Below are 56,057 nucleotides of genomic sequence, written 5' to 3' on the forward strand. Positions count from 1 at the left end.
TCTCCACCGTTTCCTCCGTCCTGCTGACGGTCAAGCGGCTGCACGACATGAACCTGCCGGTGCCGCTGATCATCTGCCTGTTCATCCCCGCCATCTCCTTCTTCGCGCTCATCGCCTTCCTGGTCTGGCCGGGCACGAACGGGCCGAACGAATATGGCGACCAGCCCAACCGGCCGAAGGACTGACTGCGGCTCGTGACAGGCCCCGGGCGATCGGCTAAACCTCAAACCCACGTCTCCCCCTCTCGCGTTGTGACCGCATGCCCATGACCTCTGCCGATCCGATCGCCAATCTCGCCACGCTCATCCGCTGCCCCTCCGTGACGCCCGCCGAAGGCGGCGCGCTGACGGCGCTTGCCGCCATGCTGGCGCCGCTCGGCTTCACCGTGGAGCGCATGACGGCGCGCGAGCCCGACATGCCGGATATCGAGAACCTCTACGCCCGCATCGGCACGGAAGGCCCGCACCTGATGTTTGCCGGCCATACGGATGTCGTGCCCGTCGGCGATGCCGCCGCCTGGACGCATGACCCGTTCGGCGCCGATATCGCCAATGGCGAGATGTTCGGCCGCGGTGCCGTCGACATGAAGGGGGGCATTGCCTGCTTCGTGGCGGCCGTCGCGCGCCAGATCGCGAAGAACGGCCCGCCGAAGGGCTCCATCTCCTTCCTCATCACCGGCGACGAGGAAGGCCCGGCCGTCAACGGCACGATCAAGCTGCTGCAATGGGCGGCGGAACGCGGCGAACGCTGGGATGCCTGCCTCGTCGGCGAGCCGACCAATCCGGACCAGCTCGGCGACATGATCAAGATTGGCCGCCGCGGTTCCGTCTCCGGCACGATCATCGTGCATGGCGTGCAGGGCCACGCCGCCTATCCGCATCTCGCCGACAATGCCGTGCGCGGCGTGATCGCGCTCACCGGCGCACTCATGCATCCGCCCTTCGACGCCGGCACCGAAAGCTTCCAGCCGTCGAACCTCGAAGTGACGACGATCGATGTGGGCAACCGTGCCACCAACGTCGTCCCGTCGCAGGCGAGTGCCGCCTTCAACATCCGCTTCAACGATACCTGGACGGCGGACACCGTAATGGAGGAGATCGTGCGCCGGCTCGACGCCGCCGCGCGCGACGAGACGTTGCGCCCTGGTCGTGAACCCGTACGCTACGACGTCAAATGGGCCGAGCGGCCGAGCCACGTCTTCCTGACGCGCAACAACCAGCTGATCGCCTCCATGTCCGGCGCCATCGAGGCCGTCACCGGCCGCGCGCCAAAACTCTCGACGACCGGCGGCACGTCCGATGCGCGCTATATCAAGGATTACTGCCCGGTGGTGGAATTCGGCCTTGTCGGCCAGACCATGCACATGGTGGACGAGCGGGTGGCCGTCGCCGACCTCGAAACGCTGACCGTGATCTATCAGACCTTCATCGAACGCTGGTTCGGCGATGCCCGGGCTTGACGAGGTCCTGCACTACCTGACCGGTGTCTTCCTGCTTGTGCGACAGAAGCAGGACGGTTTCGGCTGGCTGGACCTGACACTGCGCGGGCTTACGCGCTCCTTCTGGGCCATCGTCTGGTGCCTGCCCGCCTTCGCCGTCATCTGGGCCTCCTGGCGGCTCTATTATCTCGGCAGCATGCCGGCGGGAACGCCGGCGGGCGTCGCCTTCTTCGTCAAGCTGTTGGTGATCGACCTTGCGGGCTGGCTGCTGCCGCTGGCGCTGCTCGCCGCTGGCGCCCGCCCGCTCGGCTATGGCAAACAGCTCGGCGTGGTGGTGACGGCCAGCAACTGGATCGCCGTCCCCTTCGCCTACGCCGCCGCCGTCCCCTTCGCGATGACGCTCCTGCTGCCCGAAAGCGCGCCCTTTGCCGGCCTGCTGCTCTATGCGGTGTTCGGCGCAAGTGTCGTGCTGCAATTCCGCCTGGTCTGGATGTGCGTCGGCAAGCAGACGCTGCTCGCGGCCGCGATCACGGCGATCTTCGTGCTGCCGCCGATGATCGCCGGGCAGGAGTTGCAACGCATTCTGGGCACGCTGCCGGCTTAGTAGTCCACGGCCATGAAATAGAGCCCGTCCGGCGGCGCCACGGGGCCGCAGGCCTTGCGGTCGCGCGCTTCGAGGGCGGTGCGCACATCGTCCACCGTCCACTTGCCCTCGCCCGCGAGCTTCAGCGTGCCGGCGAAGGAGCGGATCTGGTTGTGCAGGAAACTCTGCGCCGCAACGCGCATCTCGATCAGATCGCCGCTGCGCGTCACCTCCAACCGGTCGATGGTGCGGATCGGGCTGTTCGCCTGGCACTGGGCGGCGCGGAAGGTGGTGAAATCATGTTTGCCGACCAGCACCTGCCCCGCCGCGTGCATCGCCTCGTGATCGAGGTCCTTCGCGACGAACCAGGCCCGGTTCGCCTCCAGCGCCAGCGGCGCCTTACGCGAAATGATGCGGTAGAGATAGTGCCGCCTTTTTGCCGAGAAACGGGCGTCGAAATCCTCCGGCACCTCCGCCGCATCGAGGATCGCGACGCGTTCGCGCGCCATGCCGAGATGGGCGTTCAGCGCATTGCGCAGCGTGTGCTCCTTCCACGAGCGCGAGAGGTCCGCATGGGCGACCTGCCCCATGGCATGCACGCCGGAATCCGTGCGCCCCGCGCCGCGGATCGAGACGGTCTCGCCCGTCAGCGACAGGATCGCCGCCTCGATGGCGCCCTGCACGGAGTGGCCGTTGTCCTGCCGCTGCCAGCCGACATAAGGCGTGCCATCATATTCGACCAGAAGCCGGTAGCGCGGCATCAGGCGATGACCTGACCGGGTGGGACCGGCGTGCCGCGCAGGAAATCCGCCGCGTCCAGCGGCTTGCCGCCGGCCTTCTGCAAGCGCACGAGCCGCACCGCGCCACCATCGCCGCAGGCAACCGTCAGCCGGTCGTCGAGCACCGTGCCGGCGGCCTTGGTGGAGGTTTCGTCCGCCCGCTCGCTCGCCAGAACCTTCACGCGCTCCGGCTTGCCGGCGACCGGCAGCTCGAACCAGGCGCCGGGAAACGGCGAGAGGCCGCGGATATGGTTGTGCACGTCGCGCGCGGCGCGCGAAAAATCGATGCGCGTCTCCGCCTTGTCGATCTTGGCGGCGTAGAGCACGCCCTCCTGCGCCTGCGCCGTCAGCGGCAGGTCGCCGGCCTCCAGCTTCGCCATGGCCTCCGCCATCAGCGCGCCGCCCGCCTGCATCAGCGCATCGTGCAGTTCGCCGGCGGTCATGGTTTCGCCGATCGCGACGCGGGCCGTCAGCGCGACGGGGCCGGTGTCGAGGCCCTTGTCCATCTTCATGACCATCATGCCGGTCTCGGCATCGCCCGCCATGATCGCGCGCTGGATGGGGGCTGCCCCACGCCAGCGCGGCAAAAGCGAGGCATGGCCGTTGTAGCAGCCGAGCCGCGTGCCGGCGAGGATCGCCTCCGGCAGCAGCAGCCCATAGGCGACGACGACCGCGACATCCGCATTCAGCGCGCGAAAAGCCGCGCGATCGGCCTCGTCGCGAAAATTGACCGGCGTGAAGACGGGAATGCCGAGCCGTTCGGCGGCCTGATGGACGGGAGACTTTACCAGCTCCAGGCCGCGGCGGCCGGCCGGGCGCGGCGGCTGCGAATAGACGGCGACAATTTCGTGGCCGGCCCCAGCCAGCGCCTCAAGCGTGGCGACGGAGAAATCCGGCGTGCCCATGAAAATGATGCGTAGGGCCATCGGTCAGCCTCCGTGTGAAATGGTGCGGACCGGACCGTGATGCCCGGTCAGATCGCCTTGCTGCCGCGCAGCTTTGCCGCCTTGGTGAACTTGCGGATCACGATCTCGCGCTTCAGCTTGGAAATGTGGTCAATGAACAGCACGCCATTCAGGTGGTCGATCTCATGTTGCAGGCAGGTGGCAAGCAGGCCGTCGGCCTCGGTAAGCTGTTCCTTGCCGTCGCGGTCCAGATGCTTCACCGTGATCGCCGCCGGACGCTCGACCTCGGCATAATAATCCGGGATCGACAGGCAGCCTTCCTCGTAGACCGAGCGCGTATCGGAGGAGGCCACGACCTCCGGATTGATGAAGACGAGCGGCGCCTTGTCCTCGCCGTCCTTCGACACGTCCAGCACGAGCATGCGGCGCGCGACGCCGATCTGGATCGCGGCAAGGCCGATGCCCGGCGCATCGTACATGGTTTCCAGCATGTCGTCGGCGAGCTTCTTCACCTCGCTGTCCACGGTCTCGATAGGCTTCGAGACCTGGCGGAGGATCGGATCGGGGAGGATAATCAGCGGCTTGATGGTCATGCGCCTCCTTAGCGCGGTTTTTTTGCGCTTTCAATCGGATTTGCCCGCCTATACGCGCGCGAAGCCGCCAATTTGTTCACGGTATGATCTGGTTTTCGCCGGAAAGCGTGTTATGGTCCGGCCATGATCGATCCCGCCTTTGACACGATGCTGACCTCCTTCCTTGCCCGGCTCGGCGGCACCGGGCCGGCGCTCGTGCTGCTGGCAGCGGTTCTTCTCGCCGTCTTCGGCCTGATCTCGGCCCGCCGCAGCCAGGCGCGCCAGCGGGAAGCGGCGGTGATGGCGGAGCTGCGCTTTGCCGAACTCATGAAGGCCCAGACGGAGATGCAGGGCCGCGTCGCCGCGATGGCAGAAGTCTTCGGCAGCAAACAATCCGAAACCAACCAGGCGATCAATTCCCGCCTGGACGGCCTTACCCAACGCCTCGGCCAGTCGATTTCCGAACAGACGCGCTCGACGCATGAAAACCTGCGGCGCCTGCAGGAGCGCCTCGCGGTCATCGACACGGCGCAGACCAACATCCAGTCGCTCGCAAAGGATGTCGTCGGCCTGCAGGCGATCCTCTCCAACAAGCAGACGCGCGGCGCCTTCGGCCAGTCGCGCATGGAGACGATCGTCGCGGATGCCATGCCGCACGGCGCCTACCAGTTCCAGGCGCAGCTTTCCAATGGCGTGCGCCCGGACTGCACGATCCGCATGCCGAACGGCCAGCCGCCGCTCGTGATCGATGCGAAATTCCCGCTGGAAGCCTGGAACGCCATGGCGGACGGGCGCCCGCCGGAGGCCGCCAAGGTCGCCGCCCAGCAGTTCCGCCGCGACATGGAGACCCATATCCGCGATATCGCCGAAAAATACCTGCTGCCCGGCGAAACGCAGGACACCGCCTTCCTCTTCGTGCCGTCGGAATCGATCTTTGCCAGCATCCACGAGAATTTCGAGGGCGTCGTGCAGCGGGCGCACCGCGCGCGCATCGTCATCGTCTCGCCATCGCTGCTGATGCTTTCCGTGCAGGTGCTCCAGGCATTGCTGAAGGACCAGCGCATGCGCGAGCAAGCCCATGTCATCCAGGGCGAGGTCGTGCGCCTGATGGACGACCTCACGCGGCTCGACGACCGGGTGCGCAAGCTGCATGGCCATTTCACGTCGGCGCAGAAGGATGTCGACCTCATCCTCACCTCGACGGAAAAGCTCGCGCGGCGCGGCGCACGCATCGGTGACATGGAATTCGAGGCGGTTTCGGGCGTTTCCCCGCCGGCGGAGAAGACTGTGGAGAGCCGGACGGGCCAACTGCGCCTGAGGGTAGTTGACGAGGACTGACCGCCTCGGGCAGTGTCCGGCGGAAACGACAAGGGGCACTTCTCATGATCACCGTCTTCGGCTCCATCAACATGGACCTCATCGCCACGCCAGACCGCCTGCCGAAGCCCGGCGAAACGGTGATGGGCACGAGCTTCACCACGGCTGCCGGCGGCAAGGGCGCCAACCAGGCGCTTGCCGCGCGCCGCGCTGGCGCCATCGTGCGCATGGCGGGTGCGGTCGGCGATGACCGGCTGGCGAGCCAGGCGCTCGCCCTTCTGGCCGATGCCGCCGTCGACCAGAACGGCGTGCGCGTCGCGGCGGAAGCAACCGGCACCGCGCATATCCTCGTTGCCGCCGATGGCGAGAACGTCATCGTGGTCGTGCCCGGCGCCAACGGCACGGTGACCGGCGAGGACGCCAAGCGAACGATCGGCGCGATGTCGCGCGGCGACTACCTGATGCTCCAGTTCGAAATCCCCGCAAGCGCCATCGAAGCGGCCCTTGTGGGTGCCAAGCAGAAGGGCGTGACCTCGATCATCAACACCGCGCCCTTTACCGGCGACGCCAAGCGCCTCGGCGCGATCGCGGATATTCTCGTGGCCAACGAGACGGAGTTCGACCTCTTCATCGGCAAGGGCGAGCTTTCGGACGAGGAACGCGAGGCGACGATGCGCGCGCTGCACGCCCAGAGCGGCCAGACGATCATCGTCACCCTCGGGGCCGATGGCGTCGTCGCCATCCGCAAGGGGGAGATCCACCGCGCCAAGGGCCTGGCCATCGAGCCGGTCGACACGGTGGGTGCGGGCGACACGTTCTGCGGCTATCTTGCCGCCTCGCTCGATGCCGGCCTCGCCTTCAAGGACGCGCTGCGCCGCGCGGCCGTCGCCGGCTCGCTCGCCTGCCTGAAGCCCGGCGCCCAGCCCTCCATTCCCTTTGCAAGCGCCGTCGACGCAGAAATCTAGGCCCCAAGATTTCGCAATTGGCACAGCAGGCGTCGCATCCTTGTGACGCCTGAAAATTCAGCCGGTTGGGCCGATTTGTTGCCGGGAAATTTGGCTCTTTATTAATATTTTATGGGTTACTGAAGTCTTAGACAGCGTGCCTCGAAAGGCGCGTTCCGTCTCTGGCGCTGGTCGCGCGCCCCGCCCTCCATGATGGAGACCACCCCGCTTTCGAATGTGCTCCTTCGCGGCTGCCCGCGCCGCGGACGTTTCTGCTCGTGAGGATTTCATGTTCAATTTCAAGGCCAAGTCGCTCGCGACCAAGCTTATCGCCGTCACCGGCGGCACGATCGCCCTGGTGATGCTTGCCTCCAACACCGTGCTCATCAGCGAGACCCAGAGCCGTGTGGCCGATCTCGTCTATTCCGAAGCCGACACCCAGGCCAAGGCGATCGCCGCCGACATCGCCGCCGATATCGGCGCGCTGGCAGGTGCTGCCCGCGCCATGGGCGGCGTAATCGAGCAGGGCCATTCCTCCGGCCTGATGGACCGCAAGGAAGTCGTCAACATCCTCAAGGCGAACACCGAAAAGAACAGTTTTGCGCTCGGCAGCTGGTTTGCGGAAGAGCCGAACGCCTTCGACGGCAAGTCGGAGGAGACGCCCGCGCAGCTGGAAACCGGCACGTTCAAGGACGGTACGTTCAATCCCTACTGGACGAAACGCCAGGACGGCTCGATTTTGCTGTCGACCTTCGAGTCCGACTACAAGGCCGAGTGGTACTCGCTGGCCGCCAAGAGCGGCAAGGGCGCCATGAGCTCGCCTTATGCCGAAACCACGACGGGTGAAAACTTCACGATGGCGTCGATCGCCTACCCGGTCGTTTCCGGCGGCAAGTTCATCGGCGTCACGGGTGTCGATGTCTCGCTGAAGACGCTCTATGAAAAGCTCAGCAAGATGAACCCCTTCGGCACCGGCCGAGTCATGCTGCTGTCGCAGACCGGCAACTGGATCGTCGCGCCCAATGCCGATCTCCTCATGAAGCCCTATGACGGTCAGGGCGCCGACATCGTCAAGGAGGCGCTCGCCACTGGTAAGGCCGGCCGCATCGAAAACCTCTCTTTCGATGAACTCGCTTCCTTCGACCGCCTAGTCTACCCGTTCGCGCTTCCCGACATCAACACGACCTGGCTCGTGCTGCTCGACGTGCCGCGCGCGGCGATCAACGCACCGGTCAACGACCAGACCTATATGATGATCCTCGGCGGCCTGATCGTTCTCGGCGCCGTGCTGCTCGGCCTTTATTTCGCCGTGCGCATCTTCGTGCAGAAGCCGCTCGCCGGCCTCGTCTCGGACGTCGCGACGCTGAGCAATGGCGTCTACACCCAGCCGATCGCCGGCCAGGACCGTTCGGACGAAACGGGCTCCGTCGCCAAGGCGCTCGAAGGGTTCCGCCACCAGCTCGCCGATACCAAGCGCCTGGAAGCGGAAGCCAACAGCCAGCGCCAGCTCACGGAAGCCGAGCGTGGCCGTTCGGAAGCCGAGCGCGCGGAATCGAGCGCCCTCCAGCGCGATATCGTCGGCCGCCTCGCCGATGGCCTCGCCCAGCTCTCCTCGGGCAACCTGAACTTCCGCCTCTCCGGCGATTTCCCCGGCGAGTACGGCAAGCTCAAGACCGACTTCAATTCGGCAATCGCCAGCCTCGAAGAGACGATCCAGACGGTCAACGCCTCGGTCGGCAATATCGGCGGCGGCACCGGTGAAATTTCCAAGGGCGCGGCCGATCTCTCGCACCGCACCGAGCAGCAGGCGGCAAGCCTGGAAGAGACCGCGGCGGCACTCGACCAGCTCACCTCGCAGGTCAATTCGAGCGCTGAAAACGCGCGCGTCGCCGCCAAGTCGGTGGAGACGGCGAGCAATGACGCCAGCAAGTCCGGCGAAGTGGTGCAGAAGGCGATCGACGCCATGCGTGGCATCGAAAAGTCCTCGACCGAGATTTCCAACATCATCGGCGTGATCGACGACATCGCCTTCCAGACCAACCTCTTGGCGCTCAACGCCGGCGTGGAAGCGGCGCGTGCCGGTGAAGCCGGCAAGGGCTTTGCCGTCGTCGCCCAGGAAGTGCGCGAGCTCGCCCAGCGCTCGGCCAATGCCGCCAAGGAGATCAAGACGCTGATCAACACCTCCGAGGTGCAGGTCCGCGAGGGTGTCGATCTCGTCGGCAAGGCCGGTGGGGCGCTCGAAAACATCGCCGACCAGGTCATCCAGATCAACGGCCTCATCCGCCAGATTTCCGGATCGGCTTCCGAACAGGCCGTCGGCCTCAAGGAGATCAACGCGGCCGTCAACCAGATGGACCAAGTGACCCAGCAGAACGCTGCGATGGTGGAAGAAACCACCGCCGCCAGCATGGCGCTGAACGACGAGGCCCAGATGCTGAAGTCGCTCGTCGCCCGCTTCCGCGCCGGCAATGGCGGCATGGCCGCCAGCCAGCCCGTGCAGCAGTCGGTGCGACGCGACGTCCAGCCGCAGCGCGCCGCCTACCAGGCTCCGCGCACGACGACCCGCGCCATGCCGCAGGTCGCCGGCAACACGGCGCTTGCACAGGACGACTGGCAAGAGTTCTGAGGCTTATAACAGCAAATAAAAAGGCCGGCGGAGACGCCGGCCTTTTTCGTTGTGAGCATTATTGCCGCTCGGTCGGCTGCGCCTGTAATCGCCCGCGGGAGCGCGAGCGGCTGTCGCTTGCCAGGCGCTGCGTCGCCTCCTTCAGTTCCAGCTCGGAAAAGAGGGCCTGGTATTCCGGCCGCAGCATCAGCGCCTCCATGGAGAGCTCCGCCTTACCGGAGTCGAGCAGGCGTTCGAGGCCGGTCGTGCCGGGCTTGAAGACCAGTTCCCTCGCCGCCGCCACGCCGCCATTGAGCAGCACGAAGCGGCGCAGCAGCACCGGGCGGAAGCCGAGCGCGGAGAAACGGTCGTAGAGGCCCATCATCTCCTTGTGGAAGCGGCCCTCGGCACCCGGCGCCGCATTGCGGGGGCCGGGCATCAGAGGCGGCCGACGCGCTCGGTGAGGAGCGCGAAGAAGCCGTCGGCGTCGATGTCCTTCATGACCCGGGCATTGTGCTTGCGGCCGGTGACCTGCCACCAGTCGACGACGGTCATGCCGACGGTGAGCGGCGAGGCCACCTCGACCTCGACATTGCAGTCGCGGCCGGAGAAGAGTTCCGGCTTCAGGAGATAGGCGACGACCGTCGGATCATGCAGCGGGCCGCCGTCGGAGCCGTATTTCTCGATGTCGAAGCGCTCGAAGAAATCAAGCATCTCGACCAGCGCGATCGCCGGACGGCTGCCGATGGCGCGCAGCTTGGCGACCCGGCTTTTCAGCGTCAGCACCTTGTGGGTCACGTCGAGCGGCATCATGACGATCGGGATGCCGGACTTGAAGACCGCGGCGGCGGCCTCCGGGTCGACATAGATGTTGAACTCGGCGGCCGGCGTGATGTTGCCGCCCTCGAAGAAGCCGCCGCCCATCATGACGAGTTCGCGCACGCGGCCGGCAATCTCCGGCGCGCGCTCAAGCGCGGTGGCGATGTTGGTGAGCGGCCCGAGTGTGCAGAGCGTGACGGTGCCGGCGGGCTCGCGCTTCAGCGTCTCGATGAGGAAATCGACGGCATGCTGCTCCTGCAGCGGCATTTGCGGCTCGTGCAGCTCGGGGCCGTCGAGGCCGGTCTTGCCGTGCACATGCTCGGCGGTGACGAGCGGGCGGGCGATCGGCTTGTCGGCGCCTGCGAAGACCTTGATGTCGGGGCGGGAGCAGAATTCCAGGATGATGCGGGCATTGGTGGAGGTCCGCGAAAGCGGCACGTTGCCGGCGACGGTCGTGATGCCGAGGATCTCAAGTTCGGGGCTGCCGAGCGCCAGCATGATCGCGGCGGCGTCGTCCTGGCCGGGATCGGTGTCGATGATGATTTTGCGTGGCTCAGACATGCCGCTTGCGTCCCTTGTCTCTTCCTTTTTCCCGCCGACATTCGGCAGGCGAAGCGGCGACTATATTTGCGAAATCGCCGATCGCAAGCGTCTTGCGCCCCCGCGCCGCAATCACCATATTGCACCCGAAGGGATGCCGAGGTCGGGTCCCCTCACGGTCGCTTGAAGCCAAGGACTAGACGATGTCACGCATGACCCCTTTCACGAGCCCGCTGCTCCTGGGTTTCGACGCCATGGAAAAGACCCTTGAGCGTATCGCCAAGGGCAACGATGGCTATCCCCCCTACAATATCGAACGGCTGCGGCCGAACGGTGATACGGGCGCGCCGGAGCTTCTGCGCATCACGCTCGCCGTCGCGGGTTTTTCGGATGAAGAACTCGACGTGACGACGGAGGAAAACCAGCTCGTCATCCGCGGCCGCCAGGTCGACAGCGGCGAGCGGGATTATCTTTACCGTGGCATCGCGGCCCGCCAGTTCCAGCGCACCTTCGTGCTTGCCGACGGCATGCGCGTTTCGGGCGCCGAGCTGAAGAACGGCCTGCTCTCGGTCGATCTCGTGCGGCCGGAGCCGATCCGAATGGTAAAGAAAATTAACATTTCCGTATCAGACTAGATCATGAGCCGTTCCCGCGGGAACACCCGCCGGACCGTCTCGAGCGTAACCTGATCGCCTGACGCACCGATGGGCCATTGTGGCCGTGGGCGTCCGGTGGCCGGCAAGTGCCGGTATTGCCATGGAGGCAAAGATGGGACTGAAGACTATAACCCCCAGTGTTTCGAAGGCAGACCTTGCGCATCTCGGCGCAGGTGAGGTCGGCTATATCCGCAAGATGAAGGCGGACGAAGTGTCGCGCGTCTTCCCGGAAGCCCCGGAAATCGATCCGAGCCTCGACCTCTGGGCGCTGTTCGGCGCCGACGGCACGCCGATCCTCTTGACCGACAACCGTTCGAGCACCTTCTACAAGGCGGCCGAGGACGACCTGCGCACCGTCAGCCTGCACTGATACCGGATTGAAACCTTCCGTCAGGACCGACGGAAGGTGAGATAGGCCGACCCTCGGCCCTCGCGCTTGGCTTTCGCCTCATAGCGCGTGCCCGGCCAGCCGGCAAACGGCGTCAGCCAGTCGACCGCGTTTTCGGCGGTCCACACGAAAGCGGGATGCGCCCCGCAATGCATCAGCGTCCAGTTGACATAGGTGTCGATGTCGGACGCGAAGCAGAAGAGCCCGCCGGGCTTCAGCACCCGGGCAAAGCGGTCCAGATTGACCCTGGACACGAAGCGCCGCTTCCAATGTTTCTTCTTCGGCCACGGGTCCGGATAGAGCAGGTCGATCTGGTCGACCGACGCCGTCGGCAGCCAATCCAGAAGCACCGTCGCATCGTCATCATAGAGCCGGATGTTCTTCGCGCCCGTGTCCTCGACGCGGCCGATCAGCTTCGCCATGGAATTGACGAAGGGCTCGACGCCAATGAAGCCGGTCTCCGGCTGTTCCTGCGCGCGATGGATGAGGTGCTCGCCGCCGCCGAAGCCGATTTCGAGGCGCATGCGGGTCGGCTTGAAATCGTAAAGCGCCGTGATATCCGCCGGGGCCGGGGTCGACAGATCGACCTTCAGCTCCGGCAGCACTGTTTCGAGATGCTGCGCCTGCCGCTCCCGCAACGGTTTGCCCTTGCGGCGACCGAAGAAGGCTTCGCTCGCACGGCTGGGGCGCTCTGCATCGCTCATGGTCGCCTCAGTGCTTCAGCGCGTCCTTGAGGGCCTTGACGAGGTCGAGGCGCTCCCAGGAGAAGGAACCGTCGCGGCCGGCCTTGCGGCCGAAATGGCCATAGGCGGAGGTGCGGGCATAGATCGGCTTGTTGAGGTCGAGATGACGGCGGATACCCGACGGCGAGAGATCCATGACCTTGCGGATCGCGTCCTCGACGGCGTCTTCGCTGACCTTGCCCGTGCCGTGCAGGTCGACATAGACCGAGAGCGGCTGGGCGACGCCGATGGCGTAGGAGAGCTGGATCGTGCAACGGTCGGCGAGGCCGGCGGCAACGACGTTCTTGGCGAGATAACGCGCGGCATAGGCGGCCGAACGGTCGACCTTGGTCGTGTCCTTGCCGGAGAAGGCGCCGCCGCCATGAGGTGCTGCGCCGCCGTAGGTGTCGACGATGATCTTGCGGCCGGTTAGGCCGGCGTCGCCATCCGGGCCGCCGATGACGAACTTGCCCGTCGGGTTGATGTACCAGACGCAATCGTCGGCGATCTTCAGGTCGTGCAGCGCTTCGCGGATATAGGGCTCGACGACTTCGCGGACCTTCTTCGAATCCCAGCTTTCATCGAGATGCTGGGTGGACAGAACGATCGAGGCGACGTCGGCCGGCTTGCCGTCGACGTAGCGCACGGTCACCTGGCTCTTGGCGTCCGGGCCGAGCTTGCCGGCATCGCCCTCGCCCTTCTTGCGGGCGGTGGCAAGCAGCTGGAGGATGCGGTGCGAATAATAGAGCGGCGCCGGCATGAGTTCCGACGTTTCGCGGCAGGCGTAACCGAACATGATGCCCTGGTCGCCGGCGCCCTCGTCGCCCTGCTTGTCGGAAGCGTTGTCGACGCCCTGGGCGATATCGGCGGACTGCGAGTGCAGCAGCACGTCGATCTTCGCCGTCTTCCAGTGGAAGCCGTCCTGCTCGTAGCCGATGTCGCGGATCGCCTTGCGGGCGGCCGACTTGAACTTCGAGGGGTTGATGACGTCGTTGCCGTCCTTGTCCTTCTTGAGCAGGCTCGGCGGCAGGCGCACTTCACCGGCGATCACCACGCGGTTGGTCGTCGCAAGCGTCTCACAGGCAATGCGGACAGACCACGGATCGACCTTCGACTTCACGGCTTCGCGGTAGACCAGATCGACGATTTCGTCGGAGATACGGTCGCACACCTTGTCCGGATGCCCCTCGGCGACGGACTCGCTGGTGAACAGATAGCTGCTGCGCATGCGGGAATTCCCCTCAAAGAAAATGGACTTCGACGTTGTTATTCAGTTCGTAGGGGAAAAACAAGCACAGAAGGACATAAGAATATGTTTATGTCCTGAACTTTCAGGCGCTATTCTGCCCGGGATACGCCGAAAATATGATGCTCCCTACGCACAAAAAGCGGCCCCGAAGGACCGCTCTTTCATTCACTGCCAGGGGAAACCGATTATTCGATCTCAGCTTCGGCGGCGAGTGCCTTGACCAGATCGACAAGCTTGCGGCGCACCTTGGGATCGCCGATCTTGACGAAAGCCCGGTTGAGCTGCAGGCCCTCGGAGGACGACAGGAAGTCGACCACGTAGTTGGAGCTCGATGCTTCGGCGAAGCCGACCTGCGTGTCCGCGTGGTCGCCCGGCGCGTCCTCGAAGAAGAACGCCACCGGCACATTGAGAATGCTGGAAATGTTCTGCAGGCGGCTGGCGCCGACGCGGTTCGTGCCCTTTTCGTATTTCTGGATCTGCTGGAAGGTGATGCCGAGGCTTTCGCCCAGCTTTTCCTGGCTCATTCCGAGCATGGTTCTGCGAAGCCTAATCCGGCTACCGACGTGAATATCGATCGGATTCGGCTTCTTCTTATTTTCAATCATCACTGTTTGTCCTAACGCCCCGGAAATGGCCCCACCCAGCCGGCAGCCTTAACGAAGACTTAACGTCACGTTGTATGCGCAACCCCTGAAGGGCGGCACAATACATGAAAACGGCCGGCGCCGTGCACTATGCTATTTTAGGGGTTTTGGGTCAATTCACCCTGTTTCTAAAACCAATGCGAGAAATGCTCGCCGCCGCAAAGAGAATAGCCACTACAACCAGAAACGACCAGTTCTGCCACTTTGCCCTATCACTGGAGGCGAATCTGCCCGGAAGAGTTGCATCCACAAAGCCCGGCACATCATGCGCCATGCCCGAAAGGACCTGCCCCTTGGCATCGACGATGGCCGAAATTCCGTTATTGGCGGCGCGAATCAGTGGCAGCCCCCGCTCGACGGCGCGAAGACGCGCCTGGTGAAAGTGCTGGTAGGGGCCCGGCGAGTTGCCGAACCAGCCGTCATTGGTGACGTTGAGCAGGGCGGCGGCCGTATCGGCCGAGCCGTTGATCTCGGAGGGGAAGATCGCCTCGTAGCAGATCAGCGGATAAAAACCCTTGCCGAGCGCCGTCAGCAGCGGGTGCTCGCGGGCTGCGGAGAAACCGCCCGGCATGGCGACCGCGCTCACGCCGAGGCCTTCGAAGAAATCGGCAAACGGCATGTATTCGCCGAAGGGCACCAAATGCACCTTGTCGGCCGCGCCGATGATCTGGCCCTTGCCGTCGATCGTGTAGATGGAATTGTAGTAGCGCGGCGCCTTGCCGGTGCCCGCACTTTCCGTGCGCACCGCGCCGGCGATCAGCACCTGGTCGTCCTCCAGCACCTCGGCGATGCGCACCAGCGCATCCGGATTGTCCGTCAGGATGAAGGGGATCGAGGTTTCCGGCCAGACGACGATGTCGGGCCGCTTGCCACCCTCTTCGGGTGCGGCGGCACTCAGCGACAGGTGGCGCTCGAAGATCTGCGCGCGCGCGGAATCGTCGAGCTTCATCGCCTGGTCGATCACCGGCTGGACGAGGCGGATGACGGTCGTCTCGTTCTCCGGCGTGGGCACCACATTAAGGGCGTAGTAGCCGTAGCCGACATGGGCGGCGAAAAGCAGCGCGGCGAGCGTCAGCCCAACGCCGCGGCCGCGCCGCGTGCCGAGAAGTGCAGGTGCTGCGAAGACGAAGACCGCGAGGGCATTGATGCCGGCAATGCCCAGAAGACCGGCGGACTGCATGAGGAGCGGCACGGGCATGGCGCCGTAACCCACGGCGTTCCAGGGAAAGCCGGTGAAAAGCGTGCCGCGCAGCCACTCGCCGATGCCGAAAGCGAAGGCGAGTGCCGCGATGCGCCCCATGCCGTCCGACCAGAACAGGCGGGCGAGTGCGGCGGCGAAACCGTAATAGAGCGCAAGGAAGGCCGGCAGGCCGAAGACGGCGAGCGGCAGCGCCCAGGCGAAATCGTCCGCCTCGACAAGCAGCGCATTGCCGAGCCACCACAGGCCGCCGACGAAATAGCCGAAACCGAAAAACCAGCCGATGCGGAAAGCGGGCGCCAGACGCCGGATAAAACCTGCCCCGGGGGCCGCGGTCGCGCCATCGAGCAGCCAGACGAGAAGCGTGAAGGACACGAAAAGGGCGGCGAAGAAGCCGAAAGGCGGCAGCGCCAGAACCCCGATCAAGCCCGCAAGAAATGCCGCAAGCGCCCGTCTCGTCCCAGACAGGAGCATGACCGTGCCCGCGAGCCGCTCCATGCCGTCCCCTTTTTTCCCCGAATCAGCCGGCGCCAGTCTTCCAAAAAATCAACGCCTTGTCCCGTTTTACGACGGAGCAAGGCGTGGGTCATTTCAAAAGACGGGATTGGGGCTGCCTATTCGGCATTCGCCCCATCGTTTTGTTGCTCCGGCACCTTCGGCCGGTCGGCGCCAAGGGCCGGGGCCTCACCCTCCGGCTTGCGCTCACGGCGGCGCACCGAGCCGGCGCGCTTGCGCGTGACGCGCACCCGCTTGACGCGGCGCGGATCGGCATCGAGCACGTGGAATTCGAAGCCCGGCACCGCCTGCACCACCTCGCCGCGCACCGGAATGCGGCCGAGCGAAGCGAAGATCAGGCCGCCCAGCGTATCGGCATCCTCCAGTTGATCGCGGATGTCGAAATCCGAGCCGATCACTTCGGCAAGCTCTTCGAGCTCGACACGCGCATCGGCGATGAACACGTCGTCGCTGACGCGCTGGATCATCGCCTCGTCGTCGTCGTGTTCGTCCTCGATATCGCCGACGACCATCTCGACGATGTCTTCCAGCGAAGCCAAACCATCCGTGCCGCCATATTCGTCGATGACGAGAGCCATCTGCGTGCGGTCGGCCTGCATGCGCGCCATCAGGTCGGCGGCGAGCATGGAGGGCGGCACGAAGAGGACCTGGCGAATGATGCCTGCCTCGGCGACCGTCTTCGACAGGTCGACGCGGCCGAGGTCGAATTCCGCTTTCGGTGTACGCGCCGGCTTTTCGCCATTGGCGGGGGCAGCCTTTACGCCGGTGCGGCGCTTGTTGCGGGCCTGTTTGGTGACATAGGCAAGAAGGTCGCGGATATGGACCATGCCGCGCGGATCGTCGAGGCTTTCGTTATAGACCGGCATGCGCGAGCGGCCGGAATCCTCGAAGATCACCATCAACTCGGCGATCGTGATGTCCTGGTCGACGGCCTCGATATCGGCACGCGGCACCATGACGTCTTCGACCCGCACCTCGCGGAAACGAAGAATGTTGTGCAGCATTGCCCGTTCTTCGGGCGCGAAGGCGGGTTCGCCTCCTTCGTCCTCCGTCATCAGGGCTGCTGCAAGGTCCTTGCGCAGGCTGGAGGCGCCGGTCATGCGCCAAAGCCGGGCGGCGCGGGACCAGAAGGATGATCGGCCCCCGCTTTCCTGCTTCGGCGCGCTGCTACTACTGCCCGCCTCGTCGCTTGAGGCGTCCGCCTCGGTCTTTTCCGTCGCTACCGACTGGTTTCTGAAGTCGCTCATTGGTCCAAACTATTCATCGGGGCCATCCCCGTATGGGTCAGATAGGCCAAGCTCGGCAAGAATGCGAGTCTCCAGCCCTTCCATTTTTTCCGCCTCGTCGTCTTCCATGTGATCATAGCCGAAGAGATGCAGAAATCCATGCACCAAGAGATGCGTGAGATGATCGTCGAAAGATTTGCCGAGTTCGCCCGCTTCGCGGCTCAGCGTCTCCTGCGCAAAGATGATGTCACCGAGCATCGGCCCCGGCATTTTGCCGGGCGTCAGCGGGAAGGCAGGGAAGGACAGCACGTTGGTCGGCTTGTCCTGGCTGCGCCATTCGGCATTGATGCTACGGATTTCCGCGTCGCTGGTGAAGACCAGCGAGACTTCCGGCGCGCCCGTCTTCGGGAATGGCTGCTTTTCCTCGCGCACGAGAAAGTTCGCCGCCGTACCGAGGACCCGCTCGCTCAGCGCGCTCAAAACCTCTTCAGAGGGCCATGTGCCCTCTTCGATAGAAATCTGGATGTCGAGTTCGCTCATCGGACTTTTGGACCGCCTCAGCGGTCCATCTGCTCGCTTTCGTCCTGCACGGCCGTCTGGGCTTCGTAGGCCCGGACGATGCGGGCGACCATCGGGTGGCGCACGACGTCGGCATCCTTGAAGCGGATAACCGAGACACCCTCGACGCCCTTGAGGATCTGCAGGGCTTCGACGAGGCCGGACTTGACGCCACGCGGCAGGTCGACCTGGCTCGGGTCGCCGGTGACGATCATGCGGCCGTTTTCGCCGAGACGCGTCAAAAACATCTTCATCTGCATCGAGGTCGTGTTCTGCGCCTCGTCGAGGATGACAGCTGCATTGGCGAGCGTACGGCCGCGCATGAAGGCGAGCGGTGCGATTTCGATGACGCCGGCGGTGATCGCCCGCTCCACCTTGTCGCCCGGCATCATGTCGTAGAGCGCGTCATAGAGCGGCCGCAGATACGGATCGACCTTCTCCTTCATGTCGCCCGGCAGGAAGCCGAGGCGCTCGCCGGCTTCGACGGCCGGACGGGAGAGGACGATGCGATCGACGGCGCCGCGCTCCAGAAGCTGGGCGGCATGCGCCACGGCGAGATAGGTCTTGCCGGTGCCGGCCGGGCCGACGCCGAAGACCAGCTCGGAGCGCTCCAGCGCGCGGATATAGGCATCCTGCATCGGCGTGCGGGCGGCGATGGTCTTCTTGCGGGTGGAAATCTGCGCCATGGTAAGCTTGGCCTTGCGCTCCATCGTCGGCAGCGAAAGCTGGTCGTCGGCTGCAATCGCCATGCGGATGGCACCCTCGACGTCGGAAAGCTCGATCGAGCCGCCGCTTTGCAGGCGTCCGTAGAGGTAATCGAGCGCGCGGCGGGCCTGATTGGTCGCCACCACGTCGCCGGAAATCGAGACGGAATTGCCGCGGGCGCGGGCATCGATGCCGAGGCGCTGCTCGATGAGCTTGAGATGCTGGTCGAACTGGCCGAAGAGCTCGCTTGCGTATCGATTGTTCTCGAAAGTCAGCACGAAGTGATTGGCGTCGGTCTGGGTCTTCGACTGGCGCGGCGATGACGTCATCAGTTCGTGTCCGTTCAAGCGGTCGTGCTCCTTGCGGTTAAGCCCGTCACCTCGATCGCTTCGGCGAAGAGGCTGTTGGGGCCGGCATCCGTGATTCGTACCCTGATAATGTCACCGATTTCCGACGCTTTTGCATCAACATTCACAGGCTGCAGCCAGGGCGACCGGCCGACGAGCTGTCCGGGCATGCGTCCGGGCTTCTCCAGGAGTAGGTCGATCTCCTTGCCGATGCAGGCGCGGGCGAAGTCGCGCTGCTGGCGAAACAGCAAAGCCTGCAATCTTTCAAGACGTTCCGACTTCACGTCCTCCGCGACATGGCCGTCCATCTCCGCGCCCGGCGTGCCGGGGCGGATGGAATATTTGAACGAAAATGCCTGTGCATAACCGACCGTCTCGATGAGGCGCATCGTGTCTTCGAAGTCCTGGTCGGTCTCGCCGGGGAAGCCGACGATGAAATCACCCGAGATCGCAAGCTCCGGCTGGATGGCGCGGATGCGTTCGATGAGGGCGATATATTCGGCCGCCGTATGCCGGCGGTTCATGGCCTTGAGGATGCGGTCGGAGCCGGACTGCACCGGCAGATGCAGGTAGGGCATCAGCTTGGGGAGATCGCGATGTGCCTCGACGAGGCGGTCGTCCATGTCGCGCGGGTGGCTGGTCGTATAGCGTAGCCGGGCGAGACCCTCGATCTCGGCGAGGCGATAGAGCAGGTCGCCAAGCCCCCATTCGGCACCGTCCGGGCCGAGGCCGTGCCAGGCATTGACGTTCTGGCCGAGCAGCGTGATTTCGCGCACGCCGCCATCCACCAGGCGTTCGGCTTCCGCGACGATCTGCGAAACGGGGCGGGAGACTTCGGAGCCGCGCGTATAGGGCACGACGCAGAAGGTGCAGAACTTGTCGCAGCCTTCCTGCACGGTGAGGAAGGCGGTAACGCCGCGGGCGCGGGTCCTGGCCTTTTCCGGCGGGGGCAGGTGCTCGAACTTGTCCTCGATTGCATAGTCCGTCTCGACGACGCGCTCGCCGCCCTTGGCGCGGCGCAGCGCGTCCGGCAGGCGGTGATAGGTCTGCGGGCCGATGACGAGATCGACGGCCGGCGCCCGGCGCAGGATTTCCTTGCCCTCGGCCTGGGCGACGCAGCCGGTAACGCCGATCACCATCTCGCGGCCGTCCTTCGCGCGCGCCTTCTTCATGTCGCGCAGGCGGCCGAGCTCGGAATAGACCTTTTCCGCCGCCTTCTCGCGGATGTGACAGGTGTTGAGGAGGACGAGGTCCGCCTCTTCCAGCACGTCCGTCGCCTGGTAGCCGTCCTTCGAGAGTGCATCCGTCATGCGCTCGCTGTCATAGACGTTCATCTGACAGCCGTAGGTCTTTACGAAGACCTTGCGGGTGTTGCTCATGACAGGCGGGGAAAGGGTTTGTTCGCTCATGGCCGCTTCCATAGGGCAAAAAGCCCGGAAAATGAAGCCCCGTTGGCTCAGCGGCCGCGCAGCCGCGCGCCCAGCATGGCGCGGATGCGCGCCTCGACCTCGCGGCTGACCTGCTTGCGGTTGCTTGCCCGCGTGTAATCGACGCGCTCGCCGAAATCGACGTCCACATCCACCGCGCCTTCCCGCGCCACGCCGAGCAGATGCGGCAGGAGTTCGATATCGCCCGGCCAGGCGGCGAGCGGCCGGTGGAAGCGGCCCATCGCCATGCCGTGCACGCCGGTATAGGCGATGGAGACGGGCTGGATATGCACGACGCCATTGGGCGCATGGGGCACGGCGGAAGCTGCGGCGCCGAACAGCGAGGTCTTGATCTCCAGCAGGCGATTGCCGTCCGAGGTCGTGCCTTCAGGGAAGAGCACGACGATCTCGCCATCCGTCATGCGCCGCGCGATCTCGTTCACCTGGTCGCCGGTTTTCTGGCGCTGCTCGCGCTCCACAAAGATCGTCGCCTGAAGGCGGGCGAGAATGCCGAAAACCGGCCAGTCGCGCACCTCGGCCTTCGCAATGTAGACGACGTCGGCGACCGAGCCGAGCACCATGATGTCCTTCCACGAGGCGTGGTTTGCGGCGATCAGCAGCGGACGGCTGGGCTCAATCACACCATGCACGCGCACCTTCAGGCCGAGCACGCGGCAGGCGACGCGATGCCATAGGCGCGGGATGCGGCGGCGGATCTTGAGGTTGAAGCGCAGGCCGACCAGTTGGATCGGCAGCAGGACCAGCGTGACCACGACGAGGGTGACGAGCGCGATGGCGAGGCGGAGCCAGGTGATCAAAGGATCACCGGCGCACGATCGGAAGCGGGCGTCACTCGCCCTCCTTGAGCGGCACGCCGTAGAGTTCCAGGCGGTGGTCGACGAGGCGGAAACCGTGCTCGCGCGCGATGCGCTCCTGCAAGGCCTCGATTTCCGGCGAATGGAACTCGATGACCTGGCCGTTCTTGAGGTCGATCAGGTGGTCGTGGTGTTCGTCCGGAACCGTCTCGTAGCGCGAGCGACCGTCGCGAAAATCATGCCGCTCGATGATGCCGGCATCCTCGAACAGCTTGACCGTGCGGTAGACGGTCGAGATGGAGATGCGCGCATCGACCGCGGACGACCGGCGATAGAGCTCTTCCACGTCCGGATGGTCGGCCGAGCCCTCCAGCACGCGCGCGATGACGCGGCGCTGCTCGGTCATGCGCATGCCGCGCTCGACACAAAGTTCTTCCAGCGATTTCTCGACTTCCGTCATCGGACCCGCCCTTGTTCGTTCAGCCGTCGGTACGGGAACTAGCGAAGATCGCGCCGCAAGACAAGCGCCGTGGACCGGCGGCCATCGGCCGCGGCATAATAGGCCTTGCGCTCGCCGACCTTGGCGAAGCCGAGCTTGGCATAGAGCCCGCGGGCAGCGACATTGCCCTCGTCGACTTCCAGGAAAATATCCTCCGCGCCGCGCATCTTCGCCTCGCGCAGCGCCGCCTGCATCAGCCGCCAGCCGAGGCCGGCGCGCTCGAAACGCTGGTCGACGCCGATGGTCAGGATTTCCGCCTCGCCGGCCGTGGCGCGCACCAGCACGAAGCCGCCGGCCACACGGCCGAGCGCGCCTTCCTTCAGCGCCAGGAAGCCGAAGACCGGCTCCTGCGACAGCAGGGAATGGAATTCGCCATCGTTCCAAGGCTGGGAAAATCGGGCGCGGTGCAGCACCGCGGCAAGGCCGGCATCGGCCGTTTCCAGCGGAAAGATGTCAAAGGCGGGCTTGCGGGTGAAATAGTCGGTGAGCGCCATGGCTCACGCCCTCCGGATCGCGAAACCTGCCTGCGGCTTGGCATCGGGACCGCGCAGGTACAGTGGCTTCGGCAGATGTTCCGCCGGGTCCAGCCGGGCGCCGAGCCGCGCAACGGTGGCGATGGACACTAGGTCCGTCCCCTGCTCGACGCCGTCGCGCAGCAGGGCGGCGGCGGAGCCGGCAATCGCGCCGTCATGGCCGGCGGCCAGGTGACGCGCTTCCTCCACGGAGGCGATTGACGGCGGCGACAGCGCGGCACCATCGGCAGCGAAGGCTTGCCAATAAACCTCGTCGCGCTTGGCATCCATCGCGACCAGCAGGGGCGTTCCCGTCCCCCGGCCGGCGGCAAGCGCCACAAGGGTGGAGACGCCGACCGCGGGCACGCCGAGCGCCAGCGCCAGGCCGCGCGCGGCAGCGACGCCGACGCGGATGCCGGTGAAAGAGCCGGGGCCGACGGTGACCGCGATCCGGTCGATGTCCTGCAAGGTCATGCCGGCAGCGTCCAGCGCCGCATCGACGAAGTCCATCAGCCGCTCAGCATGGCCGCGGCCGATATCGGCGCCGGCGGCGCCGAGGATCCTGTTCTCATCGGAATGATAAAGCGCCGCGTAACAACCGGTGCCCGCCGTATCGATCGCCAGAACGATCATGCCGGGCATCCAGGGTTCGCGGAGCAGGCCTTACATGACGGCTTCAACTTCCTGCACTTCCGGTACGAAATGGCGGAGAAGGTTCTGCACGCCGTGCTTCAACGTCGCCGTCGAGGACGGGCAACCCGAGCAGGCGCCCTTCATGTTGAGGTAGACGACACCGTCGCGGAACCCCTTGAAGGTGATGTCGCCGCCATCCTGCGCCACGGCCGGGCGCACGCGGGTGTCGAGCAGTTCCTTGATGGTCGCGACGATCGTCTCGTCGCCCGCCTCGAAGAACTCGCCCTCTTCCGGATCATCGCTTGCGCCAAGCGCGCCGCTCGCCACGACCGGCTGGCCGGACATGAAATGTTCCATGATGTTGCCGAGGATGGCCGGCTTCATGTGCTGCCAGTCGGCATCGTCCTTGGTGACGGTGATGAAATCGTAGCCGAGGAACACGCCTTTGACGCCCGGCACGCCGAACAGGCGGGCGGCGAGCGGCGACGCGGCGCGCGCTTCCGTCTCGTCGCGGAACTCGGCCGTGCCGCTCTCCAGCACCACCTTGCCCGGCAGGAACTTCAGGGTCGACGGGTTCGGCGTCGCTTCGGTCTGGATGAACATCTTTCTCTCCGTGCGGCCAGGCACTTCGGTCGGCCAAAATACTTAGAATGGTTCAAAAGAAGATAGGCGTTTCTCCGCCCTTCTTCAAGACCAAAGGATCAGCTCAGAGCGTCCAGTTCCTCGTCGGAAAGCTGGTCCGGAATGACCGTTACCGGGATCGGGAAGGCCTGTCCGCGGCTTGCCAGCGACGAAACCAGCGGCCCCGGCCCTTCCTTGGCCGATCCGGCGGCGAGAACGAGGATCGCGATGTCGCGGTCCTCCTCGATCAGCCCGTTGATGGCTTCGCTCGCGACACCCTCGCGAATGACCATTTCCGGCTCGATGCCGATCGATTCCCGCAGCGCCTGCGCCGCCTTGGTGAGGACGGATTCCGCTTCCTCGCGGGCTTCCGCCCGCATGATCTCCTCGACCCCCAGCCATTGCTGGAAATCGCCGTTGGCGATCACATAGAGCAGGACCACGCCGCCATTGGAGTTCTTCGCCCGGCTTCCCGCGTAGTGGACGGCGCGCTGGCATTCCGGCGTGTCGTCGATGACCGCCAGAAACTTCCGGCGGTGGCCTTCAAGGCGGGAAAGTCGTCGAGAAACCATGCGGCCCCCTTCTCTCAAAGACGTTTCAGGGCGACCTTACTGCACAAAACCGATGATGTCGCGAACTTCCTTCATCGTCTTTTCGGCACGCGCCCGCGCCCGTTCGCCCCCATCGCGCAGGATGCCGTCGATGTGGGTCGTATCGTCCATCAGGCGGCGCATCTCGTCGGTGATCGGCGAGAGAACCGTGACCGAGAGGTCGATGAGCGCCGGCTTGAAGACGGAGAACTGCTGCCCGCCATATTCGGCAAGCACGTCCGCCTTGCTCTTGTCGGAGAGCGCGGCATAGATGCCGACGAGGTTGTCCGCCTCGGGACGGCCCTTCAGGCCTTCGACTTCGCTCGGCAAGGCGTCCGGATCGGTCTTCGCCTTGCGGATCTTCTTGGAGATCGTCTCGGCATCGTCGGTGAGGTTGATGCGCGAGAGATCGGAGGCATCCGACTTCGACATCTTCTTCGTGCCGTCGCGCAGGCTCATGACGCGGGGCGCCGGGCCGCCGATCAGGGGCTCGACCATCGGGAAATAGGCATGCACCGGCTCCTCGCCGACGACGGTATCGATGCCGGTGCCGGCCTTGCGGATGTGGTCGCCGAAATCGATGTTGAACTTCTGGGCGATGTCGCGGGTCAGCTCCAGGTGCTGCTTCTGGTCGTCGCCGACGGGCACATGGGTGGCGCGGTAGACGAGGATGTCGGCGGCCATCAGGCTCGGATAGGCGAGCAGGCCGAGCGAGACCTGTTCGGCATTCTTGCCGCCGGTCTTGTCCTTGAACTGGGTCATGCGCTCCATCCAGCCAATGCGCGCCACGCAGTTGAAGATCCAGGCGAGCTCGGAATGCTGCGGCACGGCCGACTGGTTGAAGACGATGTGCTTCGTCGGGTCGATGCCGGACGCGATGAAGGCGGCGGCGATCGAGCGGATCTGGCCGCGCATGTCCTCATGCACGAGCTGTGCCGTCAGCGCATGCAGGTCGACGACGCAGTAGATGCAGTCGTTATCGGCCTGCAGCGCCACGAACTTGCGGATCGCGCCGAGATAGTTGCCGAGGTGGAGATTGCCGGTCGGCTGGACGCCGGAGAAGACGAGAGGCTTGAATGCGCTCATGACGGTGTTCCTTCAGGCGGGTGGAGGGCCTGATCCTGTTGCTGATCTGGTGGCGCTTATGCACGGCACCGCGGCATGGATCAAGAGGGGGAAACCCGCGTGCCCGCGCTCATCAGAAAGTCCTTATAAAAGACATGTTCCGGTCGTTCTGTCCCTGCGGGGATTTGAGGGGAGGCCGGTCCCGACCGGCCGTTTTGTGACGAAGGGGCGCAAAACGGGGAGAGCACCGTGCAAAAGAACGGTTCCATTCTGCTTGCCTGCGTGGTCGCGCTGACATCGATATTTGCGACCGAAACCCTGGCCAGCCGCATCCACAAACATGTCCTGCGAAACGACAAGGGGAGCGTGGCGAAGATCTACACCGTCCAGACCACGCGCGTGCGGCACCGATGTTTTCCAGGCAAGCTGAGAGCCGTGCTGTCCCATATCGCCCGCCAGGTCGGACGCCGGCCGCTCGTCACGTCAGGCCATCGCTCGAACGGCCGCCGCGGCTCCTACCACCGCAAATGCCTCGCCGCCGATATCCGCATTCCCGGCGTCTCCGTGAAGCGCATCATCGCCGCCGCACGGTCCGCGCCCGCCATCGGCGGCATCGGCACCTATTGCAACGGCATCGTCCATGTCGACGTGGGACCGCGGCGCAGCTGGCACTATTGCGGCGGGCTCGCGCGCCTGACCAAACGCGCAAGACTCGCCACGCGCTGATTATTCCGCCGAGCCTTCTTCCGGCGGTGCGGCTTTCGCCTTGCGCTTCAGATTGCGCCGAAGCATGCCGAGATCCGCGCCGCCGATCAGGAAAGCGACGGAGAAGTAGACGACCATCGCGAAGGCCACGAGCAGGCCGAGCGCCAGAACCTGCTCGTAGAGCGGGGAGGTCGGGGCGAGACGATCGGCGAGATAGAGCGACGCGTAGTTGAGCGCGACCGCCATGACGACGGTGGCGATCAGGAGCCGCGCGATGCGCCAGGCGAGCGCCTTTTCCAGCGGCCAGTGGCCGCGGCGCACCAGCGTCACGAAGAGCAGCAGCGCCGTCACCCAGCCGGAGACGGCCTCCGCGGTGGCGATGCCGCGCTCGTGGAACAGTGGGAAAAGCGTGACGGCAAGGATGCAGTTGAGGACGACCGAAAGCAGCGTGATGCGCATCGGCGTCTTGGTGTCCTCGCGGGCGAAGAAGCCGGGGTTCAAGGCCTTGATCATCACGAAACCCGGCAGGCCGAGGCCGTAGATGGCGAGGGTGCCTGCCACGATCGCCGTCGTCTCCGTGCCGAAGGCGCCGCGTTCGTAGAGTACGCGCACGATCTCGTCGGAGATGACCCAGAGGGCACCGGCGGCGGGCAGCGTCAAGAACAGCACGAATTCCATCGAGCGGTTCTGCAGGTTGCCGGCCTCGCGCTCCTGCCCGCCCTTCAGCGCGCGGGCAAGCTCCGGCAGCAGCACCACGCCGACGGCGATGCCGACGACGCCGAGGGGAAGCTGGTAGACGCGGTCGGCATATTGCAGCACGGAGATCGCCCCATCCTTGGTGGAGGCGATCATCTGGCCGATGATCTGGTTGATCTGGGTGATGCCGCCCGTCACCGCCGCGGGAAAGGCGAGCCAGAGCAGGCGCTTGACGTTGGGCGTCATGCGCGGGCGGCGAAAGCCGATCCTGATGCCGGCGTGACGCACACCGGCATAGAGCACGGCCATCTGAAGGAGGCCCGCGCCCAGCACGCCCCAGGAGAGATACCACGCCGTATCGAGCGGCGAGGCACCCTGCCAGAGGGCGAGCCCAAGCGCGCCGATCAGCATGACATTGAGGAAAACGGGCGCCACGGCGGCGGCGAAATAGTGGTGCAGCGAGTTCAACATGCCCGACAGCATGGCCGTCAGCGACATGCACATGAGATAGGGGAACATGACGACGGCGAGTTTCACCGTGATGTCGAATTTTTCCGTGTCGCCGACGAAGCCCGGCGCGATGATCCAGGCGACGATGAGCGGCATCATCAGCTCCATCGCGATGGTCAGCAACAGGAGCACGGAGAACAGCACGCCGAAGACTTCTTCGGAAAAGCGCTTGGCGCCCTCGATGCCACCCGCCTCGATCTCCTTGGCAAAGAGCGGCACGAAAGCGGCATTGAAGGCGCCCTCGGCGAAGAGGCGGCGGAAGAGGTTCGGGAAGCGGAAGGCGGCGTAGAAGGCGTCGGCCATCGGCCCGGTGCCGAGTGCTGCCGCCATCAGCGTTTCGCGGGCGAAGCCGAGCACGCGGCTGCCGAGCGTCGCGCCGCCCACGGTCGCGAATTTCCTGACGAGACTCATTGTTCTGCCCTGATCCTTTTCGGCGTGGCCGCGGCGGCGGGCGCGATCATGCCGGGCGGCATACGGTCGCGCACCTCGTCCGCCTCGTCCGCCATCACGGCCTTCAGCCGCGCGGCGATATTGGCATGCCGGTTGTCATTGGTGACCTTCTGGCCGACCAGGTCGGTGACGTAGAAGGTATCGATGACCTTCTCGCCGAAGGTGGTGATATGCGCGGACGTGATGTCGAGCGACAGGTCCGACAGCACCGCCGTCACCTCGGAAAGCAGGCCCGGACGGTCGAGGCACTCGATCTCGATGACGGTGAACTTGTTCGACAGCGTGTTGGAGATGGTGACGGCCGGCGACACGGTGAAGGTGCGGTTGCGCTTGCGGCTTTTGGTGCGCGTAGCGATGACTTCCGGCAGGCGCTTGCGGCCGGACAGAACGTCCTCGATCATCCGGCCGATCGTGCCGGCGCGGCGCGTTTCGTCCGCATCGTTCAGGAATTCGCGGTTGACGAGGATGGTGTCGAGCGCGCGCCCGTCGGAGGTCGTGAAGATCTGCGCGTCGACGATGTTGGCCCCTGCTGCCGCGCAGGCGCCGGCGATCACGGTCAACAGTCGGGGATGGTCGGGCGACAGCACGGTGATCTCGGTGATGGCGTGGAAGGAGTGCGTGCGCACCATGGTCGCGAGCGGCTTGCCGGCCTTGTCCGCCTCGCGGATGAAGGCCGCGTGGCGCACCTGATCCTCCAGCGACACCGTCAGGAGGTAGGGATCGTAGTGCAGCTTGGTGGAGGCCTTGCGGTCCTTCTGGCTCCATTCGGCAGGCAGCGCGTTGAACAGGATATCGCGCGCGGCCTGGGCGCGCTCCTTGCGCGACAGTTCGGAGAAGCCACCGGAGATCAGCAGTTCCGTTTCGTAATAGAGCGTGCGCAGCAGCTGGCCCTTCCAGCCGTTCCACACGCCGGGGCCGACCGCGCGGATGTCGCAGACCGTCAGCACCAAGAGCATCTTCAGCCGCTCCATCGACTGCACCTTCTCGGCGAAGTCGACGATGGTCTTGCGGTCATTGAGGTCGCGGGTCTGGGCGACCATCGACATGGTCAGGTGTTCCTCGATCAGCCAGACGACCAGCTCCGTCTGCTTCGGCGAAAGCCCGAAGCGCGGGCAGAGTTTTCGCGCGACCTTGGCGCCCGCCTCGGAATGGTCCTCCGGCCGGCCCTTGGCGATGTCGTGCAGCAGCACGGCGACATAGAGCGGGATGCGATCCTCTATGCCCGGCATGATCTGATGGGTCAGCGGATGCGCTTCTTTCTCGCGACCCTGGTCGATATTCGCGAGCACGCCCACGGCGCGGATAAGGTGTTCGTCGACCGTATAGTGATGATACATGTTGAACTGCATCATCGCGACGATCTTGCCGAAATCCGGGATGAAGCGGCCGAGCACGCCCGCCTCGTTCATGCGGCGGAGAATGAGCGCCGGGTCGCGCGGCGAGGTGAGGATCGACAGGAAGAGCCGGTTCGCCTCCTCGTTTTCGCGCAGCGCCGCATTGATCAGCTTCAGCGAGCGCGTCATCTGCTTCAAGGCGTCGGGATGGAATTCCAGCCCATTGATATCGGCGATGTGGAAGAGCCGGATGAGGTTCACCGGATCGCGCTTGAACACCTCCGGATCAGCGATGGTGATGCGGCCGCGGTCTTCCAGGAAATCCAGCGTGCCGGCGATCTTGCGCGTGCGGCGGGTGAAGCGGCTGATGACGGCCGAAATGCCCGGCGCTTCCTTGGCCTGCTGGTCCTCCAGCGTGGCGCAGAAGATGCGCGTGAGATCGCCCACGTCCTTCGCGACGAGGAAATAATGCTTCATGAAGCGCTCGACGGCGGAGAGGCCCGGATGCGGCTGGTAGCCGAGGCATTCGGCGATCTCGCGCTGGATGTCAAAGGACAGCCGCTCCTCCGCCTTGCCGGTCAGGAAGTGCATGTGGCAGCGCACGGCCCAGAGGAAATCGTCCGCCTTCTGGAACAGCTTGTATTCCTGGCGCGACAGCACGCCGAGCTTCACCAGCTCGGCCGGGTCGCGGATGTGGTAGAAATATTTGGCGATCCAGAACAGCGTGTGCAGGTCGCGAAGCCCGCCCTTGCCTTCCTTGACGTTCGGCTCGACGAGGTAGCGCGTGTCGCCGGCCTTGCGGTGGCGCTCGTCGCGCTCGGCAAGTTTCGCGGCAATGAATTCCGGGCCGGTGCCGCGCATGATCTCGCGGTCGAAGCGCATGCCGAGCTCTTCGAACAGCGCCACGGAACCGCAGATATAGCGGGCTTCGAGGATCGCGGTACGGATCGTCATGTCGCCCTTGGAGAGCTGGATGCACTCTTCGAGGTTGCGCGTCGCATGGCCGACCTTGAAGCCGAGATCCCACAGGATATAGAGCATGAATTCGATGGCCGGCTCGCTCCAGGCGGCGGGTTTTGCCGGCAGCAGGAAGAGCAGGTCGATATCGGACCCCGGCGCCAGCGTGCCGCGGCCATAACCGCCGACGGCCGTCACCGTGATGCGCGCTCCGGGCGGTGCCTGGCCGGCGCTGAAGACGTGGTTCAGCGCAAAATCGTGCAGCACGGCGATCAGCTGATCCTGCAGCCAGGAAATACGCGCGGCGCATTGCAGGCCGCTGCCATCGGCAAAGAGCAGCTCGCGCGCCCGTTCGCGGCCGGCGGCATTGACCGCCTTGAATTCGGCCAGAAGCTCGCGGCGCAGACGGTCGCGGTAATCGGCATTGGTGCTGGCGATGAATTCGCATTTGGCGCGCAGCGCCGGCACGTCGAGAAGGCCGGAATCGGCCGGTGCCAAGAGCTTGTGTTCCATCGGATGCCGGCCTGCGTCCCGCTTGTCCTCGATCGCCCGTTCGGTTCGCATGCGCTATAAACCCTTTCAGCGCGAGAAGACAGCCATCCTACACGCTAGCGATTGCCAAGTTCTTTCTTCAGCGCGTAGAGCGCATCGAGCGCCTCGCGCGGTGTCATATCGTCCGGGTTGAGGTCCTTCACAAGCCCCTCGACCTTCGACGGGGCGGAACTGCGCTGAACCTCCTCGCGGCGCACCGCGACCTGGAAGAGCGGCAGATCATCTATCAGCTGGCTTGCCGGATTCTTGCGGTCCGCATCCTCCAGCTTGGCGAGCACGTCTTTTGCACGCGCCACCACCGAGGCCGGCAGGCCGGCGAGCCGAGCCACCTGGATGCCGTAGGAGCGATCCGCGGCACCGGGGCCGACCTCGTGCAGGAAGATCACGTCGCCGTCCCACTCCTTGACGCGCATTGTGGCGTTGGAAAGGCGGCCAAGCTTCTCCGAAAGCACGGTCAATTCATGGAAATGCGTGGCGAAAAGCCCGCGGCAGCGGTTTGCCTCATGCAGGTGCTCGACGGCGGCCCAGGCGATGGAAAGGCCGTCGAAGGTCGCCGTGCCGCGGCCGATCTCGTCGAGGATGACGAGCGAACGATCGGTCGCCTGGTTGAGGATCGCCGCCGTCTCGACCATCTCGACCATGAAGGTGGAGCGGCCGCGGGCGAGATCGTCCGACGCGCCGACGCGGGAGAACAGGCGGTCGACGATGCCGATATGGGCGCTTTCGGCCGGCACATAGGCGCCCATCTGCGCGAGAATGGCGATGAGGGCGTTCTGGCGCAGGAAGGTCGATTTACCGCCCATATTCGGGCCGGTGAGCAGCCAGATCGCGCCATGGCCCTTGCCATCCGCCGGCGAGAGATCGCAGGAATTGGCGACGAAGGCGGCGGCCTGCTGGCGGCGCAACGCCTGTTCGACGACCGGATGCCGCCCGCCGACAATGGCGAACATGGTGGAGCGGTCGACGATCGGCCGGCAGTAGGCCTGCTCTTCGGCAAGTGCTGCAAGCCCGACCGACACATCCACCACGGCAAGCGCCCGCGCCGCCGCCTTGATGGGCTCGGCCTCCGCCACGACCGCCTCGACAAGGCCGTCGAAGGCGGCAAGCTCGATGGCGAGCGCCCGGTCGGCGGCATTGGCGATCTTCGTTTCCAGTTCGGAGAGCACCGTCGTGGTGAAGCGCATGGCGCCGGCCATGGTCTGGCGGTGGATGAAGCGTGCCTTCGCCTCGTCGCCATCGGTCAGCGCGGAAGCGTTGCCGGCGGACACCTCGATGAAATAGCCAAGCACATTGTTGTGCTTGATCTTCACCGACTTGACGCCCGTCTCCTCGGCATATTGCAGCTGGAGCCCGGCGATGACGCGGCGGGACTGGTCGCGTAGCGCCCGCATCTCGTCGAGTTCGGCATTCGCCCCCTCGCGGATGAAGCCGCCGTCGCGCTTCAGGAGCGGCAGTTCGTCGGCGAGCATGACGGCGAGGCGGTGCGAGAGATCGAGCGGCAGGTCGGCGACGGCAGTGCGGGCGGTGGCCAGTTCGCCGTCAAGCGCCTCCGCCGCCATCGTCCGCGCGATTTCGGCGGAGGTGGACAGGCCTTGCAGGATCGCGCCGAGATCGCGCGGGCCGCCGCGGCCGAGTGCAATACGCGAAAGGGCGCGCGGCATGTCGGGAAGCCGCTTCAGCGTGGAACGCATGTCCTCGCAGAAGGACGGGCGGTCGGCGAGCGTCGCAATCGAATCGAGCCGGGCGTTGATCGTCTCCGGATCGGTCAGCGGCGACATCAGCCGTTCGGCAAGCAGGCGCGCGCCGCCGCTCGTCACCGTGCGGTCGATGGCCTTCAAAAGGGTGCCGCTGCGCTCGCCGGAGAGCGTGCGCACAAGCTCCAGATTGGCGCGCGTGGCGGGGTCGATGAAGAGCGTCGAGGCCGAGCTTTCCCGCTCCGGCCGGCCAAGCGGCGGGCGTTCGGCGATCTGCGTCTTTTCCACATAGGCGACGGCGGCGGAGGCCGCGGCCAGCTCGGCGCGCGAAAAAGTGCCGAAGCCATCGAGCGTCGAGACGCCGAAATAGCGCGCGATGCGGCCTTCCGCCGTCGCGCTGTCGAACAGCACCGCCGGCTGCGGCACCGCCACGCGGCCGACGACATCCAGCACAGGCCGGAATTCCGGATCGTGGAAGAGCGTGTCCGGCACGATCAGCTCGCGCGGGTCGATGCGCAGGATATCGGCGAGGAGCTGGCCCTGCGCGGTCTCCGACAGGCGAAAGATGCCGGTCGAGATATCGATCCAGGCGAGCGCCATGGCGGGCTCCGCCCCGCCACGAATGCGGGCGACGGCCATCAGGTAATTGGCGTCCGACGGCGAGAGCAGCTTTTCTTCAGTCAGCGTGCCGGGCGTCACCAGGCGCACGACATCGCGCCGCACGACGGATTTGGAGCCGCGCTTCTTCGCCTCCGCCGGGTCCTCGACCTGTTCGCATACGGCAACGCGGAAGCCAAGCGCGATCAGCCGCTGCAGGTAGTCGTCGGCGGCGTGGACGGGCACGCCGCACATGGGAATGTCGAGCCCCATATGCTGGCCGCGCCTTGTGAGCGTGATGCCGAGCGCGCGGGACGCTTCCACGGCGTCCTGGAAGAACAGCTCGTAGAAATCGCCCATGCGATAGAACAGCATGCTGTCCGGGTTGGCCGCCTTGATTTCGATATACTGCTCCATCATCGGCGTGGCCGATGCGCGGCTTTGGTCGGTGGCAAGGTCGGCCGTCGACAGGATATCGTTCTGGCGCGCGATCTGATCGTTCACGGAGAGTCTGTTCTTCCTAAAAAAGAGGTGTCACCCTAGCCATGCAGCGATATAGAAAACAACAGCTGTGAGCAGCTATGGGTCTATCGCCCACAGGAGTGTAAGGGGGGAGCATGCCGGGTACCGACAAAACCGATCGCCAGAGGGCAAGTGTCACGGACCAGGAGGCACTGGATTTCCACTCGTCCGGACGTCCGGGCAAGCTGGAAATCACGCCGACCAAGCCGATGGCGACGCAACGCGACCTTTCGCTCGCCTATTCGCCCGGCGTCGCGGTGCCGGTGAAGGCCATCGCCGCGGATCCGTCGACCGCCTATGACTACACGACGCGCGGCAACATGGTCGCCGTCATCTCGAACGGCACCGCCATCCTCGGCCTCGGCAATCTCGGCGCACTGGCTTCGAAGCCGGTGATGGAAGGCAAGTCCGTCCTCTTCAAGCGCTTCGCCGACGTCGATTCGATCGACCTGGAAGTCGACACGGAAAATGTCGACGAATTCATCAATTGCGTGCGCTACCTCGGCCCCTCCTTCGGCGGCATCAACCTCGAGGACATCAAGGCGCCCGACTGTTTCATCATCGAGCAACGCCTGCGCGAGCTGATGGACATTCCCGTCTTCCACGACGACCAGCACGGCACCGCCATCATCGCCGCCGCCGGCCTGATCAACGCGCTGGCGCTGACCGGCCGTGACTTCAAGACGACGAAGCTCGTCTGCAATGGTGCCGGCGCTGCCGCCATCGCCTGCATCGAGCTCATCAAGTCGATGGGCTTTTCGCCGGAAAACGTCATCCTCTGCGACACCAAGGGCGTCATCTACCAGGGTCGCGAAGAGGGCATGAACCAGTGGAAATCGGCCCACGCCGTCAAGACTGACCGCCGCACGCTGACGGAGGCGATGGACGGCGCCGACGTGGTGTTCGGCCTTTCCGCCAAGGGTGCGCTTTCGGAAGAGATGATCCGCTCGATGGCGCCGCGGCCGATCATCTTCGCCATGGCCAATCCCGACCCGGAAATCACCCCGGAAGAGGTCGCCCGCATCCGTGACGACGCGATCGTCGCGACCGGCCGTTCGGACTATCCGAACCAGGTCAACAACGTGCTCGGCTTCCCCTATATCTTCCGCGGCGCGCTCGACGTGCGGGCCTCGACGATCAACGACGCGATGAAGATCGCGGCGGCCGAAGCGCTCGCCCACCTCGCCAAGGAAGACGTGCCGGACGACGTGGCGGCTGCCTATCAGGGCGTGCGCCCGCGCTTTGGCGCGCAATACATCATCCCCGTGCCCTTCGACCCGCGGCTGATCTCGGCGATCCCGGTCGCCGTCGCCAAGGCGGCGATGGAGACGGGCGTCGCGCGCAAGCAGATCCCCGATCTCGACGCCTATGCCCGGGATCTTCGCGCCCGCCGCGACCCGATCGCCTCGACGCTCCAGCAGATCTATGCCCGGGTGCGGCGCCAGCCGAAGCGTGTCGTCTTCGCCGAGGGCGAAGAAGAGCAGATGATGCGCGCCGCCGTTTCCTATGCCAACCAGCAGCTCGGCACCGCCATCCTGCTCGGCCGCGAGGAAACCATCCGCGAAACGGCGGAACGGGCCGGCATCGATATCGACCGGGCCGGCATCGAGGTGCTGAATGCCCGCATCTCGAAGCGCAACAACGTCTATATCGACTATCTCTATGCCCGGCTTCAGCGGAAGGGTTTCCTCTTCCGCGATGCCCAGCGCCTGATCCACAACGACCGCAACCATTTTGCGGCCTGCATGGTGGCGCTCGGCGATGCGGACGGCATGGTGACGGGCCTGACCCGCAACTATTCAACCGCGCTGGAGGACGTGCGCCGCTGCATCGACGCCAAGCCCGGCCACCGCGTCATCGGCGCCTCGCTGGCGCTCTGCCGCGGTCGCGCCGTGCTGGTCGCCGATACCGCCGTGCACGACATGCCCTCCTCGGAGGAGCTGGCGGACATCGCGGAAGAAGCGGCCGGCCTCGCACGCCGCCTCGGCTACGAGCCGCGCGTCGCCATGCTCGCCTATTCGACCTTCGGCCATCCCTCGGGCGAGCGCTCCGAGCGGGTGCGCGAAGCGGTCAAGATCCTCGATCGCCGCCGCGTCGATTTCGAATATGACGGCGAGATGGCCGCCGACGTGGCGCTCAACCCGCGCATCATGGAGCAGTATCCGTTCTGCCGCCTTTCCGGCCCCGGCAACGTGCTCGTCATGCCGGCGTTCCACTCGGCAGCAATCTCCACCAAGATGCTGCAGGAACTCGGCGGCGCCATGGTCATCGGCCCGCTGCTCGTCGGCCTCGACAAGTCGGTGCAGATCGTCTCGATGGGCGCGAAGGATTCCGACATCGTCAACATGGCGGCCCTTGCCGCCTACAATTCCGGCGTCTGACCGGACCGTGAAAAAGCCGCCCGTCCCGGAGGTCGGGAACGGGCGGCAAAATCAGACTATACTGATCTTCATCGAAATAGGTTTGAGCTTCGCGGATTGCTTAGCTGGCAAAACGTCCGGCATCCGCACCGTAATAATTGAGGTAGCGGCCGGAAATCTTGCCGATCGGCAGCACGATCAGCACGTCCGTCGTGTTGAAGCCGTGGTCGACGACGGCGCCCTCACCGACCGTTGCACCAAGGCGGAGGTAGCCCTTGACCAGCGGCGGCATGGCGGACAGCGCGCGGCGCGCATCGATGCCTTCCGACGGCATCAGGTCCATGGTGCGGAACAGTTCCGGCCGGGCCAACACGCTCCACTCCTCCTTCGCCAGCACATTGTGGTGCAGGAAGGAGAGCGCCAGCGCATGTTCCTCCGGCACCGTGCCGTGGAACGAGGCGCAGCCGAACATCACGTCGATGCGATGTCTCAGCGAATAGGCCCAGTTGCCCTGCCAGAGCAGCTCCACCGTACGCTTGGTGCGGTAGGCGGGCAGCACGCAGGAGCGACCGAGCTCCATGAAGCGTTTACCGGGATGACGCGCGATCAGCGAATCGACGTCGAATTCCGACTGGGAATAGAAGCCGCCCGAAACCGCCGCCACATCCTGGCGCAGCAAGCGGTAGGTGCCGACGATCTGCTCTTCCGCGTCACCCTCGATCGAGGTGTCGAGCACGAGGAGGTGGTCGCAGACCATGTCCCAGGCATCGATGTCGCGCTTGCGGCGCACGGCATCCGGCGAGAGCTTGGCGTTCATCTCTTCCGCGAAGACCCGGTAGCGCACGGCCTGCGCCGCGTCGATTTCGGTGACCGAGCGGGCGATGCGCGTCTCGAGATTGCCGATGCGGCCGAGCACGTCCGTTCCCGACCGTCCCGCGACTGTAACGGTCTTCTGCGGGATCTCTGCCGGGGTGATGGTCTGGGCGAGGTCGAGCGTCATGGCAGTGTATCCGTTGGCGAAACTTCTGGGTTTTAACCACGATTCTGCAACAGGATAATGACGCAAGGCCCGCTTGAACAGATACCCCGGCCGCGGCAAGGTGACGTCATATCGCGGCGCGACGGGCGAGCCGGGCAATTTCGGCAATCAGAACAACGGGATCGGCGGGTTTCGCCAGAACCGCGTCGGCGCCGACCGAAAGCAGCTCCTCGCGCAGGCCGGCGCGGCTGTCGGCCGTCAGCACGACGACCGGCAGGCGGGCATTGCCATAGTCGCGCTGGACGATTCGCGCGATCATCTCCCGGCCGTCGCCGCCGGGCATGCCGAGGTCGGTGACCAGGAGGTCGGCCGCGAACGGTCCGGCATCCGTGGCGCCGGCAAGTGCGGAAACGAGGCTCGGATAATCGTGCACATGGCGCACCGTATGGCCCGCGCGCTCCAGCACGGAACGCACCAGCATGGCGTTCACCGGGTCGTCTTCGGCCAGCAGGATGCGCGCACCCGTCGCGGCGGCCGGTGTCGGCTCGGCGGCCGGCTGCGGCGGTTCCTTCAGGATCGGGCGGTTGTCGTTGATCGCGTCGCGCACTTCGATGCCCTTCATGCGGCCGCGCAGCACCTCGACCAGCGAGCGTTCGCGCAGCGGCCGGATGAGCCAGGAATCATAGCCTTCGCCATTGCCGATCGCCCTGCCGCTGCGCTCTTCCGGATTGACGAGATAGATGCGGCGCGCGCGGCTGTCGCGGAAATAGTTGAGATCGGCAAGTTCGCGGCGGAAGATGCCGGCAAGACGATTGTCGACGATGATGTCGGTGAGCTCCGCCCTGCGGCCGGCAAGCCCCTGCGCGAGATCGAGCGCTTCGTCGACGGAGGTGGCGAGATGGCAGGCGCCGCCCAGGGCATCGATGGTGCGCACCAGCGCCTTGGCGGCCGGGCCAGCCGGCGCCAGCAGGAAGACGAGGCTACCCTTCAAGACACCCTTGCGCGAGCCGCCATTGCCCGCCGTCTTGCGCGGATCGGCCGGCATGCGAATGGTGAAGGTGCTGCCCTTGCCCTGCGTGCTTTCGAGCGTCAGCCCGCCGCCGGCCTCGTTGAGGATGCGGGCGGAAATGGCAAGGCCGAGACCGGTGCCGCCGCTGCGCTGCGCAGCACTGCCGGTCTGTTCGAATTCCTGGAAGATGCGCGCCTGCTCCTCGGCATTCATGCCGGGGCCGCTATCGGTGACGCGGATCACTATGACGCCACGATCCATCGTGGTTTCGAGCGACACGCCGCCCGTATGGGTAAATTTCACAGCATTGCCGACGACATTATAGAGCACCTGGCGCAGGCGGGGCGCATCGTAGAGCATCAGGCCCGGCACCTCCGGCGAAACGAAGGAGCCGATCTCGATGCCCTTCTCATGGGCGCGCGGCGAGAGCATTTCCACGACGCTTTCCAGCATCGGCCGTACCGGCTCCTCCGACGGGCGCAGCTGAAAGCGGCCGGCCTCGATGGTCGAGAAATCGAGCAGGTCGTCGACGAGCTGCACCAGCGCATGCCCGGACTGGCGCATGCCGGAGAGATAGTTCTTCTGCTCGGCCGTCAGCCGCGTCTGGCCGATCAGGTGCGACATGCCGAGGATGCCGGAGAGCGGCGTGCGGATTTCGTGGCTGACGGTGGCGAGCAGGCGCGACTTCGCGGCGCTTGCTTCTTCCGCACGCAGCCGGGCGCGTTCGCGCTCGCCTTCGGCGCGGCGCTCTTCCGTCACGTCGCGGGCGATGGAATGCACCACCAGCTCGCCGGAGGCCGGATCACGGACAGTGACGTCGTGCCAGGAATAGATGCGCTTGCCCGCCGGGCGTTCCACATCGACATCGTAGCGGTGCGCCATGGCCTGCGAGCGGAAGGTGAGGCCGAGCGCCTCGCAGGTCCGGCCTTCGACATCGGCGACGCCGGTCAGTTCGCCGAGCACGGCATTGGCGCGCAGGATGCGGCCGTCAAGCGAGCGCATCACGACGATGTCGCCGAGCACGTCATGGATGGCGGACAGGATTTCGGAGGTTTCGCTGCGCTCCCAGCTGCGGTCGCGATCGGCCTCGATGCCGGGGGCCGGTTGGCGCGTCCAGAGGAGGAAGGCGGCACCGGCAAGGCCCGCAAGGCCGAGACCGATGGCGGCGATGTAGAAGCCGGCCGTCATCCCGGTCGCCAGCACAAGCGCGCCCAGAAGCAGGCCGACGCCGCCGATCACGCTTCGGATCATCGCGTGGTTTTCCGGCTCGGCGCGCGGTGCGGGGGCCTCCTGGCGAAGGAGATCCTGCGCCGCGTCCCCATCAGAACGGACGTCGGCGGACCGGCGCGGTGCATCGGCAAATTCGGCCTTGAGCCGATCTTGTAGCTTGACGGGTTCGCTCATGAGGAACCGCTTACCACATGGACCGTTCAAATCGGCTTCAGCAAGTCATTCGAATTTTAACGTTTCGCCCGGCGCAGCAGCAGGAGCTCGTCGAGGATGACCAGGGCGGCGCCGATGGTGATGAAGCTGTCGGCCAGGTTGAACACCGCGAAGGACCAAGTCTCCGTGTAGAACAGGACATAGTCGATCACATAGCCGAAGAGCGCCCGGTCGATGAGGTTGCCGAAGGCGCCCGCGATGATGAAGGCGTAGCCGGCATGGGCGAAGCCGCGCGCCTTGGGCGTCTGGCGCCAGAGCCAGACGACGAAGCCGACGACGAAGAGCCGGAGCGTGACGATGAACCAGCCCTCCATGCCCGACAGCATAGAGAAGGCGACGCCGTAATTGTAGGTGCGATAGAGCGCCAGCATCGGCACGACATGCACCGCCTCCTGGAAGGGCAGCCAAGCCTCGACGGCGAATTTCACCGCCTGATCGAGCAGCAGCGCCAGCACGATGACGACGATTACCGGCACGGGCCGGGACATCAGCGGAATGCGTTCTTCATTCATGCGCGCGCATCCAGCGTCAGCAGATGACGGCGCGCCTCGAAGAGCATGATGCCGGTGGCAATGGCGAGATTGAGCGAATCGGCGCGGCCGGCCTGCGGGATGCGGGCAAGCGCATCGGCCTCGCGGGCGAGTTCTTCCGGCAGGCCGGACTGCTCGTTGCCCATCAGGAGCACGACGGGTTTCTTCTTGTATTCGATGGTGCGGTAATCGACCGCGCCGGCGAGATGGGTCGCGACGACCTGAACGCCGGCCGTCTTCTTCCAAGCGAGGAAATCGGAGGGGCTCGCTTTCACCAGCGGCACGGCGAAGACCGAGCCCATGGTGGCGCGCACGGTTTCCATCGAGAAGGGATCGGTGCTCTCGCCGACGAGGATGACGCCGCTGGCGCCGGCCGCATCCGCCGTGCGGATGATCGTGCCGAGATTGCCGGGGTCGCGCACCCGGTCGAGCGCAACATAGGTTTCGCCGGTCTGAGGCCTGAGGTCGCGGAGGTTCGTCCAGCGCTGGGTGAAGATGCCGACGACCATCTGCGGATTGTCGCGCCGGGTGATCGAGGACAGCACCTTTTCGCTGACTTCAAGCACCAGCCCGCCGCGCGCCACGGTCTTCGTCGCGCACTGCACGACCTGCGGCTTGTCCTTGACGTTCTTGGCATAGACCAGCGCCTTGATCTCGAAGCCGAGTTCCAGCGCGTCGATGACGAGCTTCAGGCCTTCCGCCATGAAGCTCCGCGTCTCGTCGCGGTCCTTCTTGTTGGCGAGCGCCTTGATGTCCTTGATGATCGGGTTTGCGAGGCTCGTGACCTCCTTCACCTGCCCGACGCGGCGTGTTCCGTGCTGTTCGTGGCTCATGCGCTGATCCATCGGCTGAAAAGGGAGGTGGAGAGCGCGCGGCCGGTGTCCTTGCCGTCGATGCCGCTCTCGCGGATGACGAGTTCGCCGGATTCCACCGTGCCGCCGGCGCCGCGCATCGTCTCGCGCATCAGCTCGTGGATGGAATAGAAACTCGCGCGGATCGAATAGGCGGTCAGGACGAGACCGATCGCCTTGGGCGACAGGATTTCGCGGCAGACATCGAGCATCAGCGGCAGGTGGTCGAAGAGATGCCAGACCTCGCCGTTCGGGCCGCGGCCGAATTTCGGCGGATCCGTCAGGATGATGTCGTATTTGCTGCCGCGGCGTTCCTCGCGCTGGATGAACTTCATCGCGTCTTCGCAGATCCAGCGGATCGGCAGCTTTTCCATGCGCCCGAGCGCCTGGTTTTCACGGCCCCAGCCGATCGCCTTCTTCGACGCATCGACATGGGTGACTTCCGCACCCGCGGCGGCGGCAATCAGCGAGGCGACGCCGGTATAGCCGAACAGGTTCAGCACCTTGACCGGGCGACCGGCCGTCTCGACCTTCTCCCTCATCCAGCTCCAGTGGGCGAGCTGTTCCGGAAAGACGCCGACATGGCGGAAGGCGGTGAAGCGGCCGTGGAAATCGACATCGAGCAGCTTCATCGGCCAGGTCTCGCCGAGCGCTGCCTTGGGGAACCTCCAGCGACCCATGCCGTCCTCTTCCGTATCGCCGGTGAAGAGGGCGTCGGCCTTGTCCCACACGCTGTCGGGGAGGCTGCGCTGCCAGAGCGCCTGCGCTTCCGGGCGCACGATGCGGTAGGGGCCGTATTGTTCGAGCTTCTCGCCGGCACCGCTGTCGATCAGGCGGTACTGGTCGGAGCCCGCGGTCTCCAGGATGACGGGCAGGCGCTCGGCCGGCTTCTCGCCCTCGCGGCGCATCAGCGGGCGGGCGGGCGCTTCCGGTGCCGGGCGCGGCTCCTTCTTCGGGGCCGGAGCCTTCACGGCCGGAGCCCTTTGCGCCTGCGCCTTAACGGGCGCGGCGGAGCCGATCTTCGGCCGGCGGTGTCTGTCCTTCACGATGGATCGTCCGTCGTCGGTTGAATACTTGCCGGCAGCGCCGGAAAACGAGCGGTCCCCATACCATCCCTCCCCCACTTGGCAAAGCGCTTTCCGATCTGCGATAAGTTGGAACTATTCCAGGGAGGATCGATCATGGACATGTCCGGCGAAGAACGCATTGCGGCCCCGCGCGACGCCGTCTGGGCGGCGCTGAACGATCCGGAAATCCTGAAGGCCTGCATTCCGGGCTGTCAGTCGCTCACCATGAAATCGCCGACCGAGCTGGAAGCGACCGTCAAGATCAAGATCGGCCCGGTCTCGGCAACCTTCAGCGGCGAAGTGACGCTTTCCAACCTCAACCCGCCGATGGGCTATACGATCTCCGGCGAGGGCAAGGGCGGCATTGCGGGTTTTGCCAAGGGCGGCGCCGACGTGCGGCTCATCGAAGACGGCGACGGCACGATCCTCGCCTATGACGTCAAGGCGCAGATCGGCGGCAAGCTGGCCCAGCTCGGCTCGCGGCTCATCGATTCGACGTCGAAGAAGCTTGCGACGCAGTTCTTCGCCGATCTCGGCGAGAAGCTGAACGGCGCCGCAGCCTAAGAGTTATTTCCCGGAAACCGGCACCACGGCCTGTGCGGCGATCGCCTTGTGCTTTTCCGCCTCGCTGTGCCACTTCACGGCTTCGCTCGCCTCGATGCGGGCGCGCTTGCGGTATTTGCCCTGGGTGAACCAGGTGGCGAACGAGCCGATCACCAGGCCCAGGATCACCGCGAGGAAGAGGTAGACGAAGAACGGCGCGGTGACGGAGAGCACGCTGTCCTCGGGCCGGAACGGATTGAGCGCCAGCGTCACCGCTTGCCGGTTCGCCACCGACAGCACGATCAGCACGATGGCGATCGGGATGAGGACGAGGATGTTGACTACTCTCTTGATCATGGCATCACCTGCTTTGGCGCGCGGCGCCGATCAGGCGCCTGCGCTTTAGAGTGTTTCCGCAATTCCTGAGGCAAAATCGCGGCACTCTTTTGCTGGACTTGCTTTAATCGTCCTGGTCGGCTTGGCCGGGATTAAGACGCTCGCGCAGCTCCTTGCCGGTCTTGAAGAAGGGAACCCACTTCTCCTCGACGAAGACCGCGTCGCCCGTGCGCGGGTTGCGCCCCGAACGCGAGGGGCGGTTCTTGACGGAGAAGGCGCCGAAGCCGCGCAGCTCCACCCGGTTTCCGCCGGCCAGCGCATCGGTGATCTCATCGAGCACCGCGTTGACGATGTTCTCGACATCACGGTGGTAGAGGTGGGGATTGCGCGCGGCGACAATCTGAACCAATTCCGACTTGATCACTGTGTCCCCCTCAAAAATTCTTGTTTTTCAATCACGATCAACCTGCCAAACCGAAACAAGACCGTCAAGAAACAACTTTTCGCCGGTCAGCTTTTCGATCGTCGGTTGAAGATCGAGCGGCAGGCCGAAGACGGAACGTGCAAAATCGCGGGCACTGCTGCCGATCCACGAAATCCCCGAGCGCTTCACCGCCTCGTAGTCGACGAAGGGCAGATCGGCGGGCACCTTGCGCTCGTCGAGATAGGCGCGAATCTCCTCCGGACCGCCGAGCTTGTCGACGAGTTTGGCGGCCAGCGCCTGCCGGCCGGTGAAGATGCTGCCGTCGGCAAGGCGCAGCACGTCGGCGCGCGGCAGCTTGCGGCGCTCGACGACGAGGTCGACGAACCAGTCGTAGCTGTCCATCACCATGGCGCGGATCATCGTCTTCGCCTCTTCGCTGGCCGGGTGGAACGGCGAGGGCTCGGCCTTCAGCGGCGCGGATTTGATTTCCTCCAGCGAGACGCCGATCTTGTCCATCAGCTCCTTCATCTGCGGATACTGGAAGAGCACACCGATCGAGCCGGTGATCGAACTTTCGCCGGCTATGATCGTGTCGCCGGCGGTCGCGATCATATAGCCGGCCGAGGCGGCAAGCGTGCGCACGTCCGAGACGACCGGCTTCTTTTCCGCCACCTTGCGCAGCGCCTTGAAGATGACCTCGCCGCCATAAGTGGTGCCGCCCGGCGACGAGATCGTCACGACGAGCGCCTTGGCCCGGTCGTTGCGGGCGATGCGGTCGAGGCGCTCCAGCAGCTCGGCATCGTCCTGGATGATGCCGGAAATGCTGACCCGCGCGATATGGTCGCGTGCGCCGCTGCCCGGCCAGCGCCAGGCGGCGGCCGCAAGGATGACGGCAAGCGCGATCAGAACGGCGACGACCCGCCAGAAGGTGAGCTTGCGGCGCAGTTGCCGGCGGTCGGCGATGGCGGAGTGATCCATTCCCTGTCCTCGATGCTGGCGCCCCTAGACTTTCAGGTGGCTTGCCGAAGGCCCTATCGATATGGCATTCCAGAAGCAAATGGCAATTCGTCGCTGAACTTTCTTGGGCAGACATTGTTTGTTCAGGAATAATCGCCATATGGGGCCCGTTATCCGAGGGTCCCTCGTTTCGCAGCGAAGGCCATATCGGCAAGATATTTAGCAGGTACAATGCTGGACACCGTGGCAGAAGCACCGATGGGTGCACAGGGCACAGGCGTATCCGCCGCGGCTTATCGCCTCGCGACGCGGCACTCCGCCCGTGTGCGCTTTCTGAAAGTCGCGCTGCCGGTCGCCGCCATCATCGTCGCCGTTGTCTTCGTCATCGTCTCGATCGTGCGCACTTATCTGCCCACCGAATTGCAGGTCGAAAGCGCCTCCATCGAAGACGGCAAGATCGTGATGCGCAATCCGGCAATCTCCGGGCGCAACAATGACGGCATCAGCTATTCGATGAAGGCCGAGCGGGCGCTGCAGGATATGAAGCAGCCGGACGTGCTGACATTGGAAAACATCAAGGCCAAGGTGCCGGTCAACGAGAGCACGATTGCCGAGGTCGTGGCCGCCACCGGCGTCTACGATCGGGGCAAGAACCTGCTCGATATGATCGCCCCCTTCACCATCAGCCTCAACACCGGCCTCGAAGCCGCCTTCCGCTCCGCCCATCTCGATATAGACGGCGGCAACATGTCGACGCAGGAGCCGGTTTCCATCCGCTCGCGCGAAGCATCCATTGTTGCGCAGTCGCTGAGAATGACGGATAAAGGCCGGATCGTCGTCTTCGAGGGCAAGGTCGTCGTCGACGTCGATCCTGCCGCCATCCGCAACCGAGAAAAGTAAGAGCGCCATGTTCGCCACTCTCTCCGCCCCGCTCCGGGCCGCCAGCATCTTCGTTCTTGCCACAGGCCTCACGCTGATCTCGGTTCCCGCGGGCGCCCAGCAGACGTCGAGCCGCATGAAGGGCATGCAGCTATCGAACGACCAGCCGATCCAGATCCAGAGCGACAAGCTTGAGATCCGCGACCAGGAGAACAAGGCCGAATTTTCCGGCAACGTGAAGGTCGTGCAGGGCACGACGACACTCCAGGCGGGCAAGATGATCGTTTACTACGCAGCCGGCGGACAGGGTTCCGTGGCGAGCGGCGATGCGGATATCGAGAAGATCGACGTTTCGGAAAAGGTCTATCTCAAGTCCGGCACGCAGGAAGCGACCGCCGATACCGGCACGTTCAACCTCGTCAACGAGACCCTGCTGCTGAAGGGCGAGAAGGTCGTGCTGTCGGAAGGCAAGAACGTCTTCGTTGGCTGCCAGTTGCTCGTCACCATGCGTACCGGCGAGGCCAAGCTCGATGCCTGCGGCGGCCGCGTCATGATCCAGCTCGACCCGAAGTCGCGCAAGACCACGAATTGAGATAGCGTTCCCAGGTGTCTTCCTCTTTGCTCACCCGCCTGACGCGCCGTCCCAAGAAGGCTGCGCAGGAGCCCCAGCGTACCGCCGATCTTTCGCGCTACGAAGGGACCCTCATTGCCCGCGGGTTGACCAAGACCTATCGCGACCGGCGCGTCGTCAACGGCGTGTCGCTCGTCGTGCGCCGCGGCGAGGCCGTCGGCCTGCTCGGCCCGAACGGTGCGGGCAAGACGACCTGTTTCTACATGATCACCGGCCTCGTGCCTGTCGACGAAGGCTCGATCGAGATCAACGGCAACGACGTCACGACCATGCCGATGTATCGCCGCGCCCGCCTCGGCGTCGGCTACCTGCCGCAGGAAGCCTCGATCTTTCGTGGGCTAACGGTCGAGGAGAACATCCGCGCCGTGCTCGAAGTGCACGACAAGGACAAGGCGCAGCGCGAGAAGAAACTCGACAGCCTGCTTGCCGAATTCTCGATCTCGCATCTGAGAAAAGCGCCGGCCATCTCGCTGTCCGGCGGTGAACGCCGCCGCCTCGAAATTGCCCGCGCGCTCGCCACGGACCCGACCTTCATGCTGCTCGACGAACCCTTTGCCGGTGTCGATCCCATCTCGGTCGCCGACATCCAGGCGCTGGTGCGCCATCTCACCTCGCGCGGCATCGGCGTTCTCATCACCGACCACAATGTGCGCGAGACGCTCGGCCTCATCGACCGGGCCTATATCATCCATGCCGGCGAAGTGCTGACGCATGGCCGGGCGAACGATATCGTCGCCAATCCGGATGTGCGCCGCCTCTATCTCGGCGACAATTTCAGCCTCTGACGCATAAAGCGCGGCTGGCGCTTGACCAAACTCCTCAAAAAAGCAATTTTTGGGCCAGTTGGAATTTGCACCCGTCCTGGACGGGTTTCCCGGGGAGTAGAGCGTCCGCATGGCACTCGCAGCCAGCCTTTTCCTGCGCCAAAGCCAGTCGCTGGTGATGACACCGCAGCTGATGCAGTCGATCCAGCTGTTGCAGATGACGCATCTGGAGCTGAACCAGTTCATCGAGCAGGAGTTGGAGAAAAATCCGCTGCTCGAAGTGGTTTCCGGCGACGAGGGCGCGCGCGACGACGAGCGCGGCGCCGATGCCTATTCCTTGCCCAACGAGGACCGCACGCGTGCCGAAGATGTGGGCGGCGAGGAGGGCTTTCAGCCCGACCTCTACGATTCCGCCACGGCGAGTGCGGGAAGCGCGTCCGACACGAGCGACGCCGGCCTCGACAACATGTTTCCCGACGATGCCGGGCCACGCGCGGCGGATGCGCCGGAACTCCTCGGCCAGTGGAAATCCATGCCCGGCAGCGAGGGCGGCGAAGGTTATGACCTCGACGATTTCGTGGCGGGCCGCGAGACGCTGCGCGACGTTCTTGGCGCGCAGATCCCCTTCCTGCTTGCCGATCCGATCGATCGGCTGGTCGCCCAGCATCTCGTCGACCAGCTCGACGAAGCCGGCTATCTGCAAGGCAGCACCGCCGAGACGGCGCTCAGGCTCGGCAAGCCCGTCGCCGAGGTCGACCGGGTGCTCTACAGGCTCCAGGAGCTCGATCCGCCCGGCGTCTTCGCCCGCTCGCTCAGCGAATGCCTCGCCATCCAGCTGCGCGCGCGCGACCGGTTCGATCCGGCCATGGCGACGCTGATCGACAATCTCGAACTTCTCGCCCGGCGCGACTTCGCGACGCTGAAGAAGCTGTGCGGCGTCAACGAGGAAGACCTGCTCGACATGCTGGCGGAGATCCGCAAGCTCGACCCGAAGCCCGGCACGCGCTACGAGACGAGCGCCTCGGAGGCCGTGGTGCCGGATATCGTCGTGCGCGCAGCACCTGACGGCACCTGGCATGTCGAACTCAACGCCGACACCCTGCCACGCGTGCTCGTCAACCGGGAATATTACGCCGCCGTCTCGAGCCGCACGAGCCGCGACAGCGAGGACCAGGGTTTCCTCAACGAATGCCTGCAGACCGCCAACTGGCTGACGCGCAGCCTCGACCAGCGCGCCCGCACCATCATGAAGGTGGCGACCGAGATCGTGCGCCAGCAGGATGCCTTCCTGATGCACGGCGTCGACCACCTGCGGCCGTTGAACCTGAAGACGATCGCTGAAGCCATCAAGATGCACGAATCGACGGTGAGCCGCGTCACCTCCAACAAGTTCATGCTGACGCCGCGCGGCCTGTTCGAGCTCAAATATTTCTTCACCGTGTCGATCGGCTCGGCCGAGGGCGGCGATTCGCATTCGGCCGAGAGCGTGCGCCACCGCATCCGCACGATGATCGCCCAGGAGCAGCCGGATGCCGTGCTGTCGGACGACGACATCGTCGACGTGCTGCGCAAGGGCGGCGTCGATCTTGCCCGCCGCACGGTCGCGAAATATCGCGAGGCGATGAACATCCCCTCCTCCGTGCAGCGCCGGCGCGAAAAACGGGCGCATGCGAAAGCGGCCGCGTCCTGAAACAAAGCCGGGAGAACCGGCGTTTGAGGACATGAGAAGTTAAGAATGCCTGAATCCGCCAATTGACTTCGCAGCTGGAACGGGCTAATGCGCGGCCCAATTCTGAAGAGAAGAAGGCCGGAATTCCAGACATATCCCCACTTTTCTGCCGTATGCGAGGCAAATTGCATCGCCTGCGTGAAACGCTTGGAACGTGGGTAAGGTTGGAATAGACTGTTGCGCGCAAATCACGAACGAGAGGAAACCTCCATGAGTGTGCGTGTATCCGGTAAACATATGGAAATCGGCGAAACTTTCCGTCAACGCATTGAAGACCAGGTCGGAGAGGCCGTAACCAAATATTTCGACGGAGGATATTCGAGCCAGGTCACCGTAGAGAAAGCGGGATCGCGGTACAGCGCCGACTGCAAGATCCACCTTGATACGGGAATGGCCTTGCAGGCGAATGGCGAAGCAAACGATCCCCTGGTGGCCTTCCAATCGGCTTCCGAACGGATCGAGAAACGCCTGCGCCGCTACAAGCGCAAACTCAAGGCACACCACAACGGCAATGGTCACGATGCCTTTGCAGAAGTGGCCTACACGGTGATGGATTCGGTCCCCGACGAAGAGGATGAACTTCCCGAGGACTACGCGCCGACCATCGTCGCGGAAAGCACGAAGAAACTGAGGACAATGTCCGTCGCAAGCGCCGTCATGGCGCTCGACATGACCGACGAACCGGTTCTTCTCTTCCGCAGCGCCGGATCGGAGCAGCTCAATATCGTCTACCGACGCAACGACGGAAATATTGGCTGGATCGATGCAGCCAATATCAAAGGCTGAGTGACGGGAGCGTGGTGCCGGAAAACGGCACCACGTTTCTTCAACCCCTTCACCCGCCTCACGAGGACAAAAGCATGGCATTGGCAGGTTTGCTGCAGCAAAGTGCGATTATTCCGGCGATGAAGGCCAATTCCAAGAAGCAGCTGCTTCAGGAACTGGCGACAAAAGCGGCAAAGATCACCGGGATTCCGGAGCGCGAGATCTTCGACGTCATTCTTCAGCGCGAGCGACTGGGCTCCACCGGCGTGGGCAATGGCATCGCCATCCCGCACGGCAAGCTGAAGGAGCTTTCGCAGATCACCGGCCTCTTCGCGAGGCTCGAGACCCCTGTGGACTTCGAGGCGTTGGACGACCAGCCGGTCGACCTCGTCTTCCTGCTTCTGGCCCCGGAAGGTGCCGGTGCGGACCATCTGAAGGCGCTGTCGCGCATCGCCCGCGTTCTGCGCGACCCGGCGATGGTGGCGAAGCTGCGCGCCTCCGACAGCGAGAGCGCCATCTACGCGTGCCTGAGCGAGGAACAGGCGTCGAACGCCGCCTGAACGATCGTCATCAATTCGCATAAAAAAACCGGCGGTTTTGCGACCGCCGGTTTTTCTTTTTTCCGAAAAAGGAAGATCAGGCCTGAGCGGCGCTGGTCTCGCCTGCAGGCGCCTTGGGGCCGCCCTTGGAGACGCCGACCATGGCGGGGCGCAGCACGCGCTCGCCGATGACGAAACCGGCCTGCACGACCTGCACGACCGTGTTGTTGGCAATCTCCGGGTTCGGCACCTCGAACATCGCCTGGTGGAAGTTCGGATCGAACTTCTCGCCGACCGGCTCGAGCTTGCGCACGCCGTGGCGTTCGAGGGCTGCAAGCATCGAGCGCTCGGTCATCTCGACGCCTTCCACCAGCGCCTTGAAGCCGGCATCGCCGCTTTCCAGCGCATCGGCCGGAATGGCGTCCAGCGCGCGGCGCAGGTTGTCGGACACGGCCAGCATGTCGCGCGCAAAGCCGGCGACGGAATAGGATTTTGCATCCTTCACGTCGCGCTCGGTGCGGCGGCGCAGGTTGTCCATCTCGGCGGCAAGGCGGAGATACCGGTCCCTGAGGTCGGCATTTTCCGTGCGCAGCACGTCCACCGGGTCCGGCTCCGCCGGGGCATCGGCCTCGATGGTCAGCTCTTCCAGGGCGGACGCTTCTGCGGTGACGTTGTCTTCTACCGCTTCGTCAGGTCCGTGTTTCTTGTTCTCGTCGGTCATGACGTACTCCGAATTGTATTTTGAGGTTTGCGCCCGATATCGAGCTTTGAGCCCGAAAAATCAAGGGCCGATGGCCGGATTGCCGGGGCAGATATGCCGCATGCCGTTCTCGCAAAACCGCTGCTCACTTTTGCGCGGCATGCTTTAACGCGAAAGCCGCGACATGAGCTGGGCCGTATAGTCCACCATCGGCACGATACGGGAATAGTTGAGCCGCGTCGGCCCGATGACGCCGACGGCGCCGACGATCTTTTCCTCGCTGTCGCGATAGGGCGCGACGATGAGCGAGGAGCCGGACAGCGAGAAGAGCTTGTTTTCCGAGCCGATGAAGATGCGTACGCCCGGGCCGGTCTCGGCCAGGTTGAGAAGCTCGATCAGGCCGTCCTTGCGCTCCAGGTCGTCGAACAGCATGCGCAGACGGTCGATATCCTCTGCGCCCGCAAGCCCTTCGAGCAGGTTCGCCCGGCCGCGCACGATGAGCCGCGTCGGCTTGCCCTCGTCGAAACCGCCGGACCAGACCATGAGGCCGCGCTCGACGAGATCCTGCGACAGCTTGTCGAGCTCGACGCTGATCTCGCCGCGCAGGCGCTCCAGCTGCGCGCGCGCCTCCAACAGCGTGTTGCCGGCGAGGTGGGCGTTGAGGAAATTGGCGGCCTCGGTGAGCTGCGAGCCGGTGACACCAGCCGGCAGCTCGATGATGCGGTTTTCCACCTGGTCGTGATCGCCGACGAGCACGACGAGCGCCTTGGTCGGCTCCAGCCGGATGAATTCGACATGCTTGAGCACGGCGTCGTTCTTGGTGGTGATGACGAGGCCCGCGCCGCGCGACATACCGGACAGCGCCTGGCTCGCCTCGTTCATCAGGGTCTCGACAGCCGAATGTTTCTGGCCGTGCGGGCGCACATGGCGCTCGATCGAAGCGCGATCCTCCGCCGAAATATTGCCCACCTGCATGAAGGCATCGACGAAGAAGCGCAGGCCGAGCTGCGTCGGCAGGCGCCCGGCGCTAATATGCGGCGAGTAGATGAGGCCGAGTTCTTCCAGGTCGCTCATCACATTGCGCACGGAGGCGGGCGAGAGCGACATCGGCAGGATGCGCGACAGGTTGCGCGAGCCAAGCGGCTCGCCGCTTTCCAGATAGCTTTCGACGATGCGACGGAAGATCTCACCCGAACGCTCGTCGAGCGCCGCCTGACTTTCAGGACCCGGAGATCTATTCAAAACCATCTTCTCGCTGCAAACCCTGTTATCCGACTGGAATATAGTGATTTCGCGGGTAAGCGCAAAACGGATTTTCCCTGGCGTCGCGGCATCGGCATTCCCTCGCCTGACGAACTGGTCTAAAGCACTTCCCACATATCTCAATGAGGAGTTCGCAATGCGGCCGTCCGGCAGAAAAACCGATCAGATGCGCAAGGTTTCCTTCGAGCGCAACATCTCCAAACATGCCGAAGGCTCCTGTCTCGTCAAGTTCGGCGACACGCATGTGCTCGTCACCGCCAGCCTGGAAGACAAGACGCCGCCGTGGCTGCGCAACAGCGGCAAGGGCTGGGTCACGGCCGAATACGGCATGCTGCCGCGCGCCACCGGCGACCGCATGCGCCGCGAAGCCGCCGCCGGCAAGCAGGGCGGCCGCACGCAGGAAATCCAGCGCCTCATCGGCCGGTCGCTGCGCGCCATCGTCGATCTCGAAGCGCTCGGCGAACGCCAGATCACCGTCGACTGCGACGTCATCCAGGCAGACGGCGGCACGCGCACCGCCTCCATCACCGGCGCCTTCATCGCGCTGCACGACTGCCTGAAGTGGATGGAAGCACGCAACATGATCAAGGTCGAGAAGGTCCTGAAGGACCATGTCGCCGCGATCTCCTGCGGCATCTTCGCCGCCCAGTCGGTGATCGACCTCGATTATCTCGAGGATTCCGCCGCCGAGACGGACGCCAACTTCGTCATGACCGGCTCCGGCGGCATCGTCGAGATCCAGGGCACCGCCGAGGGCAAGCCGTTCACCGAGGAGGAATTCTCCTCCCTGATGGTGCTCGCCCGCAACGGCATTGCCGAACTGGTCGAGATGCAGAAGCAGGCGATCGCCTGAGATAGGTTTGCCCATGGCCGCCGCGCTCGAAGGGATACTCGAAACCGCACTTTACGCGGACGACCTCGACGCGGCGGAAGCCTTTTACGGCGGCCTGCTGGGGCTGGAAAAGATCACGCGGCAGGCAAACCGCCACGTCTTCTTCCGCTGCGGCCCCGGCGTTCTGCTGATCTTCAATCCGCAGGAGACCGTCGTTCCGCCACCGCCCCATGCCTTTCCCGTGCCGGTGCACGGCGCGACGGGACCGGGCCATGTCTGCTTCCGCGTTCCCGGGCCGGAGCTTGATTTCTGGGTGGAAAAGCTCGTAGAAGCCGGCATCACCATCGAAGCGGATTTCTGTTGGCCGAACGGCGCCCGCTCCATCTATTTCCGCGACCCCGCCGGCAACAGCCTCGAATGTGCCGAGCCCGGCCTCTGGAACATCGCTTAGGACCCTTATGCGCAAGCTCGACACCAAGACGATCGTCGTCGCCAGCCACAATGCGGGAAAGATCCGCGAGATCGAGGACCTGATCGGCCCCTTCGGCTTCTCCGCCAAGTCGGCCGCCGAATTGAACTTCGAGGAGCCGGACGAGACCGGCACGACCTTTGAGGAGAACGCGACGATCAAGGCGCTCGCCTCGGCGAAGGCCTCCGGCCTGCCCGCCCTTTCGGATGATTCCGGCCTCGTCGTCGATGCGCTCGACGGCGCGCCCGGCGCCTACACGGCGAACTGGGCGGAGACGGCGAACGGCACGCGCGACTTCGCCATGGCCATGGAGAAGGTGGAGAAGGCGCTGGCCGAAAAGGGTGTGAGCGAGGCCAGGGATCGCACGGCACGTTTCGTCTCCGTGCTCTGCCTTGCCTGGCCGGACGGCCATACGGAACTCTTCCGCGGCGAGGTCGAAGGCCAGGTCGTCTGGCCACCGCGCGGGACGCAGGGTTTCGGCTATGACCCGGTCTTCCAGCCCGAGGGCTACGAGACGACCTTCGGCGAGATGAGCGCTGAGCAAAAACACGGCTGGAAGCCGGGTGACGCGGCAGCGCTGTCGCACCGCGCCCGCGCCTTCAAGATTTTCGTCGAAACCTGCCTGACGGCCTGAGGCGGGATGACGGCGGTGCCCCTCGACATCAGGCAGAGCTTTGGGCCGGACCTCGCCGAGCCCGGCTTCGGCATCTATGTGCACTGGCCGTTCTGTGCCGCCAAATGCCCCTATTGCGACTTCAACAGCCATGTGCGCCACCAGCCGGTCGACCAGCCGCGCTTCGTGCAGGCCTTTTTGACCGAAATGGCGACGATGCGCCGCCTCACCGGCTCGCGCACGGTCACCAGCATCTTCATGGGTGGCGGCACGCCCTCGCTGATGGCGCCGGAGACGGTCGACGCGATCCTCAACGGCATCGCCCGCCACTGGCATGTGCCTGATGGCATTGAGATCACCATGGAGGCCAATCCGTCGAGCGTCGAGGCCGAGCGTTTTCGCGGCTATCGGGCTGCCGGCGTCAACCGCGTCTCGCTTGGCGTGCAGGCGCTGAATGACCGGGACCTGAAATTCCTTGGCCGGCTGCATGACGTCGCCGATGCGCTGAAGGCGATCCGGCTGGCGCGAGACATCTTCCCGCGCATGTCCTTCGACCTCATCTATGCCCGCCCGAACCAGACGGTGGAGGAGTGGGACCGCGAGCTGAAGGAGGCCGTCTCCTACGCCGTCGATCATCTCTCGCTCTACCAGCTCACCATCGAGGAGGGCACGCCCTTCTACGGGTTGCACAAGGCCGGCAAGCTGGTGGTGCCGGATGGCGAACAGTCCGCCGTGCTCTACGAGGCGACGCAGGAGATCACCGAACGCGAGGGCATGCCGGCCTACGAGGTCTCCAACCATGCCCGCCCCGGCTCCGAAAGCCGCCACAACCTCACCTACTGGCGTTATGGCGACTATGTCGGCATCGGCCCCGGCGCCCATGGCCGCCTGACGACCGGCGGCTCGAAGATTGCGACCGCGACGGAACGGAAGCCGGAAAGCTGGCTGTCGCTTGTCGAGGCCGGGGGCCACGGCATGGTCGACCAGGAATTGCTGGAGCACGAGGCACAGTCGGACGAGCTGCTGCTGATGGGCCTGCGCCTGAAGGAGGGTGTCGACCTCGCCCGCTGGCAGAGCCTTTCCGGCCGCGACCTGGACCCGGACCGCGAACAGTTCCTCATCGAACACGGTTTCATCGAGCGCCTCGGCAATTCGCGGCTGCGCTGTACGCCTGCCGGCATGCTGATCCTCGACGCCGTCGTTGCCGATCTCGCCTGCTGATCAGAGCAATTCCAGCAAAAGTGCGCAGCGGTTTTGCGTCCGGAACTGCGTAAAAACAAAGAGCTAGAGCGTTTTCGCGATTCGAAGAGAAGCGGAAACGCTCTAGCTTCCGGCATCCGAGCCGAGCGGCCGGCGCTTTTCCATGAAGAACCGAAAGAGACGTCCGTCGATCGCCGCAAGGCCGACGGCGATCAACGCCATGCCGGCAAAGTGTTTCGGCGCCAGCATCTCGCCCAGCACCAGTGCGCCGAGCAGGATGGCGCTCACCGGGATCAGGAAGGTGACGAGCATCAGGTTCGTGGCGCCTGCCGTCGCAAGGATGCGGAAAAAGATGACATAGGCGAGTGCTGTCGCGAGGAAGGCGAGGCCGAACAGCGCCATCCAGGCTTCCGCCGAGGGCATGGCGAGCGTCCATGGCCGATCGACGATCAAGGCGACCGGCAGCATCAGAGCCGCAGACGTGGTGACCTGCCCGGCGGCCGGCAGCAGCGGCGGCAGGCCCATGCGGCGGAAGCGGCGGCCGAAAATGCCGGCGATCGAATAGGAGACGGCGCCGCCGAGCACGGCGAGCTGTGCCAGCACGTTGGTGCCGAGATCGGACAGCACCGAGGGGCCGATCATCAGGGCCACGCCCGCAAAACCCACCAGCACGCCGATGAGCCGGCTACCGGTCATCTTCTCGTCCTGCGTCAGCAGATGGGCGGCGATCACCGCGAAGAGCGGGGTCGTAGCATTGAGGATCGAGGCGAGGCCGCTCGCAATATGCGTCTGGCCCCAGACGATCAGCGAAAAGGGGATGATGTTGTTGAGCACGCCCATGCCGAGAAAGGCGAGCCAGACTTCACGGCTCTTCGGAACGGCATGGCCGGAGAGCCGCACGATCGTCCAGAGCGCTATTGCCGCGAGCGCCACGCGGAGCGCGACGATGGTGAGCGTCGGCAGCTCGCGCACGAGGATGCCGTTGAACAGGAACGAGCCGCCCCAGAGCAGCGACAGGGCGATGAGCAAAGCCCATTCGCGGGCGGACATTTGATGGCTAGCCATGGCGGCCTCCTACGGGATTTTTTCTAAACCGAACGATGGGACCGAGTGCAAGAACCCGGCAGTTGCGCTATCATTCCGGTTATTTCCCTCTGGTACAAACGATCATATTTCGACAATTCAGCGAGGAAAACTAAACCATGAGCGGCCGTCTTCCCTCCCTGTCCGGCCTGCGCGCCTTCGAGGCGGCAGCGCGCCACCTGAGCGTCACGCTCGCCGCCGGCGAGCTCAATGTCACGCCGGGTGCGGTGAGCCTGCAGATCCGCGACCTCGAACAAACGCTCGGCGTGCAGCTCTTCGAGCGGCGGCCGCGGCGGCTTTCGCTGACGGAGGATGGCGAGGGGTACTTCAAGGCGATGCGCTCGGCCTTCCGGCTGATGCGCGAGGCGACCGACGAGCTTCTCGCCCGCGCCCGCCCCGCGACGCTCTCGATCAGTTGTACGCCGACCTTCGCCGCCCAATGGCTCGTGCCGCGGCTGCCGCATTTCGAAGAGCGCTTTCCCGGCCTCGACATCCGCATCAGCGCCTCGAACCGCCTGGTCGATTTCGTGCGCGACGGGGTGGATATCGCGATCCGGCACGGGTTCGGCCGCTATGAGGGCCTCGTCAGCGAACGGCTGCTCGACGACAACCTCGTGCCCGTCATCGCGCCGGCATTGCGCGAAACCGAGCCGCTCGACGAGCCCGCCGATCTCGCCAACCATATATTGATCCACGACGTACACCGGCAGGACTGGCGGCTCTGGCTGGAGGCGATGGGGGTCACCGGCATCGACGCGATGCGCGGCCCCGTCTTCACCGACAGTAATGGCGCGATCGAGGCGGCAAAGGCCGGCGACGGGGTGGCGCTGGTGCGGCTTTCGCTGGTGGCGCGGGAAATCCAGGAGCGGCGGCTGGTCGCGCCCTTTTCGCGCGGCGTGTCGACGGGGCTTGCCTATTACATCGTCTATCCGCCGGGTGCGCTCGACCGGCCGGCCGTCACGGCGCTGCGCCAATGGCTGACCGACGAGGCACGGGCGGTGCGCGGAAGCTGATGCGCGGCGTCAATCGGGAAAGGTTTCAATCCGTTGCAGGTAGGGCGTGAAGCCTGCCCGCGCATAGGTCGCCTGCGCCTTCGCATGGTCGTTCGTATCGGTGTGCAGCCAGATGCGCCGCGTCGCCTTCCGCCACGCCGCCCTGAGCGCCGTATCCAGCAGGAAGGGGCCGAGCCGCCGGCCATAGG

Annotated in this window: 57 protein-coding genes (2 of these 57 only partly in view); 22 read left to right on the forward strand and 35 right to left on the reverse strand. The window is 64.9% G+C overall.

All coding sequences use genetic code 11. The features are described 5' to 3' along the window. The 3 genes from GB927_RS15425 to GB927_RS15435 all read left to right on the forward strand — a co-directional run. On the forward strand, positions 1-185 hold the 3' end of the coding sequence (locus tag GB927_RS15425; RefSeq protein ID WP_256118043.1) for a DUF805 domain-containing protein. The gene continues 202 nt to the left of window position 1, outside the view; the window shows 185 of its 387 coding nt (coding positions 203-387); its start codon lies off the left edge, out of view; it ends in the stop codon at positions 183-185. An 80-nt stretch (positions 186-265) separates the two neighbouring features. Further along, positions 266-1,459 (forward strand): succinyl-diaminopimelate desuccinylase, encoded by a 1,194-nt coding sequence (gene dapE / locus GB927_RS15430; protein ID WP_256118354.1) that lies wholly within the window; start codon positions 266-268, stop codon positions 1,457-1,459. Beyond that, positions 1,446-2,042, forward strand: a complete 597-nt coding sequence (locus GB927_RS15435) for a hypothetical protein (protein ID WP_256118045.1) — start codon at positions 1,446-1,448, stop codon at positions 2,040-2,042. Before dapE ends, GB927_RS15435 begins: the two co-directional genes overlap by 14 nt. On the opposite strand, the gene truA is transcribed toward GB927_RS15435, so the two are convergent. Genes truA through def form a run of 3 tightly spaced genes read right to left on the reverse strand, consistent with a single transcriptional unit; the run spans position 2,039 to position 4,298 of the window. Beyond that, positions 2,039-2,782 carry a tRNA pseudouridine(38-40) synthase TruA gene (gene truA / locus GB927_RS15440; RefSeq protein ID WP_256118046.1) on the reverse strand — a complete coding sequence of 248 codons (744 nt, stop codon included), beginning with the start codon at positions 2,780-2,782 and terminating at the stop codon, positions 2,039-2,041. The two genes, GB927_RS15435 and truA, sit on opposite strands and share 4 nt — an antisense overlap. Next, complete coding sequence (gene fmt / locus GB927_RS15445; protein WP_256118047.1) at positions 2,782-3,726, reverse strand: methionyl-tRNA formyltransferase; 945 nt, start codon at positions 3,724-3,726, stop codon at positions 2,782-2,784. The genes truA and fmt overlap by 1 nt, the downstream gene beginning before the upstream one ends. A gap of 47 nt (positions 3,727-3,773) precedes the next feature. Beyond that, positions 3,774-4,298, reverse strand: coding sequence for a peptide deformylase (gene def, locus GB927_RS15450; protein ID WP_256118048.1), 525 nt, complete (start codon positions 4,296-4,298; stop codon positions 3,774-3,776). A 123-nt stretch (positions 4,299-4,421) separates the two neighbouring features. Between def and GB927_RS15455 the strand changes: the two genes are divergently transcribed. The 3 genes from GB927_RS15455 (at position 4,422) to GB927_RS15465 (ending at position 9,164) form a co-directional block, all read left to right on the forward strand. Next, the gene (locus GB927_RS15455) at positions 4,422-5,615 is read left to right on the forward strand and encodes a DNA recombination protein RmuC (protein WP_439655497.1); all 1,194 of its coding nucleotides are present in this window, start codon (positions 4,422-4,424) and stop codon (positions 5,613-5,615) included. A gap of 44 nt (positions 5,616-5,659) precedes the next feature. Next, positions 5,660-6,559: a ribokinase gene (locus GB927_RS15460; RefSeq protein WP_256118049.1), complete on the forward strand. Its 900-nt coding sequence runs from the start codon at positions 5,660-5,662 to the stop codon at positions 6,557-6,559. 268 nt (positions 6,560-6,827) lie between these two features. Then, on the forward strand, positions 6,828-9,164 hold the full coding sequence (locus GB927_RS15465; RefSeq protein ID WP_256118050.1) for a methyl-accepting chemotaxis protein: 2,337 nt from the start codon (positions 6,828-6,830) through the stop codon (positions 9,162-9,164). A 58-nt stretch (positions 9,165-9,222) separates the two neighbouring features. Here the strand turns inward: GB927_RS15465 and GB927_RS15470 are convergent, their stop codons facing one another. After that, entirely contained in the window at positions 9,223-9,582 is a 360-nt protein-coding gene (locus tag GB927_RS15470) for a hypothetical protein (RefSeq protein WP_256118051.1), read from the reverse strand. Beyond that, positions 9,582-10,523: a nucleoside hydrolase gene (locus tag GB927_RS15475; RefSeq protein WP_256118052.1), complete on the reverse strand. Its 942-nt coding sequence runs from the start codon at positions 10,521-10,523 to the stop codon at positions 9,582-9,584. Before GB927_RS15475 ends, GB927_RS15470 begins: the two co-directional genes overlap by 1 nt. A gap of 182 nt (positions 10,524-10,705) precedes the next feature. Here GB927_RS15475 and GB927_RS15480 point away from each other — a divergent pair, with 182 nt between their 5' ends. Together GB927_RS15480 and GB927_RS15485 are read left to right on the forward strand one after the other, a co-directional pair. After that, the gene (locus GB927_RS15480) at positions 10,706-11,137 is read left to right on the forward strand and encodes an Hsp20 family protein (RefSeq protein ID WP_256118053.1); all 432 of its coding nucleotides are present in this window, start codon (positions 10,706-10,708) and stop codon (positions 11,135-11,137) included. 133 nt (positions 11,138-11,270) lie between these two features. After that, the gene (locus tag GB927_RS15485) at positions 11,271-11,528 is read left to right on the forward strand and encodes a BQ00720 family protein (protein ID WP_256118054.1); all 258 of its coding nucleotides are present in this window, start codon (positions 11,271-11,273) and stop codon (positions 11,526-11,528) included. Between the two features lie 20 nt (positions 11,529-11,548). On the opposite strand, the gene trmB is transcribed toward GB927_RS15485, so the two are convergent. From trmB to trpS, 15 genes are all read right to left on the reverse strand, one after another. Beyond that, entirely contained in the window at positions 11,549-12,250 is a 702-nt protein-coding gene (gene trmB, locus GB927_RS15490) for a tRNA (guanosine(46)-N7)-methyltransferase TrmB (protein WP_256118055.1), read from the reverse strand. Between the two features lie 7 nt (positions 12,251-12,257). After that, complete coding sequence (gene metK, locus GB927_RS15495; RefSeq protein WP_256118056.1) at positions 12,258-13,496, reverse strand: methionine adenosyltransferase; 1,239 nt, start codon at positions 13,494-13,496, stop codon at positions 12,258-12,260. Positions 13,497-13,702: 206 nt separating this feature from the next. Further along, positions 13,703-14,122, reverse strand: a complete 420-nt coding sequence (locus GB927_RS15500) for a helix-turn-helix domain-containing protein (protein ID WP_256118058.1) — start codon at positions 14,120-14,122, stop codon at positions 13,703-13,705. A 151-nt stretch (positions 14,123-14,273) separates the two neighbouring features. Then, the gene (gene lnt, locus GB927_RS15505) at positions 14,274-15,857 is read right to left on the reverse strand and encodes an apolipoprotein N-acyltransferase (protein ID WP_256118059.1); all 1,584 of its coding nucleotides are present in this window, start codon (positions 15,855-15,857) and stop codon (positions 14,274-14,276) included. Positions 15,858-15,973: 116 nt separating this feature from the next. Further along, complete coding sequence (locus tag GB927_RS15510; protein ID WP_256118061.1) at positions 15,974-17,122, reverse strand: hemolysin family protein; 1,149 nt, start codon at positions 17,120-17,122, stop codon at positions 15,974-15,976. A gap of 9 nt (positions 17,123-17,131) precedes the next feature. Further along, a complete protein-coding gene (ybeY, locus tag GB927_RS15515) occupies positions 17,132-17,641 on the reverse strand; it encodes an rRNA maturation RNase YbeY (protein WP_256118063.1) in 510 nt (169 codons plus the stop codon). Positions 17,642-17,658: 17 nt separating this feature from the next. Continuing rightward, a complete protein-coding gene (locus GB927_RS15520; RefSeq protein WP_256118064.1) occupies positions 17,659-18,711 on the reverse strand; it encodes a PhoH family protein in 1,053 nt (350 codons plus the stop codon). Beyond that, entirely contained in the window at positions 18,708-20,120 is a 1,413-nt protein-coding gene (miaB, locus tag GB927_RS15525) for a tRNA (N6-isopentenyl adenosine(37)-C2)-methylthiotransferase MiaB (protein WP_256118065.1), read from the reverse strand. Before miaB ends, GB927_RS15520 begins: the two co-directional genes overlap by 4 nt. A gap of 47 nt (positions 20,121-20,167) precedes the next feature. Then, complete coding sequence (olsA, locus tag GB927_RS15530) at positions 20,168-20,956, reverse strand: lyso-ornithine lipid O-acyltransferase (protein WP_256118067.1); 789 nt, start codon at positions 20,954-20,956, stop codon at positions 20,168-20,170. A 31-nt stretch (positions 20,957-20,987) separates the two neighbouring features. Further along, complete coding sequence (locus tag GB927_RS15535) at positions 20,988-21,413, reverse strand: Fur family transcriptional regulator (RefSeq protein WP_256118069.1); 426 nt, start codon at positions 21,411-21,413, stop codon at positions 20,988-20,990. 38 nt (positions 21,414-21,451) lie between these two features. After that, complete coding sequence (locus GB927_RS15540) at positions 21,452-21,946, reverse strand: GNAT family N-acetyltransferase (RefSeq protein WP_256118071.1); 495 nt, start codon at positions 21,944-21,946, stop codon at positions 21,452-21,454. A gap of 3 nt (positions 21,947-21,949) precedes the next feature. Further along, positions 21,950-22,597: a tRNA (adenosine(37)-N6)-threonylcarbamoyltransferase complex dimerization subunit type 1 TsaB gene (gene tsaB / locus GB927_RS15545; protein WP_256118073.1), complete on the reverse strand. Its 648-nt coding sequence runs from the start codon at positions 22,595-22,597 to the stop codon at positions 21,950-21,952. A gap of 30 nt (positions 22,598-22,627) precedes the next feature. After that, a complete protein-coding gene (locus GB927_RS15550) occupies positions 22,628-23,200 on the reverse strand; it encodes a NifU family protein (protein ID WP_256118075.1) in 573 nt (190 codons plus the stop codon). Between the two features lie 98 nt (positions 23,201-23,298). Further along, entirely contained in the window at positions 23,299-23,790 is a 492-nt protein-coding gene (locus GB927_RS15555) for a universal stress protein (RefSeq protein ID WP_256118076.1), read from the reverse strand. Between the two features lie 36 nt (positions 23,791-23,826). Then, a complete protein-coding gene (gene trpS, locus GB927_RS15560; RefSeq protein WP_256118077.1) occupies positions 23,827-24,894 on the reverse strand; it encodes a tryptophan--tRNA ligase in 1,068 nt (355 codons plus the stop codon). Positions 24,895-25,122: 228 nt separating this feature from the next. Here trpS and GB927_RS15565 point away from each other — a divergent pair, with 228 nt between their 5' ends. Beyond that, positions 25,123-25,599: a YcbK family protein gene (locus GB927_RS15565; RefSeq protein ID WP_256118079.1), complete on the forward strand. Its 477-nt coding sequence runs from the start codon at positions 25,123-25,125 to the stop codon at positions 25,597-25,599. Here GB927_RS15565 and murJ read toward each other — a convergent pair whose 3' ends face one another. From murJ to mutS, 3 genes are all read right to left on the reverse strand, one after another. Beyond that, positions 25,600-27,195 (reverse strand): murein biosynthesis integral membrane protein MurJ, encoded by a 1,596-nt coding sequence (gene murJ / locus GB927_RS15570; RefSeq protein ID WP_256118080.1) that lies wholly within the window; start codon positions 27,193-27,195, stop codon positions 25,600-25,602. It abuts the gene before it with no gap. Continuing rightward, the gene (locus tag GB927_RS15575; protein WP_256118356.1) at positions 27,192-30,038 is read right to left on the reverse strand and encodes a [protein-PII] uridylyltransferase; all 2,847 of its coding nucleotides are present in this window, start codon (positions 30,036-30,038) and stop codon (positions 27,192-27,194) included. Before GB927_RS15575 ends, murJ begins: the two co-directional genes overlap by 4 nt. A gap of 95 nt (positions 30,039-30,133) precedes the next feature. Further along, positions 30,134-32,872, reverse strand: coding sequence for a DNA mismatch repair protein MutS (mutS, locus tag GB927_RS15580; protein ID WP_256118082.1), 2,739 nt, complete (start codon positions 32,870-32,872; stop codon positions 30,134-30,136). 113 nt (positions 32,873-32,985) lie between these two features. Between mutS and GB927_RS15585 the strand changes: the two genes are divergently transcribed. After that, positions 32,986-35,271 (forward strand): NADP-dependent malic enzyme, encoded by a 2,286-nt coding sequence (locus GB927_RS15585; RefSeq protein WP_256118083.1) that lies wholly within the window; start codon positions 32,986-32,988, stop codon positions 35,269-35,271. Between the two features lie 100 nt (positions 35,272-35,371). On the opposite strand, the gene olsB is transcribed toward GB927_RS15585, so the two are convergent. The 5 genes from olsB to GB927_RS15610 all read right to left on the reverse strand — a co-directional run bounded on the left by olsB (position 35,372) and on the right by GB927_RS15610 (position 41,186). After that, positions 35,372-36,250 (reverse strand): l-ornithine N(alpha)-acyltransferase, encoded by an 879-nt coding sequence (gene olsB / locus GB927_RS15590; RefSeq protein WP_256118085.1) that lies wholly within the window; start codon positions 36,248-36,250, stop codon positions 35,372-35,374. Between the two features lie 106 nt (positions 36,251-36,356). After that, positions 36,357-38,642: a hybrid sensor histidine kinase/response regulator gene (locus GB927_RS15595; RefSeq protein ID WP_256118086.1), complete on the reverse strand. Its 2,286-nt coding sequence runs from the start codon at positions 38,640-38,642 to the stop codon at positions 36,357-36,359. A 56-nt stretch (positions 38,643-38,698) separates the two neighbouring features. Continuing rightward, positions 38,699-39,193 carry a signal peptidase II gene (lspA, locus tag GB927_RS15600; RefSeq protein ID WP_256118087.1) on the reverse strand — a complete coding sequence of 165 codons (495 nt, stop codon included), beginning with the start codon at positions 39,191-39,193 and terminating at the stop codon, positions 38,699-38,701. Next, entirely contained in the window at positions 39,190-40,044 is an 855-nt protein-coding gene (locus GB927_RS15605; protein ID WP_256118089.1) for a TrmH family RNA methyltransferase, read from the reverse strand. The genes lspA and GB927_RS15605 overlap by 4 nt, the downstream gene beginning before the upstream one ends. After that, positions 40,041-41,186, reverse strand: coding sequence for a class I SAM-dependent methyltransferase (locus tag GB927_RS15610; RefSeq protein ID WP_439655498.1), 1,146 nt, complete (start codon positions 41,184-41,186; stop codon positions 40,041-40,043). Before GB927_RS15610 ends, GB927_RS15605 begins: the two co-directional genes overlap by 4 nt. Positions 41,187-41,243: 57 nt before the next feature. On the opposite strand from GB927_RS15610, the gene GB927_RS15615 reads away from it, so the two are divergent. Then, entirely contained in the window at positions 41,244-41,693 is a 450-nt protein-coding gene (locus GB927_RS15615) for an SRPBCC family protein (RefSeq protein ID WP_256118090.1), read from the forward strand. Between the two features lie 3 nt (positions 41,694-41,696). On the opposite strand, the gene GB927_RS15620 is transcribed toward GB927_RS15615, so the two are convergent. The 3 genes from GB927_RS15620 to sppA form a co-directional block, all read right to left on the reverse strand. After that, positions 41,697-42,029 (reverse strand): DUF1049 domain-containing protein, encoded by a 333-nt coding sequence (locus GB927_RS15620; protein ID WP_256118092.1) that lies wholly within the window; start codon positions 42,027-42,029, stop codon positions 41,697-41,699. 103 nt (positions 42,030-42,132) lie between these two features. After that, entirely contained in the window at positions 42,133-42,450 is a 318-nt protein-coding gene (locus tag GB927_RS15625; protein ID WP_160858077.1) for an integration host factor subunit beta, read from the reverse strand. Positions 42,451-42,459: 9 nt separating this feature from the next. Next, entirely contained in the window at positions 42,460-43,410 is a 951-nt protein-coding gene (gene sppA / locus GB927_RS15630; protein WP_256118093.1) for a signal peptide peptidase SppA, read from the reverse strand. 210 nt (positions 43,411-43,620) lie between these two features. Here sppA and lptC point away from each other — a divergent pair, with 210 nt between their 5' ends. From lptC to ptsN, 6 genes are all read left to right on the forward strand, one after another. After that, on the forward strand, positions 43,621-44,289 hold the full coding sequence (gene lptC, locus GB927_RS15635; protein WP_256118094.1) for an LPS export ABC transporter periplasmic protein LptC: 669 nt from the start codon (positions 43,621-43,623) through the stop codon (positions 44,287-44,289). Positions 44,290-44,296: 7 nt separating this feature from the next. Continuing rightward, positions 44,297-44,860, forward strand: coding sequence for an LptA/OstA family protein (locus GB927_RS15640; RefSeq protein WP_256118095.1), 564 nt, complete (start codon positions 44,297-44,299; stop codon positions 44,858-44,860). A gap of 26 nt (positions 44,861-44,886) precedes the next feature. Continuing rightward, on the forward strand, positions 44,887-45,684 hold the full coding sequence (gene lptB / locus GB927_RS15645) for an LPS export ABC transporter ATP-binding protein (protein WP_439615074.1): 798 nt from the start codon (positions 44,887-44,889) through the stop codon (positions 45,682-45,684). Between the two features lie 109 nt (positions 45,685-45,793). Continuing rightward, a complete protein-coding gene (gene rpoN, locus GB927_RS15650; RefSeq protein WP_256118096.1) occupies positions 45,794-47,353 on the forward strand; it encodes an RNA polymerase factor sigma-54 in 1,560 nt (519 codons plus the stop codon). A gap of 249 nt (positions 47,354-47,602) precedes the next feature. Further along, positions 47,603-48,178, forward strand: a complete 576-nt coding sequence (hpf, locus tag GB927_RS15655) for a ribosome hibernation-promoting factor, HPF/YfiA family (RefSeq protein ID WP_069060208.1) — start codon at positions 47,603-47,605, stop codon at positions 48,176-48,178. A gap of 74 nt (positions 48,179-48,252) precedes the next feature. After that, positions 48,253-48,717 (forward strand): PTS IIA-like nitrogen regulatory protein PtsN, encoded by a 465-nt coding sequence (gene ptsN, locus GB927_RS15660; protein ID WP_256118098.1) that lies wholly within the window; start codon positions 48,253-48,255, stop codon positions 48,715-48,717. Positions 48,718-48,793: 76 nt separating this feature from the next. On the opposite strand, the gene grpE is transcribed toward ptsN, so the two are convergent. Together grpE and hrcA are read right to left on the reverse strand one after the other, a co-directional pair. Continuing rightward, complete coding sequence (grpE, locus tag GB927_RS15665) at positions 48,794-49,417, reverse strand: nucleotide exchange factor GrpE (protein WP_256118099.1); 624 nt, start codon at positions 49,415-49,417, stop codon at positions 48,794-48,796. Positions 49,418-49,561: 144 nt separating this feature from the next. Next, on the reverse strand, positions 49,562-50,638 hold the full coding sequence (gene hrcA / locus GB927_RS15670) for a heat-inducible transcriptional repressor HrcA (RefSeq protein ID WP_256118100.1): 1,077 nt from the start codon (positions 50,636-50,638) through the stop codon (positions 49,562-49,564). A 157-nt stretch (positions 50,639-50,795) separates the two neighbouring features. Here hrcA and rph point away from each other — a divergent pair, with 157 nt between their 5' ends. Genes rph through hemW form a run of 4 tightly spaced genes read left to right on the forward strand, consistent with a single transcriptional unit; the run spans position 50,796 to position 53,794 of the window. Further along, on the forward strand, positions 50,796-51,512 hold the full coding sequence (gene rph / locus GB927_RS15675) for a ribonuclease PH (protein WP_256118101.1): 717 nt from the start codon (positions 50,796-50,798) through the stop codon (positions 51,510-51,512). 13 nt (positions 51,513-51,525) lie between these two features. Then, positions 51,526-51,942: a VOC family protein gene (locus GB927_RS15680; RefSeq protein WP_256118102.1), complete on the forward strand. Its 417-nt coding sequence runs from the start codon at positions 51,526-51,528 to the stop codon at positions 51,940-51,942. A gap of 7 nt (positions 51,943-51,949) precedes the next feature. Continuing rightward, positions 51,950-52,594: an RdgB/HAM1 family non-canonical purine NTP pyrophosphatase gene (gene rdgB, locus GB927_RS15685; RefSeq protein WP_256118103.1), complete on the forward strand. Its 645-nt coding sequence runs from the start codon at positions 51,950-51,952 to the stop codon at positions 52,592-52,594. A gap of 6 nt (positions 52,595-52,600) precedes the next feature. Beyond that, positions 52,601-53,794 (forward strand): radical SAM family heme chaperone HemW, encoded by a 1,194-nt coding sequence (gene hemW / locus GB927_RS15690; RefSeq protein WP_256118104.1) that lies wholly within the window; start codon positions 52,601-52,603, stop codon positions 53,792-53,794. 102 nt (positions 53,795-53,896) lie between these two features. Here hemW and GB927_RS15695 read toward each other — a convergent pair whose 3' ends face one another. Next, on the reverse strand, positions 53,897-54,838 hold the full coding sequence (locus GB927_RS15695) for a DMT family transporter (RefSeq protein WP_256118105.1): 942 nt from the start codon (positions 54,836-54,838) through the stop codon (positions 53,897-53,899). Between the two features lie 137 nt (positions 54,839-54,975). Here GB927_RS15695 and gcvA point away from each other — a divergent pair, with 137 nt between their 5' ends. Next, a complete protein-coding gene (gene gcvA / locus GB927_RS15700; protein ID WP_256118106.1) occupies positions 54,976-55,869 on the forward strand; it encodes a transcriptional regulator GcvA in 894 nt (297 codons plus the stop codon). A 9-nt stretch (positions 55,870-55,878) separates the two neighbouring features. Here the strand turns inward: gcvA and GB927_RS15705 are convergent, their stop codons facing one another. After that, positions 55,879-56,057 carry the final stretch of a GNAT family N-acetyltransferase gene (locus tag GB927_RS15705; protein WP_256118107.1) on the reverse strand. The gene runs 322 nt beyond the window's last position, so only the last 179 of its 501 coding nucleotides appear in the window; the start codon falls outside the window, past its right edge; its stop codon occupies positions 55,879-55,881.

This window comes from Shinella lacus, assembly GCF_010994755.1.
GTDB classification, from domain to species: Bacteria; Pseudomonadota; Alphaproteobacteria; order Rhizobiales; family Rhizobiaceae; genus Shinella; species Shinella lacus.

Excerpts from the sequence above, each read along its gene's own strand:
- dapE (WP_256118354.1), top strand. The coding sequence starts at position 266 with ATGACCTCTGCCGATCCGATCGCCAATCTCGCCACGCTCATCCGCTGC.
- GB927_RS15435 (WP_256118045.1), top strand. The coding sequence starts at position 1,446 with ATGCCCGGGCTTGACGAGGTCCTGCACTACCTGACCGGTGTCTTCCTG.
- truA (WP_256118046.1), bottom strand. The coding sequence starts at position 2,782 with ATGCCGCGCTACCGGCTTCTGGTCGAATATGATGGCACGCCTTATGTC.
- fmt (WP_256118047.1), bottom strand. The coding sequence starts at position 3,726 with ATGGCCCTACGCATCATTTTCATGGGCACGCCGGATTTCTCCGTCGCC.
- def (WP_256118048.1), bottom strand. The coding sequence starts at position 4,298 with ATGACCATCAAGCCGCTGATTATCCTCCCCGATCCGATCCTCCGCCAG.
- GB927_RS15455 (WP_439655497.1), top strand. The coding sequence starts at position 4,422 with ATGATCGATCCCGCCTTTGACACGATGCTGACCTCCTTCCTTGCCCGG.
- GB927_RS15460 (WP_256118049.1), top strand. The coding sequence starts at position 5,660 with ATGATCACCGTCTTCGGCTCCATCAACATGGACCTCATCGCCACGCCA.
- GB927_RS15465 (WP_256118050.1), top strand. The coding sequence starts at position 6,828 with ATGTTCAATTTCAAGGCCAAGTCGCTCGCGACCAAGCTTATCGCCGTC.
- GB927_RS15470 (WP_256118051.1), bottom strand. The coding sequence starts at position 9,582 with ATGCCCGGCCCCCGCAATGCGGCGCCGGGTGCCGAGGGCCGCTTCCAC.
- GB927_RS15475 (WP_256118052.1), bottom strand. The coding sequence starts at position 10,523 with ATGTCTGAGCCACGCAAAATCATCATCGACACCGATCCCGGCCAGGAC.
- GB927_RS15480 (WP_256118053.1), top strand. The coding sequence starts at position 10,706 with ATGTCACGCATGACCCCTTTCACGAGCCCGCTGCTCCTGGGTTTCGAC.
- GB927_RS15485 (WP_256118054.1), top strand. The coding sequence starts at position 11,271 with ATGGGACTGAAGACTATAACCCCCAGTGTTTCGAAGGCAGACCTTGCG.
- trmB (WP_256118055.1), bottom strand. The coding sequence starts at position 12,250 with ATGAGCGATGCAGAGCGCCCCAGCCGTGCGAGCGAAGCCTTCTTCGGT.
- metK (WP_256118056.1), bottom strand. The coding sequence starts at position 13,496 with ATGCGCAGCAGCTATCTGTTCACCAGCGAGTCCGTCGCCGAGGGGCAT.
- GB927_RS15500 (WP_256118058.1), bottom strand. The coding sequence starts at position 14,122 with ATGATTGAAAATAAGAAGAAGCCGAATCCGATCGATATTCACGTCGGT.
- lnt (WP_256118059.1), bottom strand. The coding sequence starts at position 15,857 with ATGGAGCGGCTCGCGGGCACGGTCATGCTCCTGTCTGGGACGAGACGG.
- GB927_RS15510 (WP_256118061.1), bottom strand. The coding sequence starts at position 17,122 with ATGAGCGACTTCAGAAACCAGTCGGTAGCGACGGAAAAGACCGAGGCG.
- ybeY (WP_256118063.1), bottom strand. The coding sequence starts at position 17,641 with ATGAGCGAACTCGACATCCAGATTTCTATCGAAGAGGGCACATGGCCC.
- miaB (WP_256118065.1), bottom strand. The coding sequence starts at position 20,120 with ATGAGCGAACAAACCCTTTCCCCGCCTGTCATGAGCAACACCCGCAAG.
- GB927_RS15535 (WP_256118069.1), bottom strand. The coding sequence starts at position 21,413 with ATGACGGAAGTCGAGAAATCGCTGGAAGAACTTTGTGTCGAGCGCGGC.
- GB927_RS15540 (WP_256118071.1), bottom strand. The coding sequence starts at position 21,946 with ATGGCGCTCACCGACTATTTCACCCGCAAGCCCGCCTTTGACATCTTT.
- tsaB (WP_256118073.1), bottom strand. The coding sequence starts at position 22,597 with ATGATCGTTCTGGCGATCGATACGGCGGGCACCGGTTGTTACGCGGCG.
- GB927_RS15550 (WP_256118075.1), bottom strand. The coding sequence starts at position 23,200 with ATGTTCATCCAGACCGAAGCGACGCCGAACCCGTCGACCCTGAAGTTC.
- GB927_RS15555 (WP_256118076.1), bottom strand. The coding sequence starts at position 23,790 with ATGGTTTCTCGACGACTTTCCCGCCTTGAAGGCCACCGCCGGAAGTTT.
- trpS (WP_256118077.1), bottom strand. The coding sequence starts at position 24,894 with ATGAGCGCATTCAAGCCTCTCGTCTTCTCCGGCGTCCAGCCGACCGGC.
- murJ (WP_256118080.1), bottom strand. The coding sequence starts at position 27,195 with ATGAGTCTCGTCAGGAAATTCGCGACCGTGGGCGGCGCGACGCTCGGC.
- GB927_RS15575 (WP_256118356.1), bottom strand. The coding sequence starts at position 30,038 with ATGGAACACAAGCTCTTGGCACCGGCCGATTCCGGCCTTCTCGACGTG.
- GB927_RS15585 (WP_256118083.1), top strand. The coding sequence starts at position 32,986 with ATGCCGGGTACCGACAAAACCGATCGCCAGAGGGCAAGTGTCACGGAC.
- olsB (WP_256118085.1), bottom strand. The coding sequence starts at position 36,250 with ATGACGCTCGACCTCGCCCAGACCATCACCCCGGCAGAGATCCCGCAG.
- GB927_RS15595 (WP_256118086.1), bottom strand. The coding sequence starts at position 38,642 with ATGAGCGAACCCGTCAAGCTACAAGATCGGCTCAAGGCCGAATTTGCC.
- lspA (WP_256118087.1), bottom strand. The coding sequence starts at position 39,193 with ATGAATGAAGAACGCATTCCGCTGATGTCCCGGCCCGTGCCGGTAATC.
- GB927_RS15605 (WP_256118089.1), bottom strand. The coding sequence starts at position 40,044 with ATGAGCCACGAACAGCACGGAACACGCCGCGTCGGGCAGGTGAAGGAG.
- GB927_RS15615 (WP_256118090.1), top strand. The coding sequence starts at position 41,244 with ATGGACATGTCCGGCGAAGAACGCATTGCGGCCCCGCGCGACGCCGTC.
- GB927_RS15620 (WP_256118092.1), bottom strand. The coding sequence starts at position 42,029 with ATGATCAAGAGAGTAGTCAACATCCTCGTCCTCATCCCGATCGCCATC.
- sppA (WP_256118093.1), bottom strand. The coding sequence starts at position 43,410 with ATGGATCACTCCGCCATCGCCGACCGCCGGCAACTGCGCCGCAAGCTC.
- lptC (WP_256118094.1), top strand. The coding sequence starts at position 43,621 with ATGCTGGACACCGTGGCAGAAGCACCGATGGGTGCACAGGGCACAGGC.
- GB927_RS15640 (WP_256118095.1), top strand. The coding sequence starts at position 44,297 with ATGTTCGCCACTCTCTCCGCCCCGCTCCGGGCCGCCAGCATCTTCGTT.
- rpoN (WP_256118096.1), top strand. The coding sequence starts at position 45,794 with ATGGCACTCGCAGCCAGCCTTTTCCTGCGCCAAAGCCAGTCGCTGGTG.
- hpf (WP_069060208.1), top strand. The coding sequence starts at position 47,603 with ATGAGTGTGCGTGTATCCGGTAAACATATGGAAATCGGCGAAACTTTC.
- ptsN (WP_256118098.1), top strand. The coding sequence starts at position 48,253 with ATGGCATTGGCAGGTTTGCTGCAGCAAAGTGCGATTATTCCGGCGATG.
- grpE (WP_256118099.1), bottom strand. The coding sequence starts at position 49,417 with ATGACCGACGAGAACAAGAAACACGGACCTGACGAAGCGGTAGAAGAC.
- rph (WP_256118101.1), top strand. The coding sequence starts at position 50,796 with ATGCGGCCGTCCGGCAGAAAAACCGATCAGATGCGCAAGGTTTCCTTC.
- GB927_RS15680 (WP_256118102.1), top strand. The coding sequence starts at position 51,526 with ATGGCCGCCGCGCTCGAAGGGATACTCGAAACCGCACTTTACGCGGAC.
- rdgB (WP_256118103.1), top strand. The coding sequence starts at position 51,950 with ATGCGCAAGCTCGACACCAAGACGATCGTCGTCGCCAGCCACAATGCG.
- hemW (WP_256118104.1), top strand. The coding sequence starts at position 52,601 with ATGACGGCGGTGCCCCTCGACATCAGGCAGAGCTTTGGGCCGGACCTC.
- GB927_RS15695 (WP_256118105.1), bottom strand. The coding sequence starts at position 54,838 with ATGGCTAGCCATCAAATGTCCGCCCGCGAATGGGCTTTGCTCATCGCC.
- gcvA (WP_256118106.1), top strand. The coding sequence starts at position 54,976 with ATGAGCGGCCGTCTTCCCTCCCTGTCCGGCCTGCGCGCCTTCGAGGCG.